Annotated in this window: 48 protein-coding genes (2 of these 48 cut by a window edge); 28 read left to right on the top strand and 20 right to left on the bottom strand. The window is 70.5% G+C overall.

Annotation, left to right across the window (positions count from 1 at the left end):
* Positions 1–849: the beginning of a glycoside hydrolase family 3 C-terminal domain-containing protein gene (locus ABZ855_RS04660; protein WP_360800816.1), read on the bottom strand. Its footprint begins 1,632 nt before the window's first position; only the first 849 of its 2,481 coding nucleotides appear in the window; it begins with the start codon at positions 847–849; its stop codon lies off the left edge, out of view.
* Between the two features lie 99 nt (positions 850–948).
* On the opposite strand from ABZ855_RS04660, the gene ABZ855_RS04655 reads away from it, so the two are divergent.
* Both ABZ855_RS04655 and ABZ855_RS04650 read left to right on the top strand, forming a co-directional pair.
* Positions 949–1,557, top strand: coding sequence for a TetR family transcriptional regulator (locus ABZ855_RS04655; RefSeq protein WP_360801148.1), 609 nt, complete (start codon positions 949–951; stop codon positions 1,555–1,557).
* Positions 1,558–1,654: 97 nt separating this feature from the next.
* Positions 1,655–2,968: a pyroglutamyl peptidase gene (locus ABZ855_RS04650; RefSeq protein WP_360800813.1), complete on the top strand. Its 1,314-nt coding sequence runs from the start codon at positions 1,655–1,657 to the stop codon at positions 2,966–2,968.
* On the opposite strand, the gene ABZ855_RS04645 is transcribed toward ABZ855_RS04650, so the two are convergent.
* Positions 2,938–3,720: an EI24 domain-containing protein gene (locus tag ABZ855_RS04645; protein WP_360800810.1), complete on the bottom strand. Its 783-nt coding sequence runs from the start codon at positions 3,718–3,720 to the stop codon at positions 2,938–2,940. The two genes, ABZ855_RS04650 and ABZ855_RS04645, sit on opposite strands and share 31 nt — an antisense overlap.
* Positions 3,721–3,890: 170 nt before the next feature.
* On the opposite strand from ABZ855_RS04645, the gene ABZ855_RS04640 reads away from it, so the two are divergent.
* On the top strand, positions 3,891–6,476 hold the full coding sequence (locus ABZ855_RS04640) for a M14 family zinc carboxypeptidase (RefSeq protein ID WP_360800807.1): 2,586 nt from the start codon (positions 3,891–3,893) through the stop codon (positions 6,474–6,476).
* Entirely contained in the window at positions 6,473–7,687 is a 1,215-nt protein-coding gene (locus tag ABZ855_RS04635) for a serine hydrolase domain-containing protein (protein ID WP_360800804.1), read from the top strand. The genes ABZ855_RS04640 and ABZ855_RS04635 overlap by 4 nt, the downstream gene beginning before the upstream one ends.
* Before the next feature lie 86 nt (positions 7,688–7,773).
* On the opposite strand, the gene ABZ855_RS04630 is transcribed toward ABZ855_RS04635, so the two are convergent.
* Positions 7,774–8,796 (bottom strand): NADP-dependent oxidoreductase, encoded by a 1,023-nt coding sequence (locus ABZ855_RS04630; protein ID WP_360800801.1) that lies wholly within the window; start codon positions 8,794–8,796, stop codon positions 7,774–7,776.
* Positions 8,797–8,944: 148 nt separating this feature from the next.
* On the opposite strand from ABZ855_RS04630, the gene ABZ855_RS04625 reads away from it, so the two are divergent.
* Complete coding sequence (locus tag ABZ855_RS04625; RefSeq protein ID WP_360800798.1) at positions 8,945–9,379, top strand: MarR family transcriptional regulator; 435 nt, start codon at positions 8,945–8,947, stop codon at positions 9,377–9,379.
* 32 nt (positions 9,380–9,411) lie between these two features.
* Here the strand turns inward: ABZ855_RS04625 and ABZ855_RS04620 are convergent, their stop codons facing one another.
* From ABZ855_RS04620 to ABZ855_RS04595, 6 genes are all read right to left on the bottom strand, one after another.
* Positions 9,412–10,503 carry a hypothetical protein gene (locus ABZ855_RS04620; RefSeq protein ID WP_360800795.1) on the bottom strand — a complete coding sequence of 364 codons (1,092 nt, stop codon included), beginning with the start codon at positions 10,501–10,503 and terminating at the stop codon, positions 9,412–9,414.
* 206 nt (positions 10,504–10,709) lie between these two features.
* Positions 10,710–11,735 carry a galactofuranose ABC transporter, permease protein YjfF gene (gene yjfF, locus ABZ855_RS04615; RefSeq protein WP_319205090.1) on the bottom strand — a complete coding sequence of 342 codons (1,026 nt, stop codon included), beginning with the start codon at positions 11,733–11,735 and terminating at the stop codon, positions 10,710–10,712.
* Positions 11,735–12,868, bottom strand: coding sequence for an ABC transporter permease (locus ABZ855_RS04610; protein ID WP_360800790.1), 1,134 nt, complete (start codon positions 12,866–12,868; stop codon positions 11,735–11,737). The genes yjfF and ABZ855_RS04610 overlap by 1 nt, the downstream gene beginning before the upstream one ends.
* Positions 12,865–14,403, bottom strand: a complete 1,539-nt coding sequence (locus ABZ855_RS04605) for a sugar ABC transporter ATP-binding protein (RefSeq protein WP_360800787.1) — start codon at positions 14,401–14,403, stop codon at positions 12,865–12,867. Before ABZ855_RS04605 ends, ABZ855_RS04610 begins: the two co-directional genes overlap by 4 nt.
* Before the next feature lie 146 nt (positions 14,404–14,549).
* Positions 14,550–15,551 (bottom strand): ABC transporter substrate-binding protein, encoded by a 1,002-nt coding sequence (locus tag ABZ855_RS04600; RefSeq protein ID WP_360800784.1) that lies wholly within the window; start codon positions 15,549–15,551, stop codon positions 14,550–14,552.
* 212 nt (positions 15,552–15,763) lie between these two features.
* Positions 15,764–16,780 carry a LacI family DNA-binding transcriptional regulator gene (locus ABZ855_RS04595; protein WP_360801145.1) on the bottom strand — a complete coding sequence of 339 codons (1,017 nt, stop codon included), beginning with the start codon at positions 16,778–16,780 and terminating at the stop codon, positions 15,764–15,766.
* A 495-nt stretch (positions 16,781–17,275) separates the two neighbouring features.
* Between ABZ855_RS04595 and ABZ855_RS04590 the strand changes: the two genes are divergently transcribed.
* The 8 genes from ABZ855_RS04590 to ABZ855_RS04555 all read left to right on the top strand — a co-directional run bounded on the left by ABZ855_RS04590 (position 17,276) and on the right by ABZ855_RS04555 (position 27,714).
* Complete coding sequence (locus ABZ855_RS04590; protein ID WP_360800781.1) at positions 17,276–18,433, top strand: mandelate racemase/muconate lactonizing enzyme family protein; 1,158 nt, start codon at positions 17,276–17,278, stop codon at positions 18,431–18,433.
* The gene (locus ABZ855_RS04585; protein ID WP_360800778.1) at positions 18,430–19,434 is read left to right on the top strand and encodes an alcohol dehydrogenase catalytic domain-containing protein; all 1,005 of its coding nucleotides are present in this window, start codon (positions 18,430–18,432) and stop codon (positions 19,432–19,434) included. Before ABZ855_RS04590 ends, ABZ855_RS04585 begins: the two co-directional genes overlap by 4 nt.
* A gap of 138 nt (positions 19,435–19,572) precedes the next feature.
* The gene (locus ABZ855_RS04580) at positions 19,573–20,541 is read left to right on the top strand and encodes a hypothetical protein (RefSeq protein ID WP_319205078.1); all 969 of its coding nucleotides are present in this window, start codon (positions 19,573–19,575) and stop codon (positions 20,539–20,541) included.
* 152 nt (positions 20,542–20,693) lie between these two features.
* Positions 20,694–21,800, top strand: a complete 1,107-nt coding sequence (gene chvE / locus ABZ855_RS04575) for a multiple monosaccharide ABC transporter substrate-binding protein (RefSeq protein WP_360800775.1) — start codon at positions 20,694–20,696, stop codon at positions 21,798–21,800.
* A 32-nt stretch (positions 21,801–21,832) separates the two neighbouring features.
* Positions 21,833–23,383 (top strand): multiple monosaccharide ABC transporter ATP-binding protein, encoded by a 1,551-nt coding sequence (gene mmsA / locus ABZ855_RS04570; RefSeq protein WP_319205074.1) that lies wholly within the window; start codon positions 21,833–21,835, stop codon positions 23,381–23,383.
* Positions 23,380–24,621: a multiple monosaccharide ABC transporter permease gene (mmsB, locus tag ABZ855_RS04565; RefSeq protein WP_360800771.1), complete on the top strand. Its 1,242-nt coding sequence runs from the start codon at positions 23,380–23,382 to the stop codon at positions 24,619–24,621. Before mmsA ends, mmsB begins: the two co-directional genes overlap by 4 nt.
* A gap of 97 nt (positions 24,622–24,718) precedes the next feature.
* Positions 24,719–25,792, top strand: coding sequence for an aldose epimerase family protein (locus ABZ855_RS04560; protein ID WP_360800768.1), 1,074 nt, complete (start codon positions 24,719–24,721; stop codon positions 25,790–25,792).
* Positions 25,793–25,953: 161 nt separating this feature from the next.
* Positions 25,954–27,714, top strand: a complete 1,761-nt coding sequence (locus ABZ855_RS04555; protein WP_360800765.1) for a histidinol-phosphate transaminase — start codon at positions 25,954–25,956, stop codon at positions 27,712–27,714.
* A 37-nt stretch (positions 27,715–27,751) separates the two neighbouring features.
* On the opposite strand, the gene ABZ855_RS04550 is transcribed toward ABZ855_RS04555, so the two are convergent.
* Positions 27,752–28,216, bottom strand: coding sequence for an Lrp/AsnC family transcriptional regulator (locus ABZ855_RS04550; RefSeq protein WP_360800762.1), 465 nt, complete (start codon positions 28,214–28,216; stop codon positions 27,752–27,754).
* A 122-nt stretch (positions 28,217–28,338) separates the two neighbouring features.
* Between ABZ855_RS04550 and ABZ855_RS04545 the strand changes: the two genes are divergently transcribed.
* Both ABZ855_RS04545 and ABZ855_RS04540 read left to right on the top strand, forming a co-directional pair.
* Positions 28,339–28,905 (top strand): alpha/beta hydrolase, encoded by a 567-nt coding sequence (locus ABZ855_RS04545; protein ID WP_360800759.1) that lies wholly within the window; start codon positions 28,339–28,341, stop codon positions 28,903–28,905.
* Between the two features lie 52 nt (positions 28,906–28,957).
* Entirely contained in the window at positions 28,958–29,890 is a 933-nt protein-coding gene (locus ABZ855_RS04540; RefSeq protein WP_360800756.1) for a hypothetical protein, read from the top strand.
* Between the two features lie 94 nt (positions 29,891–29,984).
* On the opposite strand, the gene ABZ855_RS04535 is transcribed toward ABZ855_RS04540, so the two are convergent.
* The 3 genes from ABZ855_RS04535 to ABZ855_RS04525 all read right to left on the bottom strand — a co-directional run bounded on the left by ABZ855_RS04535 (position 29,985) and on the right by ABZ855_RS04525 (position 33,989).
* Positions 29,985–30,629, bottom strand: a complete 645-nt coding sequence (locus tag ABZ855_RS04535; protein WP_360800753.1) for a DUF4360 domain-containing protein — start codon at positions 30,627–30,629, stop codon at positions 29,985–29,987.
* A 338-nt stretch (positions 30,630–30,967) separates the two neighbouring features.
* Entirely contained in the window at positions 30,968–33,286 is a 2,319-nt protein-coding gene (locus tag ABZ855_RS04530; RefSeq protein ID WP_360800750.1) for a peptidoglycan recognition protein, read from the bottom strand.
* Between the two features lie 244 nt (positions 33,287–33,530).
* A complete protein-coding gene (locus ABZ855_RS04525; RefSeq protein WP_360800747.1) occupies positions 33,531–33,989 on the bottom strand; it encodes an Rrf2 family transcriptional regulator in 459 nt (152 codons plus the stop codon).
* Between the two features lie 67 nt (positions 33,990–34,056).
* Here ABZ855_RS04525 and ABZ855_RS04520 point away from each other — a divergent pair, with 67 nt between their 5' ends.
* Entirely contained in the window at positions 34,057–37,074 is a 3,018-nt protein-coding gene (locus ABZ855_RS04520; protein WP_360800744.1) for a beta-galactosidase, read from the top strand.
* Between the two features lie 18 nt (positions 37,075–37,092).
* Here ABZ855_RS04520 and ABZ855_RS04515 read toward each other — a convergent pair whose 3' ends face one another.
* On the bottom strand, positions 37,093–38,607 hold the full coding sequence (locus tag ABZ855_RS04515; protein ID WP_360800742.1) for an alpha-N-arabinofuranosidase: 1,515 nt from the start codon (positions 38,605–38,607) through the stop codon (positions 37,093–37,095).
* Positions 38,608–38,831: 224 nt separating this feature from the next.
* Between ABZ855_RS04515 and ABZ855_RS04510 the strand changes: the two genes are divergently transcribed.
* The 4 genes from ABZ855_RS04510 to ABZ855_RS04495 are packed head-to-tail and all read left to right on the top strand — an operon-like array spanning position 38,832 to position 42,721.
* Positions 38,832–39,434, top strand: a complete 603-nt coding sequence (locus ABZ855_RS04510) for a transcriptional regulator (RefSeq protein ID WP_360800739.1) — start codon at positions 38,832–38,834, stop codon at positions 39,432–39,434.
* A complete protein-coding gene (locus tag ABZ855_RS04505) occupies positions 39,431–40,057 on the top strand; it encodes a toxin-antitoxin system, toxin component family protein (protein ID WP_360800736.1) in 627 nt (208 codons plus the stop codon). The genes ABZ855_RS04510 and ABZ855_RS04505 overlap by 4 nt, the downstream gene beginning before the upstream one ends.
* The gene (locus ABZ855_RS04500) at positions 40,054–41,301 is read left to right on the top strand and encodes an MAB_1171c family putative transporter (RefSeq protein WP_360800733.1); all 1,248 of its coding nucleotides are present in this window, start codon (positions 40,054–40,056) and stop codon (positions 41,299–41,301) included. Before ABZ855_RS04505 ends, ABZ855_RS04500 begins: the two co-directional genes overlap by 4 nt.
* A complete protein-coding gene (locus tag ABZ855_RS04495; RefSeq protein ID WP_360800730.1) occupies positions 41,294–42,721 on the top strand; it encodes an FAD-dependent monooxygenase in 1,428 nt (475 codons plus the stop codon). The genes ABZ855_RS04500 and ABZ855_RS04495 overlap by 8 nt, the downstream gene beginning before the upstream one ends.
* A gap of 663 nt (positions 42,722–43,384) precedes the next feature.
* Here ABZ855_RS04495 and ABZ855_RS04490 read toward each other — a convergent pair.
* Positions 43,385–44,257: an SMP-30/gluconolactonase/LRE family protein gene (locus ABZ855_RS04490; protein WP_360800727.1), complete on the bottom strand. Its 873-nt coding sequence runs from the start codon at positions 44,255–44,257 to the stop codon at positions 43,385–43,387.
* Positions 44,254–45,027, bottom strand: coding sequence for an IclR family transcriptional regulator (locus ABZ855_RS04485; protein ID WP_319205041.1), 774 nt, complete (start codon positions 45,025–45,027; stop codon positions 44,254–44,256). The genes ABZ855_RS04490 and ABZ855_RS04485 overlap by 4 nt, the downstream gene beginning before the upstream one ends.
* 191 nt (positions 45,028–45,218) lie before the next feature.
* Between ABZ855_RS04485 and ABZ855_RS04480 the strand changes: the two genes are divergently transcribed.
* Positions 45,219–45,794, top strand: a complete 576-nt coding sequence (locus tag ABZ855_RS04480; RefSeq protein WP_360800723.1) for a hypothetical protein — start codon at positions 45,219–45,221, stop codon at positions 45,792–45,794.
* Positions 45,795–45,797: 3 nt separating this feature from the next.
* Here ABZ855_RS04480 and ABZ855_RS04475 read toward each other — a convergent pair whose 3' ends face one another.
* Positions 45,798–46,688: a hypothetical protein gene (locus tag ABZ855_RS04475; RefSeq protein WP_360800720.1), complete on the bottom strand. Its 891-nt coding sequence runs from the start codon at positions 46,686–46,688 to the stop codon at positions 45,798–45,800.
* 191 nt (positions 46,689–46,879) lie between these two features.
* On the opposite strand from ABZ855_RS04475, the gene ABZ855_RS04470 reads away from it, so the two are divergent.
* Positions 46,880–48,004 (top strand): MerR family transcriptional regulator, encoded by a 1,125-nt coding sequence (locus ABZ855_RS04470; protein ID WP_360801142.1) that lies wholly within the window; start codon positions 46,880–46,882, stop codon positions 48,002–48,004.
* Here the strand turns inward: ABZ855_RS04470 and ABZ855_RS04465 are convergent.
* Complete coding sequence (locus ABZ855_RS04465) at positions 47,988–48,536, bottom strand: GNAT family N-acetyltransferase (RefSeq protein ID WP_360800717.1); 549 nt, start codon at positions 48,534–48,536, stop codon at positions 47,988–47,990. The genes ABZ855_RS04470 and ABZ855_RS04465 overlap by 17 nt on opposite strands.
* A 57-nt stretch (positions 48,537–48,593) precedes the next feature.
* Positions 48,594–49,319 carry a FadR/GntR family transcriptional regulator gene (locus ABZ855_RS04460; protein ID WP_360800714.1) on the bottom strand — a complete coding sequence of 242 codons (726 nt, stop codon included), beginning with the start codon at positions 49,317–49,319 and terminating at the stop codon, positions 48,594–48,596.
* Positions 49,320–49,479: 160 nt separating this feature from the next.
* Between ABZ855_RS04460 and ABZ855_RS04455 the strand changes: the two genes are divergently transcribed.
* The 6 genes from ABZ855_RS04455 (at position 49,480) to ABZ855_RS04430 (ending at position 57,076) form a co-directional block, all read left to right on the top strand.
* On the top strand, positions 49,480–50,808 hold the full coding sequence (locus tag ABZ855_RS04455) for an SLC13 family permease (protein WP_360800711.1): 1,329 nt from the start codon (positions 49,480–49,482) through the stop codon (positions 50,806–50,808).
* Positions 50,809–50,872: 64 nt separating this feature from the next.
* Positions 50,873–52,363: an acyl-CoA synthetase gene (locus ABZ855_RS04450; protein WP_360800708.1), complete on the top strand. Its 1,491-nt coding sequence runs from the start codon at positions 50,873–50,875 to the stop codon at positions 52,361–52,363.
* Positions 52,356–53,789, top strand: coding sequence for a carboxyl transferase domain-containing protein (locus ABZ855_RS04445; RefSeq protein ID WP_360800705.1), 1,434 nt, complete (start codon positions 52,356–52,358; stop codon positions 53,787–53,789). The genes ABZ855_RS04450 and ABZ855_RS04445 overlap by 8 nt, the downstream gene beginning before the upstream one ends.
* A 131-nt stretch (positions 53,790–53,920) precedes the next feature.
* The gene (locus ABZ855_RS04440; protein WP_360800702.1) at positions 53,921–54,958 is read left to right on the top strand and encodes a rod shape-determining protein; all 1,038 of its coding nucleotides are present in this window, start codon (positions 53,921–53,923) and stop codon (positions 54,956–54,958) included.
* Positions 54,959–54,995: 37 nt separating this feature from the next.
* Complete coding sequence (locus tag ABZ855_RS04435) at positions 54,996–56,468, top strand: GAF domain-containing protein (protein ID WP_360800699.1); 1,473 nt, start codon at positions 54,996–54,998, stop codon at positions 56,466–56,468.
* A 104-nt stretch (positions 56,469–56,572) separates the two neighbouring features.
* Positions 56,573–57,076: a hypothetical protein gene (locus ABZ855_RS04430; protein WP_360801139.1), complete on the top strand. Its 504-nt coding sequence runs from the start codon at positions 56,573–56,575 to the stop codon at positions 57,074–57,076.
* A gap of 16 nt (positions 57,077–57,092) precedes the next feature.
* Here the strand turns inward: ABZ855_RS04430 and ABZ855_RS04425 are convergent, their stop codons facing one another.
* Positions 57,093–57,383, bottom strand: the end of a protein-coding gene (locus ABZ855_RS04425) for a DUF4231 domain-containing protein (protein ID WP_360800696.1). The gene runs 624 nt beyond the window's last position; only the last 291 of its 915 coding nucleotides appear in the window; its start codon lies off the right edge, out of view — the gene reads right to left on this strand; its stop codon occupies positions 57,093–57,095.

Raw genomic sequence — 57,383 nt, 5'->3', positions numbered from 1 at the left:
GGTGGCCTCGGGGACGAGTCCGTCCCGTACAGCCTGGGCGAGGGGGGCGCCGTAGACCGTGCGGGGGCCGGGCATGGCGACGTCGAGGCCGCCGGTGATGGCGCCAATGGTGGAGCGGGCGGCCATCCAGTCGGAGACGTTGTAGCCGTCGAAGCCCCATTCGCCGCGCAGGATCTCGTTGACCAGGTAGCGGTGCTCGCTCATCGTCGTGCCGTTGACCGTGTTGTAGGCGGTCATGATGCCCCAGGGGTGGGCGTTCTCGACGATGGCCTCGAAGGGCGCCAGGTACAGCTCGCGCAGGGCGCGTTCGGAGACCAGGTTGTTCACGGTGAAGCGGTCGGTCTCGGCGTCGTTGGCCACGAAGTGCTTGACGGTGGTGCCGACGCCCCCGGACTGGACGCCGCCCACATAGCCGGTGCCGATCCGGCCGGTGAGGTACGGGTCCTCGCTGTACGCCTCGAAGTGCCGGCCGCCGAGCGGGGAGCGGTGCAGGTTGACGGTCGGCGCGAGGAGTACGTGGACGCCCTTGCGGCGGGCTTCCTGGGCGAGCAACTCACCTGCCCTGCGGGCGAGTTCGGGGTCCCAGGTGGCGGCGAGAGCGGTCGGGGAGGGCAGCGCGACGGAGGGGTCGTCGGCGGTCCAGCGGGTGCCGCGGACACCGATCGGGCCGTCGGACATGACCAGGGACGGCAGTCCGATCTCGGGCAGCTCGGGCAGCGACCACATGTCCTGCCCGCCCAGCATCCGGGCCTTGGCGTCCAGATCGAGCTTGGCGAGAGCCGCCTCGACGGCCGCCTCACGGGCCTTGTCCGCCGATGTCGGTCCGCTGTCCGGGATTCTGGCCGCCATGGTGCCTCCTCGCTGAGTCCGGGTGTCCCCCACATCCTGCACGCGTTACCTGTAGATCGGTAGGTTTCGTTACATTGCCGTTATTCGAGGGGAGGGTGCATACCGTACGGTGACGGCATGGCGACCAGAGCGAGGACCGAGGAGCGGCGCGCCGCGATCGTCCGGGCCGCCCTGGACGTGATCGCCGAGCGCGGGTACCGGGGCACGAGCCTGGCCGCGGTCGCGGAGCGGGTCGGGCTGACCCAGCAGGGGCTGTTGCACCACTTCCCCACGAAGGACGCGCTGCTGGTCGCGGTGCTCAGGGAGCGGGACCAGTGGGACGCGATGCCGGACACCCGGTGGCGGGTCGATCTGCTGGCCGCGCTCGTCGAGTACAACGCCATGCGGCCCGGGATCATCCAGACCTTCTCGGCGCTGCTCGGCGAGAGCGTCACCGAGGGGCATCCGGCGCGTGATTTCTTCACCGGGCGGTACACCGACGTCCGTACGACCATGGCGGCGGCCCTGCGGACCGAGTACGGCGACCGGCTCCCGAGCGGTCTCACCCCCGAACGGGCCGCTCCCCTGGTCGTGGCGGTGATGGACGGGCTCCAGTACCAGTGGCTGCTGGATCCCGAGGCGGTGGACATGCCGGCCGCGTTCCGGGACTTCCTCACGCTGCTGGGCGGCGAGGACGGCTCCGGGAGCGGCTCGGGCGGTATGGCGTAGACCACTTCCGGCACGCGATACTGCCGCCGTCGACAGCAGCCCCACGGCTTGCTCGCCAAAGCTTGCTCCCCCACGGCGACGGAAGGTCTGAACTCCCTTGAGTCATCTGAGCTGTTCACGTGCACGGATCGGAGCCGGTGCACTCGGGCTGGCGTTGCTGGCCGCGTTGGCGGCTCCCGCCACCGCCTCGGCCGCCGGCACCCCGGCCGCGTCCGCGCCCACCGTCGAGGAGCAGCGGCTCGACAGGGCGGCGCCGCAGGAGATCCTCCGGCGGTCCGGATTCGACGCGGTGGCGCCGGAGTTCGCGCGGGCACTCGGCAAGGCGCGCTCGTACGCGCGGGCCCGCGCGGTCGTCGTGGGCCAGGGGGCCGCGCTGTGGCAGCGGGCCGTCGACCGGGCGCAGGGGCGCGGGCCCGCCGGGGGTGATCTGAGCCGGGACGACGACCGGCCGCTGTACTGGGCGCGGTTGGGGATGACCCGTGAACTGCGGGGGTGGGAGCCGTCGTTCGGGGTGAGCGACGTACAACGTGCGGCGCTGCTGGGTGAGTTGGAGCGGAACTCGCGGGGGCAGACGGCGATCCGGTATCCCTGCGGTGGCGGTGGGGCGTTGAAGCGGGTGCTCGTCACCGGGTTCGATCCGTTCACGCTGGACCGGGACGTCCGGATCTCCAATCCGTCCGGGGCCACCGCGCTCACCCTCGACGGCACGGTGATCCAGACGGCAGAGGGACCGGCCAGGGTCGAGACCGCCGTTTTCCCGGTGCGCTGGCAGGACTTCACGGAAGGGACGGTGGAGCGGACGCTGCGTCCGGTGCTGCCGAAGGTCGATCTCTTCGCCACCGTCAGTCAGGGGCGGGTCGGGCGGTTCGACATGGAGCGGACCAACGGGGCCTGGCGGGGCGGCTTCGCGGACAACGAGAACATCGGCGTGACCGGGACGATCCCGGTGACCGACCCGGCCTCGCAGCCGCAGTGGACGTCAACGACCCTGCCGTACAAGGCGATTGTCGCCGCGAACACCGGACGTTTCCCCGTGTACGACAACAGGGCAGTGACCGAGATACCGGCGGGAGGCACCACTCCCGTCGTACGGGCGGACGGGCCCACCGCCGGGTCGACCGCGCGGGCCGGGGGCGGCGGGGACTACCTCTCCAACGAGATCGCCTACCGGGCCACCCTGCTGCGCGACCGGCTCGGGCTGGGCGACACGCTCCCCGGCGGGCATGTGCACACGCCTGTACTGCAGTTCGGGACGGGCAACACCGACCCGGCTACCGGGGCCGTGACCGACCCCGAGTTCGTGCGGAACCGGCTGGACATCATCGCGCAGGTGCGGTCGATCCTGACCGTGGCGGTGGACGCGTCCAGTGACTCCTCCGGTCAGGTGAGTGCTTCCTCCGCCGGCTCCTGACCGACGGTCTCCTCGCCGAGCAGGTCGCGGGCCATCATCGTGGCGCCCGCGACCGCGCCCGGCATCAGGAAGACGGCCACGAACGGCACCAGGAAGGCCAGCCCCAGCGGCGTACCGAAGCCCCACACGAGCAGCTTGCGGGAGCGCAACAGGGCGAGCCGCTCCCGGAGTTCGACCCGGCGCCGCTGCAGGGCGACTCCGGTCAGCTCCTCGGTGAGGAAGAAGCCGGTGACGACGAAACCGATCACGGGGACGACGGTCTGCCCGACGAACGGGACGAAGCCGGCGGCGAAGAGGAGCAGCGCCCAGCACAGGGCCCGTACGAGGACCCGGATGCTGTCGCGGGCCGAGATCCACAGCTCCTTGTGCAGCGGCAGGCCCGACTCGGGGGCCGTGCCGTCGGGGGACACGTCCCGGTCGACCTTCTCGGAGAGGTTCTCGTAGAAGGGCTGGCCGATGAGAAGGGTCATCGCGGTGAAGGTGAGCACCGACAGCAGCAGGGCCAGGGCGAAGAGGAGGGCGGTGAGGAAGCCGCGGAAGAGGCCGAGCCAAGGGCTCGACCAGTCGTCGGCGAAGGGCGTGGCCCAGGTGGTGAGGTCGGTGCCGTAGAGGGCGAGGGCCGTGAGGGCGGCGAGGTAGAGGACGAGGGTGATGAGGCCGGGGAGCAGCCCGAAGCCGTACTGCTTGCCGTGTCGTGCGACCCAGCGCTGGCCCTTCAGGAGGTAGCGGAAACCTGTCGCGAGATCGCTCATGGGGGAACTCTATCGGGCCTCTTCCGGACGCCTCCGCGTGCGCCATCCGGGGCATGCCTGGCGCCGAGACCCTCTTGTTGGCGTTGAGTCGAGAAGGTACATCTCGCCGTACCGAACTCAGGAAAGCCCAGGAAGCAAAGGACGTACAGGAAGCAATGGAAGAGGTACGCGTGCGTCGCACAAGACCCGTTCCACCGAGCCCTGTTCTGCTCGCGGTCCTCGCCGTCACCACGGCGGGCTCGCTCCTGCTCACCCCCCACACCGCCACCGCCGACCGCAAGCCCGTGACCCGTGAGGGGGTGGAGGGCGCGAAGTCGGAGGACGCGCCTCCCGCCGGTGCCGCCGTCCGTGCCCTCGCCGCGCCTGTTACCGGCCTCGTCGACACCGGGCGCGGCTACCCCCGCGAACAGGTCCTCTCCGCCGACCCGCTGAACCCGGCCGACAAGTCCATCAAGCTGGGCCTGACCCCGTACCACGCCATCGCCCCGAAGCTGAACGCCCTGCAGCAGCTGGGCGACCGGGTGAGTGTCGAGGTCGTGGGCCGGTCGGCGGGCGGGCATCGGCTCTATCTCGTGACGGTGACCGCGCCGGAGAGCGTGGCCGAGGCGCGTGCCCAGGAGCGGATGCGTCAGCAGATCGAGAACGCGCCCGCGCTCGCCGCCAACAGCCAGGCGATCAAGCGGAGTTACAAGGCTCCCGTCTTCGTCAACAACAACATCCACGGCAACGAGTGGGAGGGCACCGACGCCTCGCTGAGGATCGTCGAGCGGCTCGCGACCGCCACCGACACAAGGACGCGGGACCTGCTCGCGCACAGCCGCCTCTACTTCAACATCACCGCCAACCCGGACGGCCGGATCGCCGGCACCCGTGCGAACGCCAACGGCTTCGATCTGAACCGGGACTTCGTCACCTCCTCGCAGCCCGAGGGGCGGGCGATGCGGCAGATCGAGATCGACAAGCAGCCGACCGTCATGCTCGACCTGCACGGCTACGTCAACGGCACCCTGATCGAGCCCACCACTCCTCCGCACGGCGAGAACTACGAGTACGACCTCTTCCTGAAGAACACCTACGCCAACGCGCTGGGCATGGAGGCCGCCGTCAACGGCCTCGGCTACACGCCCGCGAAGGACGGTGTCGAGGCCGCGCAGATCCCGTTCCGTGACCAGGAGGAGGGCTGGGACGACTGGCCGCCCATCTTCACCCCGCAGTACGCGGCCTTCCACGGCACGGTCGCCGCGCACACCGTCGAGATCCCGCTGACGGTCAACAACCGCGCCTACGACACGCTTTCGGTGGAGGAGTTGCGGCGCCGCAGCGCGATCAACGTCGCCGTGGCCGGCGCGGCCATCGACGCGACCCTCGACTTCGTCCGGGGTCACCGGACCTCGCTGGTCGCCGACCAGATCGAGGTCTTCCGGCGCGGTGCCTCGGGGGCCGCCCAGGTGCCGGTGTCTGCGGCGACCGTCCCCGGGGTTCCGGGGATCGGGCCCGAGGACGTCTACACGGCCGACTTCCCGCGTGCGTACGTCATTCCGGCGGGCGCATCGGCCCAGCGTTCCGCGCCCGCCGCCGCCCGGCTGGTCGACCAGCTGCTCGCCAACGACGTGCGGGTCACCCGGGCGAGCCATGCCTTCCGGCTCGGTGGACGGACGTACGCGAAGGGTTCGTACGTCGTCGACATGCGCCAGCCGAAGCGCGGCCTCGCGAATGTGCTGCTCGCCGACGGGCGTGACATCAGCGGCAAGGTGTCGGTGATGTACGACATCTCGGGCTGGAGTCTGGGCCGGTTGTGGGGCGCGACGGTTCAACCGGTGGGCAGGGGCAGTCTGTTGGGGCTTCCGCTGCGGGCTGTGTCCGCTGCCACCCGGGTCGGGCATGTCGCTCCGCACGGCGCGCTGCGACTGCGGCTGGACGACCCTCGCGAGGTGGCCGCCCTCAACTCCCTGCTGCGGGACGGGGTTTCGGTACGGCGGGCGGCGGACGGCAGCGCGATCGTCCCGGCGTCGGCGCGCCCGAAGGCGGTCGCGGCGGCCCGGACGTACGACGTGGCCTTCGACGAGACGAAGGCGACCGGTACGGCGGACCTGCGGCGCACGCGGGTCGCGGCGGCCGTCACACCCGGGGAGCTGTTCGCGCTGCGGGAGATGAACTTCGAGGTGACGCCGGTGTCGACGGCCGTCCTCAACGCCGGTTTCGACTGGTCGGGGGTGGAGGTGCTGTTCGTGTCGCAGGGTGTGGCGTACGAGGGTCTGAACCCCGCCGCCCGTACGGCACTTGACGCCTTCCTCGGCTCCCGGGGGCTGTTGGTCGGCCGGGGCGCCGCCGGGGCCGCGTTGAACTCCGCAGCCGGGCTGCCGGCGGCCAAGGCGGTCGAGGGCAACGGGGACGCCAACGGCGTTGTGCGGGTGGTGAATTCGGGCCGCAGTCTCATCACCGGCGGGGCGCCGGAGCACGGGTTCGTGTACGCGCCCGTCTGGTTCACGGACCTGGGGCCCGGTGTGCGGGTCGACCAGTCGTACGGGAGCGGGAACCCTCTGGTCTCCGGGCACTGGCGGTCGTTGTCGGACGGTTCGGGTGGGCCGGCGGCAGCGGCTGGGCGGGCGTCGGTGGTCAGCGGGCCGCACGCGGTGCTGTTCGGTACCGAGCCGTTGTTCCGGGATCACCCCAAGGGGGAGTTCGCGCAGGTGGCACGTGCTTTGCTGACTGTGCCGACCACGACAACCGGTATGTCGAGCAGGGAGAACGGATGACGCAGGAGACCACCGAGGCACCCGAGGGACGCCTCGTCCGGGGCACGGTCGCCGAGGGCTTCGAAGCGGTGCGGGAGGAGTTCGCCTCCTTCGTCGCCGGTGAACTGCCGGACTACGAGGGGCAGTTGTGCGCGTACGTGCACGGCAGGCGGGTCGTCGATCTGTGGGCGGGCCCGGACAGCGGATCGGACGGGGAGTCGGCCACCGAGTCGGGCTTCGGGCCGGACAGCCTCTACGGCGTGTACTCCTCCACCAAGGGCGCCGCCCATCTCGTCGTCGCTCTGCTGGTCCAAGAGGGCACCCTCGAGCTGGACCGCAAAGTCACCTATTACTGGCCGGAGTTCGCCGCCGAGGGCAAGGCCACGCTGACCCTGCGCGACCTGATCGCCCATCGGGCCGGTCTGGTCGGCAGCGACGCCGGTTTCACTTTGGAGGAGCTGGCCTGCGACCGGCTGATCGCCGAACGCCTCGCGGACCAGCGCCCGTTCTGGCGCCCCGGCACCGCCTTCGGCTACCACGCCCTGGTGATCGGCGCGTTGACCGGCGAGATCGTACGGCGTGCCACGGGCCGTACGCTCCAGGAGGTGCACGAGGAGCGGGTGCGCGCCCCGTACGGCCTCGACTTCCATCTGGGTCTGCCGGAGGAGCTGGAGCCGCGCTTCCGTAGCGTCCAGCCGATGCGGCCGACGCCGGAGCAGCGGGAGTTGCTCGACGCGGTTCCCTCGGGACCGCACACGCTCGCGGCGATCGCCTTCAACCGCAACGGGGTCGAGCCCACCGACATGGAGTCGCTGCCCAACCATCGGGTGGTGCGTGCCAAGGGGCCGGCCTCGGTCGGCGGGGTGGCGTCGGCACGTGGGCTGGCGGGGCTCTACGCGGCGGCGATCAGCGAGGTCGGTGAGCACGCGCCGCTGCTGAAGCCGGACACGGTCGCGGAGTTCGGCCAGTTCCACTCGGTGGGCTACGACCTGGTGGCGCGGGGCCACAAGTCGTTCGGCCTGGGCTTCCAGAAGACGGCGGACGTGGCCTATCCGTTCCTGGGGGCCAACAGCATCGGTCACAGCGGCGCGGGCGGCTCCCAGGCCTTCGCCGACCCGCACAGCGGGCTGGCCTACGGGTACACCCGCCGCAGGTTCGCCTTCCCGGGCGGGGCGGCGCCGGAGAACGAGCGGTTGGTGCGGGCCGTGCACGAGGCGGCACTTCGGGTCTGATCGCGCGCCCTCGTCATGACGGCGACGGCCGCACCCCATGTCCAGGGGTGCGGCCGTTGCTTGTCGGCTCAGACGGCTCAAGCGGTTCAGAACTTGACGATCATCTTGCCGGTGTTGTCGCCGCGCAGTACCCCGAGGAACGCCTCGAGGTTGTTCTCGATGCCCTCGACGACCGTCTCGCGGTACTTGAGTTCGCCGGAGCGGACCCAGGCGCCGACCTCACCCACGAACTGCGACTGGAGGTCGTAGTGGTCGGCCACCAGGAGCCCCTCCATGCGGCCACGGGTGGCGATGAGGCGGGCGAGGTTCTTCGGGCCGGGGGCGGGCTCCGTGTCGTTGTAGACGGAGATCATGCCGCAGATGGCGATCCGGCCGCCGTGCCTGAGGGAGCCGATGGCCGCCTCCAGGTGGTCGCCGCCCACGTTGTCGAAGTACACGTCGATGCCGTCGGGGGCGGCCTCGCGCAGCTGCGAACTCACCGGCCCGTCCTTGTAGTTGAAGGCGGCGTCGAAGCCGTACTCGTCCACCAGGAGCTTGACCTTCTCGTCGGAGCCGGCCGAGCCGATGACCCGGGAGGCGCCCTTGAGCTTGGCGATCTGCCCGACCTGGCCGCCCACCGCGCCGGCCGCGCCGGACACGAACACCACGTCGCCCTCCTTGAAGGAGGCGGTGCGCAGGAGGCCCGCGTAGGCGGTGAGGCCGGTCATGCCGAGAACACCGAGGTACGTGGAGAGCGGCGCGGCCTCGGGGTCGACCTTGACGGCGTCCTTGGCGTTCACGGCGGCGTACTCGCGCCAGCCGAGGAAGTGCAGCACGTGGTCGCCGACGGAGATGCCCTCGGCGTTGGAGGCGACGACCTCGCCGACGGCCCCGCCCTGCATGGCCTTGCCCAGCTCGAAGGGGGCGGTGTACGACTTGGCGTCGCTCATCCGGCCGCGCATGTACGGGTCCACGGAGACGTACAGGTTGCGCACCAGCACCTGGCCCTCACGGGGCTGCGGGACCGCGGCCTCGACCAGGGCGAAGTCCTCGGGCTTGGGCCAGCCGACCGGACGGCTGAGCAGGTGCCATTCGCGGCTGACGGTGGGGAGCGTGGGGGTGTCGGACATGACGGCGCCTTCCGGTGCGGCTCGGATCAGAAGCTCAGATGCTCGGATGCAGGTACTCGGATACTCAGATGCTCAGATGCTTCAGTACGTGAAACAATAATGCTCCTGAATATTTCAGGGTGTCAAGTAAAGGGGTAGCCTGGAGAGCATGGCCACACCAGAGAAGACCCGCCGCGACCCCCTGACCCTGGAGGTCATCGACCTCATCGGCGCCGTCGTGGCCCGCTATCACGAGGAGTACGAGCAGGCGGCCACCCAGCACTCCCTCACCGGAGCGCAGGCCCGTCTGCTGAGTCTGCTCACGCTGGGGCCCCTGCCCATGCGGCAACTGGCGCGGAAGCTGAGATGCGAGCCGTCGAACGTCACCGGGATCGTGGACCGGCTGGAGTCGCGGGACCTGGTCGAGCGCCGCCCCGACCCCTCGGACCGCCGGGTGAAGGTGGCCGCCTGCACGGACGAGGGGCGCCGGGTCGCCGGGAGTCTGCGCGACTCGCTCGACTTCGCCCGGGAGCCGCTGGCAGGGCTGTCGGAGGAGGAACGGGAGCTGCTGCGGGGGCTGTTGACGCGGATGGTGGAGGCGTAGCCGCCCCTCTCCCTGGAGCCCCGCCGGTAACCCTAGGTGCACCACCAGAGGAACTGCTTGCAGGTCTCCGAAGGGGACGGCTGCGGGGTCGGGTCCGTTGCCGTCGGGTCCGGGGACGGGGTTGTCGCGTCGGTCGGGGTCGGTGAGGGGTTCCCCCTCGTCGGCATCGGTGCCGTGCCGACCGCTCCCGACTGGGCGGATGTGCTGCGGCTCGGCGAGTCCGAGGGCGACGGTGATCCCGAGCTTTCCGATGCCGACGGGGACGGGGACGACGACGCGTCGGGAGATGCCGGGTCCGACGGGTCGTCGTCCTTCGAGGGCGACTCGTCGGACAGGGGTTCCGCCGTTTCGTCGCCGGACTTGGTCGTCGCCGCGCCGTCGGGCTTGGCGCCGTCCGCCACCGCGGCCTCCGGGTTCGATCCCGGGGCGTCCTTGCCCAGCTCGGCGAGGCTCAGTCCACCCGCCGCGAGCACGAACCCCGCGACGACGAGCAAGGCCCGCTTGCGTCGCCGCCGGTGCGCAGCGGCCTTGCGGTCACGCCGACTGCCGTTGCCCCGCCCGGCGTCGCCCTCGACTTCGGAATCGAGCAAGCCCTCGACTTCGGGCGCACCCTCGGACCTGTGGGCTTCCTCGGACTCGGGCGCGTCCTTGTATCCGCCGGCGGGCTTGGCTTCGTACTCGGCCGCGGCCTCGTATCCGTCCCCGGGCCCGTATGCGTACCCGGCCGTGGCTTCGTATCCGTCCCCGGCCCTGGCCTCGTACCCGGCCGTGGCCACGGCTCCGTACTCGGCCGTGGCTTCATACTCGTCCCCGGCCCCGCGCTCGGCGGCAGCCGCCTCGCGACCTCGACCACGCCCCGCCTTGCGGGTCGCCGCCCGGCCGGGACGTACCGCCTCGTAGTCGTCCCCGGGCTCCTGCTCGTCAGGGTTGGCGGCCTCCGCGGCAGCCGTCGCCCGCACGGGACCTGCTGCCTCGTCGGCGGCGCCGGCCGGGGTCTCCGACTCCGGGTCCGGGTGGGCCTCGGTCTCCTCCGTGCATGTGTGGAGGGGGGCTATCGATGAGCCGCACCCCGGGCAGGCAAGTGCGCCGTTGAGGTGCCGTTGGCACTGGTGGCAGTAGTCCATGACGCGGGAAGAATAGGTTCCGCGTCCGGGGTGTGGTGAAGGGTCCCGTGAAGGTTCCGTGCACAACTGGCGTTTCGGGTTTGGCCGGTCGGGGTCAAGCCGGACCATTCCGCACCATCTTCTGACACACGCCGACGCGGTCCGTCGCACGGCATACGTGCGACGGACCGCGTCGAGTGGGAGAGCCTGGCCTGCGGCTCGGACGCTCAGGTCTGTTTGCGGGCCGTCATGGCGCGCTGGATCAGGATGAACGCGCAGAGCAGCACGCCCGTCGCGATCTTCGTCCACCAGGAGCTGAGCGTCCCCTCGAACTGGATGATGCTCTTGATGAGGCCCAGGACCAGGACGCCGAAGAGCGTGCCCACCACATAGCCCGAGCCACCCGTCAGCAGGGTGCCGCCGATGACGACCGCGGCGATGGCGTCGAGCTCCATGCCGGTCGCGTGCAGCGGGTCGCCCGACTGGATGTACAGGGTGAAGAGAAGGCCTGCCAGGGCCGAGCAGAAGCCGCTCACCGTGTACACCGCGATCTTCGTGCCGCCCTGCGGGAGGCCCATCAGCATGGCGGACTGCTCGTTGCCGCCGACGGCGTACACGCGCCGCCCGAAGCGGGTGTAGTGCAGGACGTAGAAGGCGATGGCCAGGACCACCAGCGCGACGATCGCACCGATGGAGAGGAAGCCGACCCCCAGCTGCGCCTGGGCCTGCGCCATGCTGCTGACCGAGGAGTCATCGATGGCGATCGACTCCTTGCTGATGACCAGGCACAGCCCCCGGAAGAGGAAGAGGCCGGCGAGGGTCACGATGAAGGGCTGGATCTCGTAGTTGTGGATCACATAGCCCATCAGGAAGCCGCCGAACGCTCCCACGCCCAGCGCGATGGGGATCACGACGATGATGGGCAGGCCCTGCTTCTCCACCAGCCATGCCGTGAGCATGGTCGTGAAGCCGATCACCGAGCCCACGGAGAGGTCGATGCCGCCGGAGAGGATGACGAAGGTGGCGCCCACGGCGGCGACCAGCAGGTAGCCGTTGTCGATGAACAGGTTGAGGAAGACCTGCGCCTCGCCGAAGCCGTAGTTCTGGTAGCGGCTCAGGCCCACGATGTACATCACGACGAAGAGCGTCGCGGTCACCACGACGGGCAGGCGCCGGTCACCGAGCAGCCGCGAGGCCGTGGACGGCGTACGGCGGCTGTCGGGGGCCGTGGGGGTCTTGGTGGCCGTGCTCATCACGACACCTCCATCTTGGGGGCTGCCGCGGTGGTCGAGGCCGTGTCCGTCGGGGTGGCGGCCGGGGTACCGCCGCCCTTCGCGCCGGAACCGGAGTTGAACCTGGCGCCGAAGACCTTGGCGCGGAACTTCGGGGACTGCAGCAGGCAGACGACGATGACGACGGCGGCCTTGAAGACCAGGTTGGTCTGGGTCGGGACACCGATGGTGTAGATCGTGGTGGTCAGGGTCTGGATGACGAGGGCGCCCACCACCGTGCCGCCGATGGAGAACCGGCCGCCCGTGAGTGACGTACCGCCGATGACGACGGCGAGGATCGCGTCGAGCTCGATCCACAGGCCGGCGTTGTTGCCGTCCGCCGCCGAGGTGTTGGAGCTGATCATGAGGCCCGCGACACCGGCGCACAGGGCGCAGAACACGTACACCATGATCTTGATGCGCATGGACCTGATGCCGACGAGGCGGCTGGCCTCGGCGTTGCCGCCGACCGACTCGACCAGCAGGCCCAGGGCCGTGCGGCGGGTCAGGGCGACCGTGACGGCCACGAGGGCGGCCACCACGAAGATGGAGAACGGCAGGGTCAGCCAGTAGCCGCCGCCGATCAGCTTGTACGGCTCGCTGTTGATCGTGATGATCTGGCCGTCGGTGATCAGCTGGGCCACGCCTCGGCCCGCGACCATGATGATGAGGGTCGCGATGATCGGCTGGATGCCCATCCGGGCCACCAGGAAGCCGTTCCACAGACCGCAGACCACCGCGGCCACCAGGCCGATGCCCATGGCCAGGAAGACTCCGGCCAGGGAGTCCTGGTCGGCCTGGTCGCTGATGTACGAGCAGGTCAGGGCGCCGGTGATGGCGACGACCGCGCCGACCGAGAGGTCGATGCCGCCGGTGGCGATGACGAGGGTCATGCCGACGGCCACCAGGATGAGCGGCGAGCCGAACAGCACGATCGAGACGAGGCTGCCGTAGAGGTGGCCGTCCGTCATCTTGATCGAGAAGAAGTCGGGGGTGAAGGGAACGTTGATCAGCAGCAGGACGACCAGGACGGCCACCGGCCAGAACAGGTTGTGCTGCGTCAGCGCCCGCAGGCGGGAAGCGGGGGCCGGAGTCGGGGTCGGAGTGGTGGTCACTGGTGCTCTCCGCTCGCGATGGTCTCCAGGATCCGGGTGGGGGTGATCTCGGGCCCGTTGGCGATCTGGGCGACCAGCTTGCGGTCGCGCAGCACGCCGATGGTGTGGCTGAGCCGGAGCACTTCCTCCAGTTCGGCCGCGATGTACAGCACGGACATGCCTTCCTCGGAGAGCGAGACCACGAGTTTCTGGATCTCCGCCTTCGCCCCGACGTCGATACCGCGCGTCGGCTCGTCCAGGATCAGCAGCTTCGGCTGGGTGATGAGCCAGCGGGCGAGCAGCACCTTCTGCTGGTTGCCGCCGCTGAGCTTGCCGACCCGGGCCTCCGGGTTGGCGGGGCGGATGTCCAGCGCCTTGATGTACTTGGCGACGAGTTCGTCACGCTGGGAGGCCGGGATGGGCCGGGTCCAGCCGCGGGCCGCCTGGAGGGCCAGGATGATGTTCTCCCGTACCGTCAGATCGGGTACCAGGCCCTCGGTCTTGCGGTTCTCCGAGCAGAAGGCGACACCGGCGCCGATGGCGTTGTTGGGGGCGCTCATCGAGACCTGCTTGCCGCTGACGGTGACCTTGCCGCTGTCGGGCTGGTCGGCGCCGAAGAGCAGCCGGGCGAGTTCGGTGCGGCCGGAGCCGAGCAGGCCGGCCAGGCCGAGGACCTCGCCCTTCTTGATCTGGAGGTCGAAGGGGGCGATACCGCCCGTGCGGCCGAGGCCGTCCGCCTCGAGCAGCGTCTCGCCGACCTCGGCGTGCAGCTGGTGCTCGTGGAGCCCCTCCAGCTCGTCCATCGCCTTGCCGATCATGAGCTGGATCAGGCCGACCTGGTCGAGTTCGCTGACCATGTGCTCGCCGACGAGGGTGCCGTTGCGCAGGATGGTCATGCGGTCGCAGATCTCGTAGATCTGGTCGAGGAAGTGCGAGACGAACAGGATCGCGACGCCTTCGTCCCTGAGCCGGCGCATCAGGCGGAACAGCTCGAGGACCTCGTCGCGGTCGAGGCTGGACGTCGGCTCGTCGAGGACCAGCACCTTGGTGCCGGCTCCGGCGCCGTCGCTGTCCCCGGTGCCCACCGCCCGTACGATCGCGACCAGTTGCTGCACGGCCAGCGGGTACGAGGACAGGGGCGCGGTGACGTCGAGGTCGAGGCCGAGCCGGTCGACCAGTTCGGCGGCGTCCTTGCGCATGCGCGTCCACTGGATGCGGCCGAAGCGGGTGGGTTCACGTCCGATGAAGATGTTCTCCGCCACCGACAGGTTGGGGCAGAGGTTCACCTCCTGGTAGACCGTGCTGATGCCGGCCTGCTGTGCCTGGAAGGGGCTGTCGATCTGGACGGTCTCCCCGTCGAGGGTGATCTTGCCCCCGTCCAGCGGGTAGACGCCGGTCAGCACCTTGATGAGGGTGGACTTTCCGGCTCCGTTCTCGCCCATCAGGGCGTGGATCTCGCCGGGGAAGAGCCGGAAGTCGACACCCGACAGAGCCCGTACCCCCGGAAACTCCTTGACTATGCCCGTCATCTCCAGGACGGGCCGCGGCTCTGCCATGGCAGCGCTCCTTGACTCTCGTTCAGGCCCACGGTTGGTTTGTTCGGGACCGCGATTTCACCGATGCCCGCAGGGAGCCCCCGTGGCCGCCCTCCGTAGGGAGGGCCGGGCCGGGGTGAGGGCTCCCTGCCGATGGGTGCGGTCGGTCAGTACTTGCGGGTGGGGAGCGCGGCCTTCGCCTGGTCCTGCATGAAGTCGCCCTCCTTGGTCTTGATCCAGCGGTCGACCTTCTCGCCGTTCTTGACCTTCTTGACGACCTCCATGAGCTGGGGGCCGAGCAGCGGGTTGCACTCGACGATGGCGTTGATCTTGCCCTCGGACATCGCGATGAAGCCGTCCTTCACACCGTCGACCGTGACGATGAGGATGTCCTTGCCGGGCTTCTTGCCGGCCGCCTCGATGGCCTGGATGGCGCCGATGCCCATGTCGTCGTTGTGCGCGAACAGCACGTCGATGTCCGGGTTGGACTGCAGGAAGGCGGCCATGACCTGCTTGCCGCCGGCCCGGGTGAAGTCGCCGGTCTGGCTGACGACGATCTTCCAGTCGTCCGCGTGCTCGGCGTCCATGACCTCCTTGAAGCCCTTGGCGCGCTCGATCGCGGGGGCGGCACCGGTGGTGCCCTCCAGCTGGGCGATCTTGACGGGGCCCTTCTTGCCGGCCTTCTCCAGGACCTTCTCGAGGATCTTGGCGGCGCGGCGGCCCTCGTCCGTGAAGTCGGAGCCGACGAGGGTGACGTACAGGGACTCGTCGGAGGTCTCGACGGAGCGGTCGGTGAGGACCACCGGGATCTTCTTGGCCTTGGCCTCCTTCAGCACCGCGTCCCAGCCCGTGACGACCACCGGGGAGAAGGCGATGACGTCGACGCCCTGGGTGATGTAGTTGCGGATCGCGGAGATCTGGTTCTCCTGCTTCTGCTGCGCGTCGGAGAACTTGAGGTTGTAGCCGGCCTCCTTGGCCGCTTCCTTCACCGAGTCGGTGTTGGCACTGCGCCAGCCGCTCTCCGAGCCGACCTGGGAGAAGCCGAGGACGATCTTGCCGTCGCCGCCGCCGGTGGAACCGCCGTCGTCGTCCTTCTTGGCACAGGCCGCCAGGCCGGTCGCAGCCGCCACGCCGACCGCCGCAGTGAGGAAGTTCCTTCTGTTGAGCATGTTCTTCTCCTTTGAAGAGCCGCCGGCCCGGTGATGGGCCCGCTGGTACTCGTGGTGCTCGTGGGGCTTGGTAGTGCTGGTGGTGCTGGTGGTGCTGGTGGTTCTCGTGGGGCTTGGGGCGACAGGGTGATACGTCCAACCTGTCGATCACCGTTCGAGATATCGGCCGCACCTGTGGGGTGGAGACCATCGTCGAACCGGTGGGTGTCGCCTCAGCCGGGAGCGGTCCCGGACTGGGGGGCGTAGGGGAAAGTACTGGCGCGGACGAGGAGTTGGGGTTCGATGGCCACCTGCCCCGTCCCGGAGGGTGTCCGGCCCTCGATGAGGTCCAGCAGCAGGGCGATGCTCTGCTTGCCGACCGCCGAGAAGTCCTGCCGGACGGTGGTGAGCGGCGGAGCGAAGAACTCCGACTCCGGGATGTCGTCGAAGCCGACCACCGCGACGTCCTGGGGGATGCGCACGCCCGCCTCACGCAGCGCCCACAACACCCCCAGTGCCATCTGGTCGTTGGAGACGAAGACGGCGGTGAGGCCGCGGCCGAGCCAGCCGGCCAGTTCCTGGCCCGCACGATAGCCCGACAGTGGACTCCAGTCCCCCCGCAGCGGCGCCGGCGGTTCGACGCCTGCCGCCTCGAGGGTCTCCCGCCAGCCGTCGGCCCGGTCCACCGCCTCCTGCCAGTTCTCGGGCCCGGCGAGATGCCAGACCGTGCGGTGGCCGGTGGCGAGCAGATGGCCGGTGGCCAGCCGCGCGCCGAGGTGCTGGTCGACGTTGACGCTGGGGATGTCGACGCCGGAGCCGGTGCCCACGGCCACCACCGGGAAGGGGTGGCGGAGTTCGGTGAGGGCCTCGACCGCCGACCGCTGCGGGGCGAGGGCGATCACCCCCTCCACTCCGCCCTCACTGAGCCGGTGCATGGCCTCGGCGAGGGTCTCGACCGTCAGTTCGCGCAAACTGACGGTCGAGACGAGGTACCCCTCGGCGCGTGCCGCCTCTTCCAGTGCGAAGAGGGTGCTGGCGGGCCCGTACAGGGTGGTGTTGGAGGCGACCACCCCCAGGTTCAGGGTGCGGCGGGTGGCCAGGGCCCGTGCCGAGGAGTTGCGACGGTAACCCATCTCCTCGATCGCGTGAAGCACCCTGGCCCGGGTCTCGTCCCGCACATTGGGGTGGTCGCCCAGTACGCGGGAGACGGTCTGGTGGGACACGCCCGCCTTGCGTGCCACGTCCGCCATGGTGGGCGGCCGAAGCGGCGGGTGGGGCTGGGAACTGGTCTGCAAGTGGGCCACGGCTGCACCTCCTTGGCGGTCGGCTGCGGGTAAGTCCTTTGGTGTGGGCGGGTGTTCCCGCGCCGCCGGCGTCACGCCGGGTTTCCGGAAAGCCCCAAGGCGTCTGGCGGGTGGGCGAGTTGGGGCACTGCCGACATGACGCTCATACCTCCTTGGATGCCGTTGGTAGACGATCGGTGAAGCGGAGGTCATTGTGAGCGCTAACAATCGGCGGCGGTCAAGAGGGCTGCGTCAGGGAGGCCGTCACGGTTGGATAACGCGGTGGGCAACGGGCGGGAGGGGTGCCGCTGCGGCATTGTGGGATTCGGCGCGGCCGTCCAAGACGCGGGGCAGGTTGTTCGTTTCGACCCATTGACACTCTGCCCGGAGTTTCCTTACTGTCGCGACAGCATTTCGAACAAGTGACGAAATCTCGAACAAGCAAGAGGGCGAGGGAGTACCGTGCGCATCACGGGAATCAGCACGCACGTGGTCGGGACGCCGTGGCGGAACCTGACCTACGTCCAGGTGCACACCGACGAGGGACTCACCGGAGTCGGCGAGACCCGCATGCTGGGCCACACCGACGCGCTGCTCGGCTATCTGCACGAGGCGAAGACCAACCACATTCTCGGCTCCGACCCGTTCGCTGTCGAGGACCTGGTCAAGCGCATGAAGTACGGCGACTACGGGCGCGCCGGCGAGATCGTGATGTCCGGCATCGCCGTCATCGAGATGGCCTGCTGGGACATCAAGGGCAAGGCCCTGGGCGTACCGGTGTGGCAGCTGCTCGGCGGCAAGGTCACCGACAAGGTCAAGGCGTACGCCAACGGCTGGTACACCACCGAGCGCACGCCGGAGGCGTACCACAAGGCGGCGAAGGGCGTCATGGAGCGCGGTTACAAGGCGCTCAAGATCGACCCCTTCGGGACCGGCCACTTCGAGCTGGACCACGAGCAGAGCCTGTACGCCGTCTCGCTGATCGAGGCCGTGCGCGACGCCATCGGGCCGGACGCCGAGCTGATGCTGGAGATGCACGGCCGGTTCTCGCCCTCCACCGCCGTCCGTCTCGCCAAGGACCTGGCGCCCTTCAAGCCCGCGTGGCTGGAGGAGCCCTGCCCGCCGGAGAACCTCAAGGCGCTGGAGAAGGTCGCCGCCAAGGTCGACATCCCGGTCGCCACGGGTGAGCGCATCCACGACCGGATCGAGTTCCGGGAGCTCTTCGAGAGCCAGGCCGTGGACATCATCCAGCCCGACGTCGGCCACATCGGCGGCATCTGGGAGACCCGCAAGCTGGCCGCGACCGCCGAGACCCACTACACGCTGGTCGCGCCGCACAACGTGGGCGGTCCGGTGCTGACGGCGGCCTCGCTCCAGGTCGGCTTCACCGCCCCGAACTTCAAGATCCTCGAGCACTTCAACGACTTCGCGGACGCGGAGATCAAGAAGGTCGTCTCGGGTGCCCCGGAGGTCGTGGACGGCTACTTCCACCTGTCCGACAAGCCCGGCCTCGGTGTCGAGCTGGACGTGGACGCGGCGGCGGAGTTCCCGCAGCAGCAGGCGCGCTTCGACCTGTGGGCCGAGGGCTGGGAGCAGCGCAAGCCCAAGGGGACCGCGTGAGCAGCGCCGTGGTGATCGAGGCTCCGGGCGAGCACCGACTGGTGCCGCACGAGCCTCGTCAGCCGGAGGCGGGCGAGGCCCTCGTACGGGTCCACGCCGCCGGGATCTGCGGCAGCGACCGCGAGGTCTACCAGGGCAACAGGCCCGAGGGGTACGTCCGTTACCCCCTGACCCCGGGCCACGAGTGGTCCGGCACGGTGACGGCGGTCGGGGCGGGGGTTCCTTCCACTCTCGTCGGCCGCAAGGTGGTCGGAGAGGGCTTCCGCAACTGCCAGGTGTGCGACCGCTGTCACGCGGGCGAGACCACGCTGTGCTCGGCCGGGTACGAGGAGACCGGGTTCACCGAGCCCGGCGCGATGGCCACCACGCTGACGCTGCCCGCCCGTCTGCTGCACGTGCTGCCCGAGGACGCGGATCTCACGGCGGCGGCGCTGCTGGAGCCGGCCGCGTGCATCGCGGCCGCCGCGCTCAAGGCGAAGGCCGTTCCGGGTGAGCGGGTCGCCGTGGTGGGCACCGGGACGCTCGGGATGTTCGCCATCCAGTTCCTGAAGGCGGGTTCGCCCTCCGAGCTGCTCGTCGTGGGGACGCGTCCGGACCGGGCCGAGCTGTCGAAGAAGTTCGGTGCCACGGACTTCCGTACGAAGGACCAGGAGCTTCCCGGGGACTTCGACGTCGTCATCGAGACCGCCGGGTCCGCGGACGCGGCGGTCACCGCCGCCGCCCTGCTGCGGCGCGGCGGCCGGCTGGTCCTCACGGGGATCCCGGCGTCGGGCGCGGACGGGCTCGACCCGACGGACCTCGTCGTACGGCAGCTGGAGGTGCACACCGTCTTCGGTGCGGCCCCCGACGCCTGGGCGCACACGGTGCGGGTCTTCGGGGCCGGACTGCTCGACCCGCTGCCGCTGGTCACGCACGAACTCCCGCTGGAGGAGTTCCCGCAGGCCATCGAGCTGGTGGGGTCCGGTGACCCGAAGGTCGGAAAGGTCCTGCTGCGGCCATGACACACCCCTGAGCCGTACGCCGGTACGGGGTACCTGACGACCCCGTACCGGCGTACATCCATAGCCTTGTGCACCCAGAGCCGCGAACCTCGTCCGAAATACCGAACTCGCCGAACCTGCCGATCTGAAGGACAGATTGTGACCGACACCACCGCCTCCGCAGCCCGTCGTCCCGGAGAGCAGGCGCTCGCCGCGCTCGGCCTCGGCGCGCCCGCCCTCGACCCCGCCGACGCCTCTCCGCACACCTTCCCCGGTGGCGGACGCTGGCGTACGGAGATTCCCTCCGTCGAGGGGCCCGAGGCGCTCGGCGTGGTCCTCAAGGAGTCCTCGCGGCTCGATGTGCCGATCCACCGGATCAGCCAGGGCAGCGGCATCTGGATGCTCACCGACGCCGAGATCACCGAGATGGTGGAGGCGACGGGCGAGCGGGACATCGAGCTGTGCCTGTTCACCGGTCCGCGCGGCACCTGGGACATCGGCGGCTCCACCCGTACCGACTCCAAGGGCGGCGGTCTGCGCGCCCGGGGTCACGACGCGGTCGCCGGCTGCGTCGAGGACGCCGTACGGGCGACCGAGCTGGGTGTGCAGTGCCTGCTCGTCGCCGACGAGGGGGTCCTGTGGGCCCTGCACCGGGCGCGGCTGGCCGGGATCATCCCGGCCGAGACGACGCTCAAGGTGTCGGCGCTGATCGGCCCGGTGAACCCGGCCGCGTACGCCGTGTACGAGAACCTCGGCGGCGACTCGATCAACGTGCCGAGCGACCTGACGCTCGATCACCTCACCGAGATCCGGCGGGTCTCCGCCGCCCCGATGGACATGTACATCGAGGCCCCGGACGATCTGGGCGGGTACATCCGGATGTACGAGGTCGCCGAGCTGATCCGGCGCGGCGCGCCGCTGTACCTGAAGTTCGGTCTGTCGAAGGCACCGGGGATCTACCCCTACGGTAATCACCTGCGCGACCTCGCCCTGAACACGGCCAAGGAAAGAGTGCGGCGTGGCCGGCTCGCCCTCGACCTGCTCGCGCGGCACGGGGCGGACGGCGACATGGCGCCGCTCGGCTCGCGGCTGCCCGGCGCACTGAAGCGGTTCGAAACGCCTGCATAACGTTACGGACAACTCCCCTTCACAAAACCCGACGCAGTCGCACAGACTCCGACACGACTCGTCTCTGTCCCATCTCTGTCCCACCTCGTACCTCTCACCGGGCGCCGTAACGCCAGACCGCTCCAGGCCCCAAGACATCAAGGATGATGATCATGCGTACTCGTAGAGCCGCACTTTCCGCCATAGCCTCCTCCGCCGCTCTCGCCCTCTCCCTCACCGCCTGTGGCCAGAGCAGCGAGGGTGGCAGCGACACGAGCAGCGACAGCGCCAAGGGCGGAACGATCGGCATCGCGATGCCGACCAAGTCCTCCGAGCGCTGGATCACCGACGGCGCCAACGTCGAGAAGGACCTCAAGGCCAAGGGCTACAAGACCAAGCTGGTCTTCGGCGAGGACGACCCCGACCAGCAGGTCTCGCAGATCGAGAACCTGATCACGCAGGGCGTCAAGGCGCTGATCATCGCCGCCATCGACAACAAGTCCCTGAACAACGTGCTCCAGCAGGCCGCCGACGCCAAGATCCCGGTCATCTCCTACGACCGCCTGATCCTCGGCACGAAGAACGTCGACTACTACGCGTCCTTCGACAACGAGAAGGTCGGCCAGCTCCAGGCCACCTACCTCGTCGACAAGCTGGGTGTCGCCGGCGGCAAGGGCCCCTTCAACATCGAGCTGTTCGCCGGCTCCAACGACGACAACAACACCAAGTACTTCTTCAACGGCGCGATGAAGGTGCTCCAGCCCTACATCGACAGCAAGAAGCTCGTCGTCAAGTCCGGCCAGACCGAGCTCACCAAGGTCACCACCCTGCGCTGGGACGGCGCCACCGCCCAGAAGCGCATGGAGGACATGCTCACCTCGACCTACACGAGCGGCCGGGTCGACGCGGTCCTCTCGCCGTACGACGGCATCTCCATCGGCATCATCGCCGCGCTGAAGTCGGACGGCTACGGCACCAAGGCCAAGCCCCTGCCGGTCATCTCCGGCCAGGACGCCGAGCTGGCCTCCGTGAAGTCGATCATCGCCGGCCAGCAGTCGATGACCGTCTACAAGGACCTGCGCAAGCTCGCCCAGGTCGCCACGGACATGGTCGACGCCACGCTCAACGGCAAGAAGCCCGAGATCAACGACACCAAGTCGTACGACAACGGCACCAAGGTCGTTCCCGCCTACCTGCTCCAGCCGGTGAGCGTCGACAAGTCCAACTACGAGAAGGAACTGGTCGACGGCGGTTACTACACGGCGGACCAGCTCAAGTAAGCGTCGAACCTTACGGATTGGAAGGCACGACCATGGCGGGACCCGTCCTGGAAATGCGCTCGATCGTCAAGACCTTTCCCGGCGTCAAAGCGCTGTCGGACGTCTCACTGACCGTCCGTCAGGGCGAGGTCCACGCCATCTGCGGTGAGAACGGCGCCGGGAAGTCCACCTTGATGAAGGTGCTCTCCGGTGTCCATCCGCACGGCAGTTACGAGGGGGACATCCTCTTCGAGGGAGAGGTCTGCTCCTTCAAGGACATCCGGGCGAGCGAGCAGCACGGCATTGTCATCATCCACCAGGAGCTGGCGCTGTCGCCGTACCTCTCCCTCGCGGAGAACATCTTCCTCGGCAACGAGCACGCCAAGGGCGGGTTCATCGACTGGAGGCAGACCCTCGGCCACGCCACGGAACTGCTGCGCCGGGTGGGTCTGAGCGACCACCCGGAGACCCGCGTCGCCGACATCGGCGTGGGCAAGCAGCAGCTCGTGGAGATCGCGAAGGCGCTGTCGAAGAAGGTCAAGCTCCTCATCCTCGACGAGCCCACGGCGGCTCTGAACGACGAGGACAGCGACAAACTCCTCGATCTCATCCTGGAGCTGAAGAACCAGGGCATCACCTCGATCATCATCTCCCACAAGCTCAACGAGATCCGCAAGGTGGCGGACTCGGTGACGATCATCCGCGACGGGCACTCCATCGAGACGCTCGACGTGAAGTCGGCGGAGACGACCGAGGACCGGATCATCAGCGGCATGGTGGGGCGCGACCTCGACCACCGCTTCCCGGAGCGCACCCCGCACGAGGCGGAGAAGGGCGCGGCTCCGGCCCTGGAGATCCGCGGCTGGACCGTGCACCACCCGATCGACCAGCAGCGCAAGGTCGTCGACGACGTGTCCATCCAGGTGCGGCGCGGGGAGATCGTCGGCATCGCGGGTCTGATGGGCGCCGGCCGTACCGAGCTCGCGATGAGCGTCTTCGGGCGCTCCTACGGCCGGTACGCGAGCGGCACGGTCCTCAAGGACGGCAAGGAGATCCGTACGAAGTCCGTCGCGGAGGCGGTCGAGCACGGCATCGCCTATGTCACGGAGGACCGCAAGCACTACGGCCTCAACCTCATCGACACGATCAACCGCAACATCTCGCTCACCGCTCTGAGCAAGGTGGCCAAGCGCGGCATCGTCGACGAGCAGGACGAGCGGAAGGTCTCCGAGGGCTTCCGCAAGTCCATGAACATCAAGGCGCCGACCGTGTTCGAGCGGGTCGGCAAGCTCTCCGGCGGCAACCAGCAGAAGGTCGTCCTCAGCAAGTGGATCTTCGCGGGTCCTGACGTGCTGATTCTTGACGAGCCGACCCGGGGCATCGACGTCGGCGCCAAGTACGAGATCTACACGGTGATCGACCGACTGGCCGCCGAGGGCAAGGCGGTCGTCTTCATCTCCTCCGAGCTGCCCGAACTGCTCGGCATGTGCGACCGCATCTACACGATGGCCGCCGGGCGGCTCACGGGCGAGTTCTCGCGAGCCGAGGCCACGCAGGAAGTGCTGATGCGTCAGATGACGAAGGACAAAGAGGTAACGCGATGAGCACCGATGTGACCAAGAGCCCGGCGGACGCGCCGCCCGGCAAGAGCGGCGGACCGGCTTCCGGCGGCGGCCTGCTCCACCTGGTGCTGGACGGCCTGCGCCGCAACATGCGCCAGTACGGCATGCTGATCGCCCTCGGTCTGATCGTGGTCCTGTTCCAGGTGTGGACCGGCGGCGACCTGCTGCTGCCGCGCAACGTCTCCAACCTGGTGCTCCAGAACAGCTACATCCTGATCCTCGCGATCGGCATGATGCTGGTGATCATCGCGGGTCACATCGACCTGTCGGTCGGCTCCCTCACGGCGTTCACCGGGGCCTTCGCGGCCGTGCTGATGGTGCAGCACGACATGGCCTGGCCCCTCGCGGTCGTGCTGTGCCTGGCCATCGGCGCGGTGGCCGGCGCGGCCCAGGGCTTCCTGATCGCCTACTTCGGCATACCGTCGTTCATCGTCACCCTCGCGGGCATGCTGATCTTCCGCGGTCTGACGGAGATGCTGCTGAAGGGTCAGACGCTCGGCCCGTTCCCGGACGGCCTGCAGAAGATGGGCAACGGCTTCCTGCCGGAGGTCGGCCCGGAGACCAACTACCACAACATCACGCTGCTGCTGGGCTTCGCGCTGATCGCCTTCTCGGTCATCCAGGAGGTCCGTGACCGCAAGCGGCAGCAGGAGTTCGCCCTCGAGGTGGCGCCCAGGAACCTGTTCCTGCTCAAGCTCGTCGCCATCGTCGCCGCGATCCTCACGGTCACGATGCTGCTCGCCAGCTACAAGGGCGCGCCGATCATCCTGATCATCCTGGCGGTGCTGGTGGTCGGCTACGGCTACGTGATGCGCAACGCCGTCTTCGGCCGTCACATCTACGCGATCGGCGGCAACCTGCCGGCCGCGAAGCTGTCCGGCGTCAAGGACAAGAAGGTCACCTTCCTCGTCTTCCTGAACATGGGCGTGCTCGCGGCCATGGCCGGTCTGGTGGTCGCCGCCCGTCTGAACGCGGCCTCGCCGAAGGCGGGCCTCAGCTTCGAACTCGAGGCGATCGCCTCGTCGTTCATCGGTGGAGCGTCCATGAGCGGCGGTGTCGGTACCGTCCTCGGCGCGATCATCGGTGGTCTCGTGCTGGGTGTTCTGAACAACGGCATGAACCTCCTCAGCGTCGGCACCGACTGGCAGCAGGTCATCAAGGGCCTCGCCCTGCTGGCCGCCGTCGGGTTCGACGTGTGGAACAAGCGCAAGGCCGGTTAGTCAGCACAGCAAGAAGTCGTCATGTCGTGGGTCCCGCGGACGATCGGGCAACCGGTCCGCGGGACCCTTCGGCTTTCCCCATGGAGGCAGGAACCCCGTGAAGGCATCCCCCGTGCAGGCATCCAAGGAGCTCTTCGGCAAGCTCTCCGACGGGACGGAGATCCACCGCTGGTCGCTGGAGAACGGCGGCACCCGTCTGAAGGTCCTGTCGTACGGCGGGATCGTGCAGTCCCTGGAGATCCCGGACACCGAGGGCCGGTACGCCAACGTCTCGCTGGGCTTCGACACCATCGAGGCGTACGTCGCCGAAAGCCCCTACTTCGGCGCGCTGATCGGCCGCTACGGCAACCGCATCGGCAAGGGCCGGTTCACGCTGGACGGCACGGCGTACCAGCTGTCGGTCAACGACGGCGAGAACAGCCTGCACGGCGGCAGCGCGGGCTTCGACAAGGCGGTGTGGGACGTCGAGCCGTTCACCGAGGGCACGGACGTCGGCCTGCGCCTCCAACACACCAGCGCCGACGGGGAGATGGGCTACCCCGGCACCCTGCGTACGACGGTCACGTACACCCTCACCGAGGACGGTGACTGGCGCATCGACTACGAGGCCACCACCGACAGGGCCACCGTCGTCAACCTCACCAACCACGTCTACTGGAACCTGGCCGGCGAGGGCAGCGGCTCGACCGGCGGGCACGAGCTGGAGATCGCCGCGTCCCGCTACACCCCCGTCGACGCCGGCCTGATCCCCGACGGCGAGCCGGCCGAGGTCACGGGCACCCCCTTCGACTTCCGGACCGCCAAGACGGTCGGCGCGGACCTCCGCGTAGCCCACCAACAGCTGCTGTACGCCAAGGGGTTCGACCACAACTGGGTGCTCGACAAGGGCGTCACCGCCGAGCCGCGGCACGTCGCCACGCTCAGGGACCCGGCGTCCGGCCGTACGCTGCGGATCGCGACCACCGAGCCGGGGCTGCAGTTCTACTCGGGCAACTTCCTCGACGGGACCCTCGTCGGCACCGGCGGCACCATCCACCGCCAGGGCGACGCGCTGTGCCTGGAGACCCAGCACCACCCGGACTCGCCGAACCGGCCGGACTTCCCGTCCACGGTGCTGCGGCCCGGCGAGACCTACCGCTCGACGACGACCCACTCGTTCCACGCCGGCTGAGCCGCTTTCACAGCAGCTTCACAATTTTTTTCCGAACCCCAACGTTTGAACGCCCTCACCCAGCCGTCCGTATGTAGGAGCGGCCCGCGCTCCCCCGCGCGGGCCACCCTAGAGTTGGAGGTCCCGTCCTCCCCAACGGGTCCGCCACATACGGAGGTTCCATGGCCGACAACGTCACATCGCTCTTTCGCAGCACCGCGGCGCACAGCCCCTCGATGGCTGCGCTCGCGCGCGAGAGCGACGGGACAGGCCCGGTCGACTTCTGTATCCCGTGCAATCCCTACTTCCCCACTCCCGCCATGATGGACACGATGGCGGCGAGACTGCGGGACATCATCACGTACTACCCGAGCAGCGCCGACACGATCACCGCCGAGCTGTGCAACCTGCTCCAACTGCCGCCGCAGGCCGTGGCGATGGGCAACGGCTCGACCGAACTGATCACGTGGATCGACCACTTGCTGGTCCGCGAGTCCCTCGCCGTCCCCGTCCCCACCTTCGGCCGCTGGACCGACCAGCCCATGGAGACCGGCAAGCGGGTCGACATGTTCCCGCTCCAGGAGTCCAGCGGCTTCTCCCTCGACCTCGCCCAGTACGCCGAGTTCATCCGCGCGCGCGGCACCCGGGTCGCCGTCATCTGCAACCCGAACAACCCCGACGGCGGCTTCCTGCACAAGCACGCGCTCGTGCAGTTCATGGACGCGATGGCCGACCTCGACCTGATCATCATCGACGAGTCGTTCCTCGAGTTCGCCGACGCGGAGGCCGAACCGAGCGTCGTGCAGGAGGCGATGATCCGCCCCAACGTGATCGTCCTGCGCAGCCTCGGCAAGAACTTCGGCCTGCACGGCATCCGCTTCGGCTACATGGTCGCGAACCCCTCGCTCGCGGGCCGCGTCCGCTCGATGCTGCCGAAGTGGAACCTCAACGCCTTCGCCGAGTACGTGGTGTTCATGCTCAAGGAGCACGGCCAGGAGTACATGCAGAGCCTCCACCAGGTGCGCCGCGACCGCCTCGACATGGCGAGCCAGCTCTCCTCCCTGCCCGGTCTGACGGTCTACCCGTCGCAGGGCAACTTCCTCTTCGTGCGCCTTCCCGTCGGCGCCGAGGGCACCGTGGTCAGGGACCGGATGCTCACCGAGCACCGCATCCTCGTCCGCGAGTGCGGCAACAAGATCGGCTCGTCCAGCCGCTTCCTGCGTCTCGTGGTGCGCCCCCAGGTGGACGTGCGTCGCCTGGTGTCCGGCCTGGAACAGGTGCTCTACGGGACCAGGAGGGGAGCCGCCGTACCCGAGCTGGGTACAGGGACCGCCTACAGCTCGGGCACGGCGGCGGTGGACAGGCTGGTCAGTGCCACCAACGGGGGCGGTATGCCGGGCCTAGCCGCTCAGGCCCTCGGTACCGGTATGCCGGGTGGCCTCGCGGCCGCCGCGGCAGCCGGTACCGGCATGCCGACCCCGGTACCGGCCCCGACCCCGATAGCGGCCCCGGCGCCGGCTCCCATGCCGATGCAGATGCCGGCCGCCATGCAGATGCCGGCGGCGATGTCCGCCCAGAGCTACGGCGGTCCGGGCCAGCAGAGCTACGGGGGCGGCGGCGGGCAGAGCTACGGCGGGGGCATGCAGATGCAGCAGGTGCCCGCGATGGCGCAGATGCCGATGCAGCCGCAGCCGGCACAGCCCCAGGCCCCGCAGCCCCAGGCCCCCCAGCCGCAGATGCAGCAGCCCCCGGTGCCGCAGCAGCCGCAACCGCAGCCGATGGTCCCGCCGCAGCCCACGCCCTCCGGCGTCCCGGCCCGCAACGGCCTGACGGCCGCCCAGGTCCGCGGCACCACCGGCCCGGGCCTGGCCCCGGCCCCCGCGACGGGCTGGCCGGCCGCCCAGAGCTGGCCGAACGCGGCGGGGATGGGTCAGGCGGGCTGACAACGCCGACGACGTACCGGCGCTTGCGTACCGGTGCCTACGTACCCGCCCCTGTGCGCGACGGCGACGTCGGCAGCGGCTTGGGCGGGTAGTCGCGCAGGACCAGTGAGGTGGTGACCGGTCCGTAACGGGCGAGGGAGTCCACGACCTGTTCAAGGCGTCCGGCGTGGGGACAGTGCACGTCGAACAGCAGGCAGTCCTCTCCGGTCACGCGGAGGGTCGAGACGATCTCGGGGATCCGGGCGGCAAGAGTGAGCGCCTTGGCCAACTGCGCGTGAGTGGTGCGCAGCCGGACGACGGCGTGGATGTTCAGTCCGAGCGCGGCGGGGGCGACGACGGCACGGTAACCGGTGATGATCCCGCTCTTCTCCAGGCGTTGGATGCGGGCACCGGCCGCCGGCTGGGACAGCCCGACCCGGCGTCCGACCTCGGCTCCGGTGAGCCGGCCGTCAATCTGGAGCAGTTCCAGGATGGCACGGTCGATCTCGTCGAGTGATTCCATCGTTGTCGCCCCCACTTTCTTTGAGATCACTTGCTGAGGCCCATCGTCGCCGCTGATCCATCGAGAATCGTCCAGGTCGCCCCCGCGATGCGTGGGGGCCACGACTGAAAGGACGGCGGGCGATGGTCGCGTACGTCATCATCCCTGGGATCGACGGGTCGGACGAGCGGCACTGGCAGAGCCTGTGGGAGCAGCGATGGGGGCCCTCGGCGGTCCGGATCGCGCCCGCCTCGTGGAGCAGACCGGACCTGCCGGACTGGGTGGCCGCGATCCAGGCCGCCTACGAGACCGCCTCCCGGCGTGACGACCGGGTGGCGTTGGTGGCACACAGCCTTGGCTGCTGGGCGACCGCGCACTGGCTGGAGCGGTCACGGCCCGGCACGGTGGCGGCGTTCCTGGTCGCGCCGCCCGATCCCCGGGGACCGGCCTTCCCACGTGAGGCCGCCTCGACGTTCCTGGGTCTGTCCGCCCGGCCTCTGCCGTGCCCGAGCCTGTTGGTGGCCGGCGACGACGATCCCTACTGCGACCCGACGACGTCCGCCTCCTTCGCGCACGGCTGGCAGGCGGAACGTCACCTCGTCAAGAACCACGGTCACGTCAATTCCGCCAGTGGCCTCGGTGACTGGCCGGCGGGCCGGGAACTTCTCCGCAGGCTCCTGACCGCCGAATCCCTCCAGGTGCGAACGTAAGCCGGACACCAGGCGTCCCAGTCCCGACAGCATCAGCTTTCGGGGGGATCTCATGCATACGCCCACCACCCGCACCTCGACCCGGCTCGCCCTCGTTCTCGCCCTCACCGGCGCGCTGTTCGCGGCCGGTTGCGGCAGCGAGAGGGCGGCGGACAGCATCGGCACGAAGCCCAGCGCCGGGGACACCTCGTCGCCGACGGCAGGTCGCGCCCAGGAGGTCGCCGACGCCTGGGACGGCTCCAAGGCCGCCGGGACATGGCGCGAGGGCTACTACCCGATGGGGGACTGGGTCTCGCCGCCCGCCGGAGGCTTCCACAGCGCCTACGACAAAAGGGCCTACTCCCTGGAGAACTACGTACTGGGCGGCGAACTCCCCACCACCACGCCCGAGACGGGAAAGGTGAAGTGGGCGGGCGGCGGCTCACTCGTCCGGCCCCTGCTGGACGCGCGCCAGACCTACACCGCCCTGAGCCGCAACAGCAGCCCCGGGGATCCCCATCTCACCGTCACCGGCGCCGAGTTGGGCGCGGCGACCATCGCGACCAGTCGCGGCCCTGCCACCGTGCCGGCCTGGCTGTTCACGCTGGAGGGGTACGACGAGCCGCTCAGGCGCGTCGCCCTGCGGCCGTCGGAGCTTCCGCCGTCGCCGATCGGCCGGATCGGGGACGACGTACCCACCGAACTGGGGGCGCTGCCACAGCTGTTGGAGGTGTCCGAGGACGGACGGACCCTCACCGTGTTGGCGTCCCACGGCTCCTGCGACGACGGCCCCCGGGTGAAGGCCCATGAGACGGACGGCAGCGTGGTGCTCTCGGCGACCGTCGCCCATGTGGAGTCGGACCTGCCCTGCACCGCCGACATGCACTACAAGAAGGTGACGGTCGAGCTGGAGCGACCGCTGGGCGACCGGGTCCCCCTGGACGCGGTGACGGGGCTGCCCGTGCCGTACGGCGGGCCGGACTCGGCCTCTCCGAGCTGGAGTTGAGTCGCGCCGACGCCACCGGCGCCCGACACGGGGTGCGGACACGGCCGGCCGTGTCCGCACCCCGCGCTACGACTCCCTCACGGTGTCACGGCGCTCACTTCGCCGGGCACCGCTGCCACGCCAGGTGGTACACGGTGTTGATGTCGCCGTCGGTCGAGTCCATCGCCATGAAGCTCGTGCCCGTCGACGTACCCGCGTTCACCCGCAACTCCGTGTTGATGTTGAAGTTGCGCTGGACCCCACAGGGCGCGTAGACGAGCTGGGCCCAGTCGGTGATGTCGGTGGCCTGCCAGTTGTCGTTGAGCGGGCCGTTGTACGTGTGGGTGCGGAACGCCGTGCTCGACGAGCCCTGGAAGTAGTACGAGGCCCGCTGGATGGCGCTCGCCCCCCGCTGGAGGGAGGCGAAGCCCCGGTAGTCGGCGCTGGCGATGGCGTACGTGAAGCCCGCCGGGACGTGCACCTTCAGGTTGAGCTGGCAGTTCTTGCGGAACGCCGTCGGGTCGGAGTTGCCACCGACCTGGGCGAGGTAGTCGCTGTAGGTGACGGTGAAGGCGGTGTTGTCACCCGAGACGGCCACCGCGGCCGTACCGGCGGGACAGCCGGAGCCGTTCACCGTGGCGACGTTGATGACGATCTTGTCCGGCGGCGGGTCGTCGAAGGACGACCCGGCACCCTGTGCGGGTATCGCGGCGGCGAACAGCGCGGCGATCGCGCCACTCGCGAGCAGGCCTCCAGTCATGGTTCTCCCTTTCATCGCGGTGTTGCAGTGGGGGGTGAGAATCACGCACTCGACGGTCATGGGCATGCCAAACGCATGCGCGGACCGCACCCGACCTGTGGTTGAGCAGTGAAGGAGCTGTGAAGGTCGAGCGGTCGCAGCATAGGGGGCCGGGCAGGTACCGGCCACGTCGATCCCCGGCCAATCCCCGCCCCCGCACGGCCTGATTCACCCGTCGATGTAACCCGCAGCCAAACCCCGCGGCCGTACCGGCAGCCGTCATCGGAACGCAGAACAGCCTGAGCGCCGTACGAGGACGGTGCTCAGGCTGTTCGCTGTGAGTACTGCTGGGCGGAGGGCTACTTCAGGTAGACCAGACCGTCCGTCGTCACGGCCGGGCGGCCGCTCGTGCCGACGACCACGATCTTGACCGTGTGCTTGGCGCTCGCGGTCCAGCTCTTCGTCCAGATCGCGTCACGGTACTTCGTCGTCGCCGACTTCAGGTCGACCGTCGCGACCTTGACGTTGTCCACGTAGACGTTGAGCTGGCCGGACGTCGAGGCCCGCGACACCACGAGGGCGGCCGAACGACCGGTGAACGTCCAGGTCAGGGCGGAGTTCTTGGTGATGCTCGAGTACGACTTGCCGCCCAGGTAGCTGGTCGACGACTTCGTCGTCCAGGAGCCCGTGCGGGCCGCCGAGGACTCCTGGAGGATCATCGGCGTACCGGCGACCGAGGCCGCCTTGGTGTTGCCCGCCTGGTCGTACGCCGTCATCGACCAGGTCGTGGCCGCACCGGACTTGGAGGTCAGGTTGGCGCTGGTGACCGTCGGGCCGTACGTCTTGGCGACCGGGGCCGTCAGACGCACCTCCTTCAGGGCGGCCGAGTCCGTGGCCTTCCACTTGAGGGTGACCGGGACGGCCGTCGTGTTCACCGTGCCGGCCGCCAGGGAGAGGTTGGGCGCGGTGGTGAAGGCCGGCGGGGTCGTCTCGGCGACGACGGTCGCGGGGGCGGTGGTCGTCGTCGTCTTGCCGGAGATGTGGGTGGCCCGTACGAGGACGGCGTGCGTGCCGAGTGCCACGTTCACCTTGGCCGAGGTGGCCGTACCGGCGGTGGTGGCGGCTACCTTGCCGTCGACCAGCACCTCGTACTTGGTGATCAGCGCGGCGGGCGTGGTCGCCGACCAGCTGACCGTTATGGCCGACTTGGTGTACGTCCGGGCGCCCGCGGTGCCCGCTCCGGTGACCGACTTGAGGGTCAGGCCGGTGACCGGGCCCGCCGCGTAGCTGCGGATGGTGGGCAGCGCGTTGTAGAGCTGGGAGCCGGGGCACTCGGTGGCGTAGCCGTTGCCGTGGCCGTGGATGGTCGGGAAGCTGAGCTGGGCGCCCGTGCTCCACGTCCGCTTGGGCTCGTAGTAGCTGCTGCCGGCGGCTCCCGCCGTGAGCGTGGTCGTGCCGGTCGGGCTGACGCCGTACTGGCCGAGCTTCCAGGCGGCGAGACGCGCGACGGAGGTCAGGACCGCCGTCGGCGGGGCGACCAGGTTGTAGTTGCCGAGGACCGAGATTCCGGTGGTCTGGCTGTTGAAGCCGTAGGCGTGCGCACCGAAGACCGGCTTGTCGACCCCGCCCTTGCGGCCCTCAAAAATGGTGCCGCATTTGTCGACGAGGAAGTTGTAGCCGATGTCCTTCCAGCCGTTCGTCTTGACGTGGTACGCGTAGATTCCGCGGATTATGGCCGGCGACTGGTCGCAGGTGTAGTCGTTGGTCTCGGCGGTGTGATGGACGACAACGGCCTTGATCCCGCCGGTCAGGTACTCCGGCGCCTCGGGGCTCATCGTCTCGTCCGCGCCCCAGCCGGCCCGCAGCACGATCGGCGGCTTGGCGGCGGTGGACGGCGGGGCCGTGGGGCCGGTGCTCGGCGAGGCCGACGGCGAGGAGCTGGCAGGGGCCGAGGTCGTCGCCGGCGGAGTCGTCACGGGCGCGCTGCTCGGCGACGCGGACTCCGTGGGAGGAACGCTCGGGGGAACGGAAAGGGACTCGCTCGGGGACGCGGAGGCGGACGCCGAGTCGCTCGGCGTGGGCGCGGGAGACTCCGACACGTCCGGTGTGAGCGAGGGGTCGGGCGATTCGGTGCTCGCGGCCGCCACGAATCCGGCGGGCTCCAGGTCCGAGACGGAACCGGTGCCCGGGTCGATCATGTCGACGCGCAGGCCCTTGGGCAGCTCGGCGGACGCCTTGCCGTCGACCCGGACCTCCACGCCGTCGGACGCGCCGACCCACGCGGGCTCGGTACCGGCGCGGGTCGCGCCCTCCTCGCCGGGTCCGCTGTCCGTGCCCAGCTCCAGCCAGGACGTCCAGTTGTCGGTACCGGCGGCGCGGGTACGGACCTCGACCTTGCCGGCGATGGTGGCCGACGGGTCGGCCCAGGTGACGCCGAGCATGCTGAACGGCTTGGTGTCCCGCTTGGCCAGCGTCGCCGAGTCGCCGTCGGCAGCGACCTTCAGCGCCGCCGCGTACTCCTCGGTCGCGATCGGCCCGGAGGCCGCGGGCTTGCTGTCGTCGGCCGCGTTGTTCGCGCCACCGCCGCCACTCACCGACTGGACGATCAGAACCCCGGACACTCCGGCGGCCACAACGGCCCCGATGCCCCACCCTCGACGCGACCTCAACGATCTCATCCCCGAAAGCACACCCTTCACGTAGACCCCACCCGTTACATGCACATGCAGGGGTCAAGGTATCGGGAGAGTGAAGGCCGTCAACAACCAACCCGGAACTTCATACGTCACGGTGGTTTAGAAACGCTCTGTTGGAGCAACATTAAGGGCTCTGAAAGACTGAAACTTTAGCCCTTTTCCGGGCATACGGATTTACCGGTTCCTGACTTTCCGTACACCGCCCGCCGGCTTCTTCCTAACAGATTCATGGGTTCTCCCACGCCGCCGGTTCCTCGGCCAGCCCCCGCACGGACTCCGGCAGCTCCCCCGCCGCCAGATCCGCGAAGCTCACCCCCTCCAGCACCTTGCGGACATTGGCGCGCAGCGCGACCCACAGCGGGAGCAGCGGTTCGGCGGGGCCGGTGTAGGCGAGAGTGGTCGGCCGTTCGCCGCGCACCGACACGATGGGCCCGTCGACGGCCCGGACGACGTCCGCGACCGTGATCTCGGCGGCGGGCCGCGCCAGCCGGTAACCGCCGTTGCCACCGCGCCGGGAGTCGACGATCCCACCGCGCCGCAGGTCGCCGAGGATGCCCTCCAGGAACTTGTGCGGAATGGCCTGGGCGGCGGCAAGGGTCTCCGCCTTCACCGGCCCGTCGTCCTGCCGTACGGCCAGCTCCAGTACCGCTCGCACCGCGTAGTCCGCCCGCGCCGAGATCCTCATGCGGTCATTGTCGGTCGTCGTGCGGTGTGGACAATGACCGGACACGTGTACGAGGAGATCGATTCCGTTGGCGCTGAGCAGACGTACCTTCACCGCGGCCGCGGGCGCCGCCGCCCTCGGCCTCTCCCTCAGCGCCAGCGCGGGCACCGGCTCCGGCACCCCGAGCGGCCCCGGACATTCGGCGCCCACCGGTCCGCCCCCTCCCCCACCCATGGCGGACGGCCGCCGGCACACCGTCGGCTTCGACCGCTACTCCCTCCTCGTCGACGGGCGACGGCTCGTCCTGTGGTCGGGCGAGATGCATCCCTTCCGGCTGCCGAGCCCGTCCCTGTGGCGGGACGTGCTCCAGAAGATGCGCGCGCACGGCTACAACGCCGTCAGCATCTACGTCGCCTGGAACTACCACTCCCCCGCACCCGGCCAGTACGACTTCACGGGCGTCCGCGACCTCGACCTGTTCCTGCGCCAGGCCGCCGAGACCGGCCTGTACGTCATCCTGCGCCCCGGCCCGTACATCAACGCCGAGGTCGACGCGGGCGGCTTCCCCGGCTGGCTGACCGCGACGAAGGCCCGCGCCCGGATCTTCGACCCGACCTACATCGCGTACGCCGACGAGTGGCTGACGGCGGTCGACGCGATCGTGGCCCGCCATCTCTACACGCGGGGCGACGGCACGGTCCTGCTCTACCAGATCGAGAACGAGTACTACGCGTACGTCACCAGGCCCCCAGGCCTCGACTACATGGCCCACCTGTACGCCAAGGTCCGCGCCGACGGCATCGACGTCCCCCTCTTCCACAACGACCAGAGCAGACACGGCTACTGGACCCCCGGCTCCTTCGACACGGGTGGTGAGCGCGGGCGTTGGCTGTACGGCTTCGACGGTTATCCGGCGCCGGACGAAGTCCCGCCCGACTGGGGGCACTTCGGCATCGGCGGCCAGAAGGGCGGGGCCACGGCGAGCCCGGACACGCCAGGGTTCGTGCCGGAGTTCGGGGGCGGCTGGTTCGATCCGTGGGGCGGGGTCGAGTTCGACGGCGCCGGGTACGCGGGGTCGGCACGGACCCGGGGCGCGGCCTACGAACGGCGCTTCTATCTCACCAACCTCGCCAACGGCATCACGGTCCACAACGTCTACATGACCTTCGGCGGCACCAGTTGGGGCTGGCTGCCGGCCCCGCAGGTGTACACGTCGTACGACTACGGCGCCGCCTTCGACGAGGGGCGCCGGGCGACCCCGAAGGTCGTCCCCATGCACCAGATCGGGCAGCTGGTGCGGTGCGTACCGGAGTTGGCCAAGCTGGACCCGGCCGGCGACGCGGAGTACATAACGGCGGAGGGGGGCACGGCGGGAGGCGTCACGGGGGCGGCCGGCCGGATCAAGGTCTACCACCTCACCAACCCGGACACCCACGCCCACGTCTACGTCCTGCGCAACGACTCGACGCGGCCCGTCACTTCGGCTCTCCCGGTCGCGGGGGCCTCGCTCCCGGTGACCGTCCCCGCCTCGGACGCCCGTCTTCTCGCTGCCGGAATCACCCTGGGGCGGCGGAAGTTGGCGTACTCCAACGCCCAGCCGATGCTGTGGCTGACGGCAGGGCACCAGGACGTCGCCGTACTGACGGGACGCGCGGGCGAGGCGACGGTGACCGCGCTGGAGTGCGCGAGCGAGCCGACGGTGACCGTGACGGCGGGGGACGCGGAGTCCTCGTACGCGAACGGGCTGGTCCGGGTGACGGCCCGACTCGGGGGTCTCACCCGGGTGTTGGTCGAGGGGGGCGGGGTCTCGGCTCCCCTTCTCCTTCTCCTCGCCGACGACGAGACCTCCGTGCGACTGTGGCCGCGCGAGACACCGGCGGGATCGATGCTGGTGTACGGGCCCGCGCTGCTGCGGACCGCCGAACTGCGCGGCGACTCGCTGCGGTTGACCGGGGACACCGTCGAGGCGACCGAACTGGAGGTGTGGGCGCCGGACGGGGTGCGTGAAGTCGTCTGGAACGAGGGTGAGTTGAGGATGTCGGTCACCGGTTCCGGGAGTCTGCGGGCCGAGCGGCCGTTGGCTGGGGTCTCCGGGGTCGCGCTGCCCTCGTTGCGCGGCTGGCGGCGGCAGGTGGAGAACCCCGAGTCCGAGCCCGGCTTCGACGACTCCAAGTGGACGGTCGCCGACCGGACTTCGACGTTCAGCACGACGCCCGTGCCCGCCGGGCAGCCCGTGCTGTTCGCCGACGACTACGGCTTCCACTACGGGGACGTCTGGTACCGGGGCTCCTTCACCGACGCCACGGGCCTGCGCTCCGTGTCCCTCGGCTACAGCACCGGGACGCAGGGGCTGCTGATGGCGTGGCTGGACGGTGCGCCGCTGGGCACGCACCGGATGCCGGTACCGGACAAGCGGACCGTACGGAAGGGGAGTTGGGCAGCGAAGGCCACCTTCGACGTGCCGGAGAAGGCGCGCACTTCTGGCCGGCATGTGCTGTCCGTGCTGGTGCGGCGGATGCAGCACGACATGGACGGCAGGACGCAGGACACGCACAAGGCCGCCCGTGGACTGACGTCGGCGACCTTCGCGGGTGCCTCCCCGGCGGTGAGCTGGCGGTTGCAGGGGGCGGCCGCGGGGGCAGCCGATCCGGTGCGTGGTCCGCTCAACACCGGTGGGCTGTACGGGGAACGGTCGGGCTGGCATCTGCCGGGGTACGGGGACGGCGGCTGGCCCGTGGTCGACCTGCCGCGTGCCGAGCGGCCACGGCAGGGGGTGACCTGGTACCGGACCGGGTTCCGGCTCGCCGTCGATCCGGGCGTCGACGCGTCGATCGGGCTGGTGCTGGCGGACGACCCGGGGCGCGCCTACCGCGTCCAGATCTTCCTGAACGGCTGGAACATGGGCCAGTACGTCAACGACGTCGGCCCCCAGCACACCTTCGTCCTCCCGAACGGCGTACTGCGCACCCGGGGCGCCAACACCCTTGCCCTGGCGGTGCTTTCGGACGGTACGACGGTGTCGGGGCCCGGCGAGGTGCGGCTGACGCTGCTCGGGAGTGCGGCCGGGGGAGTCGAGGTGGCGGACGTCCCCTCCCCCGGCCGGTAGCTCCTTTTGCGGGCCCGCCTACGCGAGCCGGATCATGTTCCAGGACAGCGGCTCCAGGAGCGCGGTCAGCGTGCCGTCCTGGAGGGTGGTGCCGGATGCCTGGTGGGGGGCTACGCGCTCCGGGTCGTCCAGGGTGTTGCGGGCGTCCGGGTCGGCGTCCGCGATCACGCTGTGCTCGATCACCGAGGTCAACCGCAGTCCGTTCAGGGCGACTTCGAGGGGCAGCGGCTGGGTGCGGTCCCGGTTGACGGCGAAGACGGTGACCGTGCCGTCGTCGGCGCGTACGGCGGTGGCGTGCAGGAGGTCCGTCTCGCCGTACTTCTTCGTCTCGTACGTCGGCGAGTCCACCCGTACGTCGAGGACCTCGCCGCGTCCGTACCTGCTGGCCTGCGCGAACGGGAAGAACGTCGTCTGACGCCAGGCCGGGCCGCCCGGCTCGGTCATGATCGGCGCGATGACGTTGACGAGTTGGGCGAGACAGGCGACGGTGACGCGGTCCGCGTGCCGGAGCAGGGCGATGAGGAGCGAGCCGAAGACGACGGCGTCGGTGACGGAGTAGACGTCCTCCAGCAGCCGCGGGGCCTCGGCCCAGTCGCGTGCGCCGGAGTTCTCGATCTCGTGCCACCCCGAGATGTACCAGACGTTCCACTCGTCGAAGGACAGGTTGATCTTCTTCTTCGACTTGAGGCGGGCGCCGACGTGGTCACAGGTCGCGACTACGTTGTCAATGAACGACTCCATGTCCACGGCCGAGGCCAGGAAGGAGTCGATGTCGCCGTCCTGGGGCTCGTAGTAGGCGTGCAGGGAGATGTAGTCGACCAGGTCGTACGTCTCCTGGAGGACCGTCGACTCCCATTCGGCGAACGTGTCCATGCCCTGGCTGGAGGAGCCGCAGGCGACGAGTTCGAGGTCGGGCTCGAGCTGGCGCATCGCGCGGGCGGTCTCGGCGGCGAGGCGGCCGTACTCCTCGGCGGTCTTGTGGCCGGTCTGCCAGGGGCCGTCCATCTCGTTGCCGAGGCACCACATCTTGATGCCGAACGGGTCCTTGTCGCCGTGTGCGACCCGCAGGTCCGAACGGGCGGTGCCGGAGGGGTGGTTGGCGTACTCCTGGAGTGCGAGGGCCTCGGCGACCCCGCGCGTGCCGAGGTTGACGGCCATCATCGGTTCGGCCTGCGGGCCGATCTTCCGCAGCAGGTCGATGTACTCGGAGAGGCCGAAGCGGTTGGACTCCGTGGAACGCCAGGCGAGGTCGAGGCGGCGGGGGCGTTCGTCGGCCGGGCCGACCGAGTCCTCCCAGTTGTAGCCGGAGACGAAGTTGCCGCCGGGGTAACGGATGGCGGTGACGCCGAGTTCGCGGACCAGTTCCAGCACGTCCGTGCGCAGACCCGCCTCGTCGGCGGAGGGGTGGCCGGGCTCGAAGACACCGGTGTAGACGCAGCGGCCGAGGTGTTCGACGAAGGATCCGAAGAGCCGGGGGTTGACCTCCCCGACGGTGAAGGCGGGGTCGATCGTGAAGCGGGCGGTGCGGGACATGTGTTCCTCTCCGGCATTCGGCGTACAGCGTGCGGCGGTGCTCGGCGTGCGGCGTTCGACATCTCGGTGTTCGGTATCTCGGAATCCGCTCGTAACTTCGAACAGGACGGTAATTTTGGTGTGTCCGCACGTCAATGGCGGACATGCCCAACGATCGTTCCGCGAACTCCAACGATCGTTGGATTCCCCTGGTGCGCGGCGGTCCGCACGCGTAGGGTCGGCCCGTGAGTGAGCCCCTCTCAGAGACCCTCGCCCGCCTCGAGGAACACATCGCCGAGGCGCGTCTCGACCGCGCCGAAGTCCTCGACGTACGGAGCCTGTCGGCTCGCACCGCTCTCGCCGAGGGGGAGATCCAGGCACTCCTGACCGAGGGCGCGCGGCCTTCGGCCGACGACATCGAGGGCCGTATCCGGCGCCGGGTGCGCACGCTCCACGAGACGCGGCTCGCGGCGAACGGCAGGACGCGCGCCGAGGTCTGCAAGGAGGTCGCGGGCGCCCTGTCGATCAGCCCCGAGTGGGCCCGTCAGCTGCTCCTCGGCAAGAAGATGCCGAACGTTCCCGATCTCACCGCGCTCGCCGCGTACTTCGGCGTCGAGCAGGGCACCGGCTTCTTCACCGACCCCGCGCCCATCGTCCTCAACCGTGAACTCCGCCGTCTGCTCGAGGAGCTCGGGGGCGCCGAGGAGGGTCCGCTGGTGCGGTTCGCGACCCGGCACGGTGTCGTCACGCTGGCCCTGCGCGGCCGACGGCTGACCCCGCGCAAGCAGGAGGCCCTCGCGGTGATGCTCGAAGGGCTGCTGAGCGCCGGTGAGGAGACCGAGCGATGACGGCCACGCGAGCGACGCGAGCGGCCCGGGGTGTGCTGGCGGCTCTGCTGCCCGCCCGGCCCGCGCACCGGTTGCGTACCCGGGGCGCGATGCGCGACCTGACCGGCGCGCTCGACGTGGCACTGCGTGCGCGGGGCAACAGCCCTACCGAAATACGTGAGTTGTGCCGGGCGCTGTGCGAGGAGATGAGCGCGCGGCGCGAGCGGCGCGTCGAGCTGCGTTTCGAGCGTTTCCCCGACGAGATCGAAGTCACCGGTCTGTGGGTGGAGTTCCACGACTTCGACCTCGTCATCGTCGAGGAGCGTGCCGAGGCGGTGCAGCAACTCGTCATCCTGGGCCATGAGTTGTGGCATCTGCACGCCGGGCACTGTCACCACCACAGCGCGGGCGCGACCGCCGCCCGGGTACTGGCCGACGAGCAGGCCTGGCAGGGCGACGCGCTCACCGTCGCCGCACGCAACGGCTCCCGCGCGGCCGACGAGGCCGACGCCGAGGAGTTCGGCCATCGCCTCGCCACCGTCTTCCGGCCCTGGGTGGAGGGGCGCGCGGCGAGCACCGGCAGCAGTGGTGTGCAGGCCTCGCTGGGGTACCGCGGCAGAGGAAGCGGAAACGCGCGGCGATGAACTCCTCCGGCTTCCCCGGCGAGCCGTACTCCGTCCTGGTCTTCGGGACACCGATCGTGGCCCTGCTGGCCGCGCTGGTGTTCAAGCTGCCCAGCATCGTCAGGCTGTGGCGGGATCCGCTGCGGCGGGCGGTCGGCGGGCTGCTGCTGCTCGCCTGCGGCATCTTCGTCTTCGCGGCCCCGCCGGTCATCACCTGGACCAACCGGGTCACCGGCGTGCCCAACCTCGCGGCGCCCCTCGTGTACAGCTTCCTCGTCGCGTTCTGCGGGGCGAGCCTGCTGCTGATGGTCGCCTGGCGCGGGGGCCTGGCCGGTCACTCGGCCCGGCCGGCGCGGGCGCGGCGCGCGATGCGCTGGGTCGTCGGCGGTCACGCCGGGGTGATCGTCGCGCTGTGGTCGTTGTTCGCGCTCGCGGACGTGCCCGTGGAGCGTCGGCGGGACCTGGACACGTACTACGCCCTCACGCCCTTCATGCGCGAGCTGATCGTGCTCTACCTGCTCGCGCACACCACGTCCTGTGTCCTGACGTACCGGCTGGTCCGGGACTGGATCCACACCGCCGGACTCGATGTGTGGCTGCGCCGGGGCCTGAAGTCGCTGGCCTTCGGCTACGCCGCGAACCTGGTGTTCGACGCGGCGAAGGGCACGGCCCTCGTCGTCCGCTGGGCGGGCGGTGACCTGGACCCGCTGTCCACGGAGGTCGCCCCGGTCGCCGGGTGCGTCGCCGCCGTGCTGATCGCCACGGGGTATGTGCTGCCGCACGCCGGCCAGTATCTGCGCGACCGCTGGCGGGTCCGCCGCGCCCATCTCCGACTCGCCCCGCTGTACGGCCTGTTGCGCGCCGCCACCGGCCGGGGCGTCCCCTTCTCCCTGCGGGCCACCCCGGAGCTGCGGCTGACCCGCCGCGAGACGTTCATCCGCGACGCCCTGCTCCAACTCGCCCGCCACTTCGACGGGGAGCTGCGGCGGCGGGCGTACGAGGCCGCGGTGGACCTCGGGTACGGCCCCGGCCGGGCGCGGGCGCTGGCGGCGGCCGTGACGATCCGGGACGCGATCGAGGCGCGCGCCCTGGCCCGTCCCCCCTCCCCTCAGTCCCCCCAAGTCACGCAAGAGGACCCGGACTTGCTCGCCGAGCTGCTCCAGGGCATCGAAGCCGTGTCCCAGGTCCTTGGTCACCCCGATGAGATCGAGGCGGTACGCGCCCTCGCGTCCGCCACAGTAGAGAGCCTGCACGTATATGAGTGATCAGTCGTCCCCCCTCAGATCCGCCCCCGTCAGATCCGCCCCCGTCAGATCCGCCGTGGTCCTGGGCGGTTCGCTCGCCGGGCTGCTCGCGGCCCGCGCGCTGGTCGGGTTCGCCGACCGGGTGACCGTGGTCGAGCGTGATGTCCTGCCGGACGTGCCCGAGCCGCGCAGGAACCTGCCGCAGGCCCGGCATGTGCATGTGCTCTGGTCCGGCGGTGCCCGTGCCGTCGAGGAACTCGTGCCGGGTGTGGGCGAGTTGCTGCTTAGCGCCGGTGCGCACCGGCTGGCGGTCACGACGGACATGGTCGCGCTGGCACCGCAGGGCTGGTTCAGACGGTGGCCCGAGTCCCACCATGTGTTCCTGTGCGGCCGGGATCTGCTGGACGCGACCGTCCGCGCCCAGGTGCTGGACGATGACCGGATCAAACTCGTCGAGCACGCCGAGGTGTTGGGCCTGGAGGGCACCGACACGGCCGTCACCGGGGTGCGGCTGCGCGGCGCCGACGGCAGCCGACGCACACTCCACGCGGACCTGGTCGTGGACGCCACCGGCCGCGCCTCGCGCGCCCCGCACTGGCTGCGCGAACTCGGCCTGCCCGAACCGACCCGGCGCGTGGTCGACTCCGGGCTCGCGTACGCCAGCCGGATCTACCGGGCGCCCGAAGCCGCGCGGCCCGGTTTCCCGCTGGTCAACGTCCAGGCGGACCCGAGGGCGGGCGGGCCCGGCCGGGCGGGTGTCCTCTCGCCCATCGAGGACGGCTGCTGGGCGGTTTCCCTGTCGGGCACCCGAGGCAGCGAACTGCCCACGGAGGGCGCGGAGTTCACGCGTTACGCCCGCGAGCAGCTGCGGCACCCGGTGATCGCCGAACTGCTCGCGGGAGCGGAGCCCCTGACGGACGTGTCCATCACCCGTACGACGTCGAACCGTCGGCACTACTACGAGCGGATGCCGGCCTGGCCGGAGAACTTCGCGGTGCTCGGCGACGCGTTGGCCGCGTACAACCCGATCTACGGCCACGGGATGTCGGTGGCGGCCCAAAGTGCGCTCGCGCTACGGGATGTGATTGCCCATCAGGGATGGGGTACCCCCGGCCTGTCCCGCCGTATTCAGAAGGCGGTGGCCCGCCCGGTCGCGGCGGCCTGGGACCTGGCGACCAGCCAGGACGTCTTCTACCCCGGCGCCACGGACAAGGGCCCCACCCTGCGGGACCGCCTGCTGGCGGCCTACGTGGGCCGCCTGATGCGCACGGCCACCGGCAACGGCCGGATCGCCCGCCGGGTGACGGACGTGACGTCCCTGGAACGCGGCGCGGAGGTACTGCTGACACCGGGCGTCCTACTGGCAACAGCGATAGGCCCCCTGAAACCCCCACTGAGCGGCCCCCCGCTCCGACCGGAGGAATGGAAGGCGGCGGAGTAGGCTCGCCGGGTGCGCTGTTGAGCTGCCGACGGCCGGACAGACACGGTGAACTCCCGCTGCCTGCCCGGCCGTTGACGCGCCTGTCGGGCGGTGGGCCGCCGCCCGGAACGGCCGGGTTGTCCGGCCGGGACGCCGGGTTGTCCGGCCGGGACGCCGGGTTGTCCGGCCGGGACGCCGGGTGGTCCGGCCGGGACGCCGGGTGGTCCGGCCGGGACGCCGGGTGGTCCGGCGGGCGCCCGAACGGTCGTCGGGCGGGCGTCCGAACGGCCGGGGTGCCCAGCCAACCGGTACGGTCCAGTCGGACGGGGCATCCGGACGGTCGGGCCCGTCGGCGACCGGGCCGGACGGCAGCCGAGCCGGGGCGACGGCCGGACGGCAGCCGGGCCGGGGCGACGGCCGGACGGCAGCCGGGCCGGACGGGCAGCCCGACGGCAGCCGAGCCGGGGCGACGGCCGGACGGCAGCCGGGCCGGACGGGCAGCCGGACCGCAGCCGAGCCGGGGCGACGGCCGGACGGCAGCCGGGCCGGACGGGCAGCCCGACGGCAGTCGGGCCGGACGGGCAGCCCGACGGCAGCCGGGCCGGGGCGACGGTCGGACGGCAGTCGGGCCGGACGGGCAGCCGGACGGCAGTCGGGCCGGGGCGACGGTCGGACGGTGTTGGGTCAGCCCGCGAATGCGGGCTGGGCCAGGCCCTTGCCCGCTTCCGGGACCACCAGGAGTGAGCCCGACATCGGGTGGGGGTCGGACAGGCCGACGCGGGCCGTGGTGATGTACAGGTCCGTGAGGTTCGGGCCGCCGAAGGCGCAAGCCGTCGGGCGGACGGTGGGGAGGGTGATCGTACGGTCCAGGGCGCCGGCGGGGGTGTAGCGGCGGACCGCTCCGCCGTCCCACAGGGCGACCCAGACACAGCCGTCCGCGTCTACCGTCAGGCCGTCGGGGAAGCCCGCGCCCTCCTCGATCATCGCCAGTTGACGGCGGTTGCTCACGCGCTGCCCGTCCGCCGACACGTCGAAGACGTCGACGCGACGGGTCGGGGAGTCGATGTAGTACATCAGGCGGCCGTCCGGGCTCCAGCCCGTACCGTTGCTCACCGTCACGTCGTCCAGGACGGTCGTCACCTCGCCGTCACCGGTCAGCCGGGACAGCGTGCCGCCGCCCGGCGTCTCGTCGTACGTCATCGTGCCGGCCCACAGGGAGCCGTCGGGTGCCACCGCCGCGTCGTTCGCCCTGCGGCCGGGCACCGGCTCGTGGTGCAGCCAGCGGAAACCGGCGGCGGAGTCGGCGTCGTCGTACAGGCCCACCCCGTCGCGCAGGTTCACGACCAGGCCACCGCCCGCGCGCGGCTTGGCGGCGCCCACGTGCTGTTCCGTCGCCATGACCGTGCGACGCCCCGTGGACGGGTCGTAGGTGTTGACCCGGGAGCCGAGGATGTCGATCCAGATCAGCCGCGACTTCGCCGCGTCCCAGGTCGGGCCCTCCCCGAGGGTCGCCTGCGCCTGGACCGCCACTTCGAGGGCGGGTTCGTACGTCGTCATGCCACACTCCGGTAACCGAGGCGCTCGGAGAGTTCGGCGGCGCCCTTGGCGGCGAGCTGTTCCAGCTCAGAACGGTGGTCGTCGCTCCAGCGGATCATCGGGACGGAGATCGACAGCGCGGCGACCACCCGGCCCGTGCGGTCGTGCACCGGCGCCGCGACACAGCTGACGTCCGGGTTCGACTCGCGGTTCTCCACGGCGACGCCCCGGCGGCGGATCTCCGCGAGAGCCTCGCGCAGGGCCGCCGGGTCGGTGATGCTGTTCGGCGTCATCGCGGGCAGCGGGACGTTGTTCGGGACCCGCGCGGCGAGCTCGTGGTCGGGCAGCGAGGCCAGCAACATCTTGCCGACGGAGGTGCAGTGGGCGGGCAGTCGGCGGCCGGCCGCCGACACCATCCGTACCGCGTGCGTGGAGTCCATCTTCGCGATGTAGATGACGTCCGTGCCCTCGAGGATCGCGACGTGCACCGTCTCCCCGCAGGTCTCGGCGACGGAACGGGCCACCTGCAGGCCCTCCGCGGCCAGGTCCAGCTGCTCGGCGTAACGGCTGCCGAGCTGGTACGGGCGCACGCCCAGGCGGTAGCGGCCCGGCTGGCCGGGGACCTGCACAATGTACGAACGGGCGGCGAGCGTCGTCACCAGTTCGTGCACGGTGGTGCGTGGCAGCTGGAGTCTGCGCACTATGTCCGGGGCGGAGAGCGTGCCGTCTCCGTCCAGGAAGAGCTCAAGAATGTCGAGAGCCCGGGTCACGGCAGGTACGAGGCGTCCCATGACGGCCCCCTCTCTTGTGTCCAAGGTGTTTACGATCTCGACGCCTTTCGACGGCGTTCGAGATTTCAACAGACGATCGGCATGACGAACAGAGGACAGGCTAACCACAAGGACCCGGGCGGGCAATAAGCGTGCAATGGCTTCGTTGCCGTCAGTGACCGGCCGCCCTCGCCTCCCGGCCGTACGGGACGATGGTCCTCATGTTCACGGTTCTCGACTTCCAGCTGGTGCTCCTGCGCCGCATGGCCGACCACAACCCGGACCTGGTGGAGGACGCCCGCCACGAGCTGGGCGTGTCTATCGCGGACATGCGCGAGGCCAACAAACGCTGGCAGGCGATGCTCCGCTCCCCGCGCGCCCGGGCCGCCGCCTCCCGGTACCGCTCGGTCCTCGGCACCCCCGAGTCGGTGACACCCCGCAAGATCGGCGACCTGGAGTGCGAGGCCTGGCTGTGGCCGGTGCCCCTCTGGCCCGACCTGCGCTTCGAGGTGCTCGTGGCGCCGAACGGCGTGGCCTGGAACGAATGGCTGGTACGGGCCCCGGGCGCCCCCGCTCCGGACCTCCGTACATCGGCCGACCTGCGCCCCTGGTCCTGCACGGTCGACGAGGTCGCCCGCGCCTTCGCCCCCGCCCGCCCCCTGGAGGGGACGGCCCCCACCCGCTGGGGCCTGGCATTCGACGCACCGGACGAGGCGGGGACACGGCAGGAGTGCGCGGCGGAGTTCACCTGGGGGCTGCTGCAGCGGGTTGCGGTCAGGGGTGACTGACGGTTACCGGCGGCCCACGGCGGCCCTGAGGATGGCCTGCACCACCACCGGTACCGAGTCCGGATGCAGGTCGAGGAACAGGTTGGGCTCGATCAACTCCAGCTCCATGACCCGGGGTTCACCGTCGTCACCGAGGACGAGGTCGACACGGGCGTACAGAAGCCCGGAGTTGTCCGGTACGGCGGCCAACGCCCTTTCCGCGACGGTGAGTTCGGCCGGGGTCGGGGTCCACACCTCGAGGTCGGGATGGGCCACCTTGTCGTCGTCGTACGCCGTCCCGGGCGCCAGCACGGCCCCCTTGCGGCTGGCGTGCAGAAAACGGCCGCCGAAGAACTGCAGGGCCCGCTCCCCGTCGACGTCGACGCTCCCGACGTACGGCTGCACCATCGCGGTGAACCCCTCGGCGTGCATGCGCGCGAGATGCCGTACGGCCGTCTCCCGGTCCTCGGGCGTGTAGCGGGCGGCGTACCGGGCGCCCGCGCCGGAGGTGGGCTTGACGACGTACTCGCGGTCGTCGGGGAGGTCGGCGGCGTCGAGGGGCGCTTCTCCGGGGGCGAGATAGCTGGTCGGGACCGTCGGGACGCCGGCCGCGGCCAGCTCGCCGAGGTACCGCTTGTCCATGTTCCAGCGCAGGACACCGACCGGATTCGCGACCCGCGTGACCTTCCCGCACCGCTCGAGCCACCCCGCGAACTCCTCCGCACGCCAGGTGTAGTCCCACGTGGACCGCACCACCACGAGGTCGAAGGAGGCCCAGTCGACCTCGGGGTCGTCCCAGTAGGCGGCGGTCGCGTCTGCCCCGGCGGCCACCAACTCCCGTACCAGGACCGGAAAGTCCCGGTCCTTGCTGGTCCCCGGACGGGGGTCGTAGGTGACGATCGCGATGCGGACCACGGGGACTCCCTCTGCCAAGGCGGACTGTAAGGCGCGTAGTGCTGGTTCACCACTGATAGTGGTACCGGGTGAAGGTTAACAAGCCCTTGACCTTCACCTTCGGTGAAGCCGCAGCATCGGTGGCGGAACGAGGAACGTGGCGGGAATCCAAGGGAACGAGGTGCTTCACGGTGAAGCCAGAGATGCCGGAGATGCTGACCATCGGGGCGTTCGCCAAGGCGTGCCGGCTGTCCCCGAAGGCGCTGCGGCTCTACGACGAACTGGACCTGCTCCGCCCCGCCCGCGTCGACCCCGACACCGGATACCGCTATTACGCGCCCGAACAGCTGGAGCAGGCCAGGCTGGTGGCCTGGCTGCGCCGACTGGGGATGCCGTTGGCCCGTATCCGGCAGGTCGGGGCCATGGAGCCGCCGGCCGCCGCCCAGGAGATCCGTGCCTTCTGGGCACGGGTCGAGGCGGAGACGGCGGCCCGCCGGGATCTCGCCGCGTTCCTCGTCGACCATCTCTCGACACCGCCGAGGAAGGACATCCACTCCATGACAGGCACCGATCTTCTCGAACTCCGTTACGCCGCCCGCACCGACACCGGTCTGGTCCGCGCGGCCAACCAGGACACGGCATACGCAGGCGCACGCGTCCTGGCTGTCGCCGACGGCTTCGGACCCGGGGGCGCACCGGCCGGCGCGGCCGCCGTCGAGGCGCTGAAGTTCCTGGACGCCGAACCGCTGACCGCGGGCAGCGTCCTGAACCTCCTGGAGGACGCGGTCCAGGGCGCCGCCCAGGCCGTCCGGGACGTCGCCGACACCGAGCACGAGAGGACAGGGGACGAGAAGACGGACGATGTCGGCACCACCCTCACCGCGATGGTGTGGACCGGCTCGCGCCTCGCCCTCGTACACATCGGGGACAGTCGCGCGTACCTCCTGCGTGACGGCGAACTCTTTCTGATCACCCACGACCACACCGTGGTCCAGTCGATGATCGACGAGGGCCGGCTGACCCCCGAGGAGGCCGCCACTCACCCCCAACGCACCCTGCTTGTGAAGGCGTTGACCCGCGCTCCCGCCTCCCCCGACCTGCGTCTGCACGACGCCCGGCCCGGCGACCGGTACCTCCTCTGCTCGGACGGCCTGACCAGGGCCGTACCGGAGGACACCATCCAGCACCTCCTCGCCACCGTGCCCGACCCGGACTCGACCGCGGTCGCCCTCATCGACGCGGCGAACGCCAACGGGGGCCCGGACAACGTGAGTTGTGTGGTGGCGGATGTGGTCGCGGTCGAGGGGGGCCAGAAAGGGTTCAGTCGGGCGGTGTGACCGGGGGCCGGACGCCGAGCCACTGCTCGGCGTCCCAGGCCTGGAACCGTTCCACCTCGGTGAATCCGAGTTTCGCGGCGAGGCGCATCGAGGCGAGGTTGGCGCTCTGAGTGGTGAGCACCACCGGTTCGCCGGGAAGGACGCCGTCGAACCAGTCGAGTGCCGCCGCGCACGCCTCGGCGGCGTATCCGGACCCCCAGGCCCGCGGCAGGAACAGATAACCGAGGTCGGCCTTTCCCGCGGCGGCCGGGCGACGGTGTTGTGTCGCTCTCCTGAGCAGGATCTGGCCGATCATCGCCCCGTCGAGTTCGACGACGAAACTCCCGGGCCAGCGCTCGGGCGCCCCGGCCGCCTCGGGCATCTCGCGCTCGAGTTCGTCACGCGGGCGGGGGCCGCCGAGGTAGGTGTGCACCTCCGGAGAGGCGAGCAACTCGACGAACGCCGCCCGGTCCCGGGCCTCGGCCTCACGGAGTACGAGCCTCTCGGTCCTGATCGGCTCGGGCGGCCAGGCGATGTTCCCCAGGTCTGACATGCGCGCAGGCTAACAGTCGGAGGGGCGCGGAAACCCGGCGCGGGAAAGCGGCTCGGCTCAGCCCGGCTGCGAGCCGTCCGCCTCCGGGTCCCAGTCCAGCAGCCGGACCTTCGCCACCGTCCGCACATGGCGTCGCATCGCGGCGGCGGCCTGTCTCGGCAGGCCGGCCTCGATCGCCTCGAAGATGGCCATGTGCTGGGCCAAGGAGCGGACAGGGCGGCCCGGTTGGCGCAGGGACTCGTGGCGGCTCTCGGTGATCTGGTCGGCGATCGACCGCATGAACTCCGCGAGGATGCCACTGTGCGCGGCCGCCGTGACGGCCGCGTGGAAGCGCCGGTCCCCTTCCACGCCGTCCGCGCCCTCGTCGATCTCGTTCTCCATGACGGCGAGCGCGGCACGCAACTCGGCGATGTCCTCCGCCGTGCGACGCTCGGCGGCCAGTTCGGCGAGCTTGGTCTCGAGGGCCTCACGGGCGTCGAGTACGTCGGGCAGCCGGCGCCGGCGCTCGACGAGCCGTTCCACCGGCTCGACGTCGAGGCTGTCCCGCACGAGATACGTACCGCCTCCGTGCCGTGCCTCGACCAGGCCCTGGACCTCCAGGACGACGATGGCCTGCTTCACGGAGGCCCGGCTGACGCCCAGCCTGGCTGCCAGATCCCGCTCGGGCGGGAGCCGGTCGCCGGAGGTCAGGCCACCCTCGGCGACGTAGTCGCGCAGCCGGTCGAGCACCTGCTCGTACAGGCGCGTCCTGGTTTCCACCGGGCGCAATGCGTCGTCAGTCATGACCATCCCCCTCATCTCGCCGCAGCGTAACACTGTGGCCGAGTGGCCCAGTGGATGAGTGGCTGAGCCAATTTGGTCGGGTCTCTTGACGCTGACCGAGAGCAACACCCAATGTGGTTCAGCCACTTAGCCAATCTCGGCCGACTGACGGGAGCCCGGTATGTCCGCCGAACTCATTTCGATCCTTGTGCTCGTCGTGGTGTTCGTGATCGCCACGACCCGCTCCATCAACATGGGCGCGCTCGCGTTCGCCGCCGCCTTCGGGGTGGGCGAGCTCGTGGCCGACCTCGACACCGACACGATCTTCGCCGGGTTTCCCGGCTCCCTCTTCGTCGTGCTCGTCGGAGTCACCTATCTGTTCGCGATTGCGCGGGCCAACGGCACCACCGACTGGCTCGTGCACGCCTCGGTCCGGCTGGTGCGGGGCCGGGTCGTGCTCATCCCGTGGGTGATGTTCGTACTGACGGGGGCGCTCACCGCGATCGGCGCGGTGAGTCCGGCCGCCGTCGCGATCGTGGCGCCGATCGCCCTGAGTTTCGCCGCCCAGTACGGCATCAGCCCCCTGCTGATGGGCGCGATGGTGGTGCACGGGGCGCAGGGCGGCGGTTTCTCGCCCATCAGCATCTATGGGTCGATCGTCAACGGGATCGTCGAGAAGGAGAAGCTTCCGGGCAACGAGATCACCCTTTTCCTCGCCTCCCTCTTCGTCAATCTCGCCATCGCCGCTGTGGTGTTCGTGCTGTTCGGCGGCCTGAAGCTGAGCCGCGCGGCCGTCGTGGACGCCCCTGGCGACGAGGTCGGCGCAGCCGGAAGCGGGGGTGGGGTTGGGGGTGGGGGCGCGTCTGTCCGCACCGAAGGCGGAGTCTCCGTACGGGCGGAGGAAGCCCTGCGCCTCACGCCCGCCCGTATCGCCACTCTCGCCGGGCTCGTCGCCCTCGTCGTCGCTGTGCTCGGCTTCGACCTCGACGCCGGGCTCACCTCCATCACGGTGGCGGTCCTGCTCGCCGCCTGCTGGCCCGAGGACAGCCGCCTGGCCGTGGGGCAGATCGCCTGGACGACCGTTCTGGTGATCTGCGGTGTCCTCACCTATGTCGGCGTGCTGCAGGAGATGGGCACCATCACCTGGGCCGGCGAGGGCGTCGGCGACATCGGCGTGCCGCTGCTGGCCGCCGTGCTCCTCTGCTACATCGGGGCGCTGATCTCGGCGTTCGCGTCCTCCGTCGGCATCATGGGGGCGCTGATTCCGCTGGCGGTGCCGTTCCTGGCGCAGGGGGAGATCGGGGCGGTCGGGATGGTGGCGGCGCTCGCGGTGTCGGCGACGGTGGTGGACGTCAGTCCGTTCTCGACGAACGGGGCGCTGGTCCTGGCCTCGGCCCCGGATGTCGACCGCGAGCGTTTCTTCCGGCAGCTGATGATGTACGGAGGAATCGTTGTGGCCGTGGTTCCCGCGGTGGTGTGGCTGGTGCTGGTGGTGCCCGGCTGGGCGTGACCGCCGGGGTACGACCGCACACCGCACATGTACGACCGACGTGACGAGTTAAGGAGTACGACGCGTGTCCTCTCTCTTCCCCGGGCTGACCGACGACCCGACCGGACCCGCCGGTGAGCGGCCCGCCCTGCGCTTCGGTGACCGCTCGCTGACGTACGCCGGACTCGCCGCCTCGGCCGGCGTTCTCGCCGAGCGGATCTCCGGCGCGGGAGGCCGGGTCGCCGTGTGGGCGACGCCGACCCTGGAGACGGCGGTCGGCGTCGTGGCCGCACTGCTGGCCGGGGTCCCTGCGGTGCCGCTGAACCCGAAGTCGGGCGAGAGCGAGTTGGGGCACATCCTCAAGGACAGCTCACCCGCAGTCGTACTCACGGCCCCCGGTGACCAACTCTTAGCCGCCTTCGGGCAGTTGGAGCGCGTCGACGTGGAAGTGGACCTGGCCGTGGACGTACGTCCGTCCGGTGGGCCGGCGTCGTCCACCGCGACGGACGAGCCCGCCCCCGAGACCCCCGCCCTGATCGTCTACACCTCCGGCACCACCGGCCCGCCCAAGGGCGCCGTCATCCCGCGCCGCGCCATCGCCACCACCCTGGACGCCCTCGCCGACGCCTGGCAGTGGACCTCCGAGGACGTGCTGGTGCACGGGCTTCCGCTCTTTCATGTGCACGGGCTGATCCTCGGCATCCTCGGCCCGCTGCGGCGCGGCGGCTCGGTACGGCACCTCGGGCGGTTCGGGACGGAGGGCGTGACCCGCGAGCTGAACGACGGGGCGACGATGCTGTTCGGCGTACCGACGATGTACCACCGGATCGCGGAGGCGCTCCCCGGCGACCCGGAACTCGCCGGGGCGCTCGGCCGGGCCCGGCTGCTCGTCTCGGGTTCCGCCGCGCTGCCCGTGCACGACCACGAGCGGATCACGGCCGCGTCCGGACAGCGAGTCGTGGAGCGGTACGGCATGACGGAAACCCTGATGAACACAAGCGTCCGCGCGGACGGGGAGCCGCGCGCCGGCACGGTCGGCGTACCGCTGCCGGGCGTCGAGCTGCGGCTCGTCGAGGAGGACGGGACGCCCATCACGGCGTACGACGGCGAGACCGTGGGCGAGATCCAGGTGCGCGGGCCGAACCTGTTCACCGAGTACCTGAACCGGCCCGATGCCACCGCCGCCGCGTTCACCGCCGACGGCTGGTTCCGCACCGGCGACATGGCGGTGCGCGACCCCGACGGCTATGTCCGTATCGTCGGCCGCAAGGCCATCGACCTGATCAAGAGCGGCGGCTACAAGATCGGCGCGGGCGAGATCGAGAACGCCCTGCTGGAGCACGCGGGTGTACGCGAGGCGGCCGTGACCGGCGAACCGGATGCCGACCTGGGCGAACGCATCGTCGCCTGGATCGTCCCCGCCGACCCCCAATCCCCGCCGGACGCCGAGGAGTTGGCGAACCATGTCGCCGGCCGCCTCGCCCCGCACAAACGCCCCCGGGTGGTGCGCTACCTGGACGCCCTCCCGCGCAACGACATGGGGAAGATCATGAAGCGGGCCCTGCCCGGTGAGTGACCCGGCCCTCAACACCGTCCGCCTCACCGCCCGAGAGATCATCACCGCGCTCTCCGACTCCGCCAGTTTCACCGAACTCCCGCACGAGGAACGGCCACCGAAAGCGGACGGCCCCCTCTCCTGGCAGGGTTACGACGACTCGCGCGCCCGTGCCGCCGCCCGCACCGGCGAGGAGGAGTCCGTCGTCTGCGGCACCGCCCGCGTCGACGGCACCCCGGCCGTACTGATCGCCTTCGAGTTCGGCTTCCTCGGCGGCTCGCTCGGCGAACGCACCGGCGACCGGCTGGAGTCGGCGTACGAGTACGCGCGTACCCACCGTCTGCCCGTCGTCCCGCTCGTCGCGACGGGCGGCAGCCGGATGCAGGAGGGGATGCTCGCGCTGACCCAACTCCAGCGCGTGGCAAGGCAGTCGGCGCTGACGCGGGCAGCGGGTCTGCCGCAGATCGCGGTCCTGCGGGACCCGACGACCGGCGGCGGCTGGGCGACCCTGGGCGCGGGCGCCGACGTCGTGCTTGCGCTGCCCGGCGCACAGGTGGGCTTCGCGGGTTCCCGGGTCCGCCCGGCGGACGCGGACCCGGCGGCGTACACGGCCGAGGCCCAGGTGGCGGCGGGCGCGGCCGACGCGATCGTACGCCCGGAGGCACTCCGAGAGACGCTGGGCCTGTGGCTGCGCCTGCTGAGCAGCGGGGCTGGTGAGGGAGAAGGGATGGGGTCGGCGGGATCGGCAGGATCGTCGGGGGCTGCCCCAGCGCCCCCGCCACCGCTACCAGCACCGCCGGCGTCCCTTCAGACGGTGTCCCTCCCCGCCACCGGGTGGGATGCCGTCCAGCGCGCCCGTTCCCCGCAACGCCCACGCGCCGACGCCTACTTGGACGCCTACTTCGCCCGGCGCGCCGCGATCAGCGGTGACCGTTGCGGTGGTGTCGATGCCGGGATGGTGTGCGGGTTCGGTGAGCTGGTGCGGGGCGGGCGGACCGTTGCGTACGCCGCTCAGCTCGGTACGGCCACCCGGCCCGCCGGTTATCGCACCGCCGCGCGGCTGATCCGGCTCGCGGACCGGCTCGGTATCCCGGTGCTGACCCTGGTGGACACCCCGGGCGCCGCGAACGACGCCGACGCGGAGCGAGAGGGCGCGGGGGCCGCCATCGCGGACCTGTTTCTCGCGGTGGCCGCCGCCCGTACGCCGATCACCACGCTGCTGATCGGCGAGGGCGGCTCGGGCGGCGCCCTGGCCCTGGCCGCCCCCGGCAACACCTGGGCCACACCGGACAGCTACTTCTCCGTGATCGCCCCTGAGCCGGCGGCGGCCATCCTCAAGCGTCCGGAGGGGGAGGTGGAGGCGACGGCGGACCAACTCCGGATCCGGCCGCAGGACTTGGTGGAGCTGGGGGTGGTGCGGGGCATCGTGGGCCGCGCGGACGGCTAGATCCACCCGTACGGCGGCACCCCACCCGGCCCCCCACAACAGGCGCCCCCTCCCCCACCCCCCGCACGATGCCAGTGGAGGCCCGCCGACCGGCGCGGCCCGTTCGGTCTGCGCTCTCGGGAGGATCTGCCATGACCGTCAGTCTGGAACAGATGCGCCGCTGCCATTTCGCCGTCGACCTCGGGGCCGCGCGGACCCGTGTCTACGTCAAGGGTGCCGGGCTCGTCGTCGACCAGCCGTCCGTCGCCGCCGTGAACACCAGGACCGGTGCGCTGATCGCGGTCGGGGAGTTCGCGGAGAAGATGACGGGGCGTACGCCCGACTACATCCGGGTCGTGCGGCCCGTGTCCGGCGGTACCGTCGTCGACATCGAGATGGCTCAGCGCATGCTGCGGCATCTCATCGGGGACAAGGTGCGGCGGACGCTGCGCCGCAAGCCCTTCCTGCGGGCCGCCGCCTGCTACCCGCACGACGCCGACCCGCTCGCGCAGCGCGCCACCATCGAGACGCTCGTCGGGCTCGGCGCCCGGCGCGTCGAGCTCGTCGACACGCTCATCGCCGCCGGCGTGGGCTGCGGGCTGCCGGTCGAGCGGCCCGAGGCGACGATGGTCATGGTGTGCGGTGCCGCCGCCACCCAGCTCGCCGTCCTCTCCCTCGGCTCGATCGTGACCGCCGAGCGGATCCCGGTCGGGGGCGAGGCAGTCGACCACGCGATCGTGCAGCATCTGCGGCACCAGCACGAGCTGATGCTGCCCAGCCAGTCGGTACGTCCGCTGCAGCTCGCCCTCTCCGGGAACGGGCTCACCGCCCACGGGCCGTCGTCGACCGAGATCCACGGACGGGACGTCGCCACCGGCCTCGCCCGTTCCGTGCAGGTCGACACCGCCGCCGTGCGCGACGCCATCCAGACGCCGCTGACCGCCGTACTCGACGGGATCGGCAAGGTGCTGCGGGACTGCCCGCCCGATCTGGTGGCCGACCTCGCCGACCGGGGCATCATGATGGTCGGCGGCAGCGCGCTGCTCCCCGGGTTCGACCAGATGCTGCGGCAGGCCACGGGGATGCCGGTGCACATCGCCGAGCGGCCGGACGTGTGCGCCGTACAGGGCCTCGGGTACATGCTCGAGGGGAAGATCGAGCCGATGGTGCTGGACCCGCTGGCCACCTGAGGCCGCCCGCATCCGAACCGGCCACCCCGCCATCCGTATGCCGGACGACGACACGCCCCCTTCCCCGGCCCCAGCTCTGCCACCCCGACTCGAAGCCGTGCTCGGCATCGGTACCGATCTCGAACTGCGCACCACCCTCCAGCACATCGTGGACGGCGCGGCCGAGCTGACCGGTGCCCGGTACGCGGGACTCGCGATGGCGGACCCCGGACACGAAGGCCTGGTGGAGATCCGCAAGGCCGACCTGGGGCGCGCCGAACGCGAAGGCGTCACCGTCATCGACGTACCGATCCGCGTGGACGACGAGGAGTTCGGGCGGCTCTATCTCGCCGAGAAGCTGGACGGCGGTCAATTCACCGACAGCGACCGGCAGTTGCTGGGTCTGCTGGCCGCGCAGGCCGGTATCGCGATCGGCAACGCCCGGCTGTACGAGACGGCACGGCAGCGTGAGCGCTGGATCGAGGGTGCCGCCGCCGTCACCACGGCGCTGCTCACCGGTGGGGCCGCCGACGACCCGCTGCTGACCGTCGCGGACCGCGCCCGGCTCCTCGCCGACGCCGCCGCCGGTGTCATCCTGCAGCCGACGGACGAGGGCGGCATGGAGATCGTCACCGCCGTTACGCGCGGCGACGAGCCCGATGACATCGTCGGGACCACCATCGCCCCGGGCAGCCCCGTTCTCGTCCAACTCCTCGGCGGGGAACCGGTGTTCGTCGACGACTCGGCGACCGACCCCCGGATGACGACCCCTGTACGGCACCGGTTCGGGCCGAGCATGCTGCTGCCGTTGCAGGCAGAGGGCCGGCTGATCGGGACGCTCGCGCTGCCGCGCCGGCGCGGGGACCGCCCGTACACCGGCACGGAACGGCTGCTCGCGACACAGTTCGCCTCGCAGGCCGCCCTCGCCCTCGTCCTCGCCGAGGCCAGACGCCGACGGGCCCGCCTCGCGGTGTACGAGGACCGCGACCGGATCGCCCGTGACCTGCACGATCTCGTCGTCCAACGGCTGTTCGCCACGGGGATGATGCTGGAGTCGACCCAGCGCCGGGCGGCGGGCGACGACAGGGTGCGCGAGCTCATCGGGCACGCCGTCGACGAACTCCAGGCCACGGTCCAGGAGGTCCGTACGACCATCTTCGCCCTTCAGCAGCCCCCGGCCGACGCGCCAACCAGCTTGCGCGGCAAGGTACTTCGGGAGGCCGCCGGGGTGTCCGCGGCGCTCGGCCGCCGGCCCTCGACCCGCTTCACCGGCCCGGTCGAACACCGCGTCCCGCCCGCCGTCGCCGCCCGGCTCCTCACCGCCCTGCGCCGGGCCCTCGCCGACGCCGTACGCCGCCCCGGTGTCACCCGCGTCGAGATCACCGTGGACGCGACGGCGGTCCTGCCGGACGGCCGGGACGCCGTACGGCTGACGGTGTACGCCGATGACGGCAGCGGCGACGGCACAACGGGCCCAGGCCCGGGTACGCCGGTCATCTGGCAGGCGCCGCTGGAAGACGGCACCCTGTAGGGAGGTCACGGACAGTGGACGGCGGAGGGCAGCCAGTGACTGACTTCGACAGGCGCGAGGGCACTCGCGTCGGCACAGGCACGGGCACAGGCATGGACACGGGCATGGGCACACGCGTCGGATCGCGCGTCCGCACACGCATCGGCGTGACCGGGCATCGCTCGATCCCCGCCGCCGTGCTGCCGTCCGTGCGCACGGGCATCCGGCGGCAGTTCCAGGGCGAGGAGGAGCTGGAGGCGCTGAGCAGCCTCGCTGCGGGGGCCGACCAGTTGTTCGCCGATCTCGCCCTGGACCGCGGTATCCCGGTCACGGCGGTGATACCCGGCATGGACTACGAGGCCCACCTCGGCGACGCGGACACCCGGGCCGCGTACCGCCGCCTCCTCAACTCCTGCCGCTCACAGGTGAATCTGCCCCTCGAGGCGACACCCGAGGAGGCCTACTTCGCGGCGGGCCGCTGGATCGTCGACCACGCCGACCGCCTGGTCGCGGTATGGGACGGCCTGCCCGCCCGGGGCCTCGGCGGCACGGGCGACGTGGTGGCGTACGCCAGGCGCACGGGGGTGCCGGTGACGGTGCTTTGGCGGCCGGGGGTGTTGCGGGGCTGAGGTCGGGGGCGCCGGCTCAGCTCCCGAAGCGGACGACCCAGTCGGTGTACTGCGGTTGGACCAGCCGCTCGGCGTCCTCCACCGCCTTCGCCCAGCCCGTCTCGGTCACCGTCTTGGACATCGTGACCCGCAGCGTCTCGAGGTCCTGCGTCACCAGGGAGTACGCGTACGCCAACGGCCGGTGCCGCCGTACCTCCTGCCATGCCACGGCGGCCGCGGCGGCCGCGCTGAGCAGCCCCGTGAAGTCCCAGCCGCCGCTCACCCCGAAGGCTCTGAGTACGGCGGCCAGCAGCGCGAGCCCGGTCAG

Origin of the sequence: Streptomyces sp. NPDC047042 (genome assembly GCF_040644035.1) — a bacterium.
Classification (GTDB): Bacteria; Actinomycetota; Actinomycetes; order Streptomycetales; family Streptomycetaceae; genus Streptomyces.
The sequence above is the reverse complement of the archived record's forward strand: the minus strand, read 5'-3'. Positions and strand labels throughout refer to the sequence as shown.

Bases quoted from the DNA above. Each gene is read 5' to 3' on its own strand.
- ABZ855_RS04645 (WP_360800810.1), bottom strand. From the start codon at position 3,720: ATGAGCGATCTCGCGACAGGTTTCCGCTACCTCCTGAAGGGCCAGCGC.
- ABZ855_RS04635 (WP_360800804.1), top strand. From the start codon at position 6,473: ATGACGCAGGAGACCACCGAGGCACCCGAGGGACGCCTCGTCCGGGGC.
- ABZ855_RS04630 (WP_360800801.1), bottom strand. From the start codon at position 8,796: ATGTCCGACACCCCCACGCTCCCCACCGTCAGCCGCGAATGGCACCTG.
- ABZ855_RS04625 (WP_360800798.1), top strand. From the start codon at position 8,945: ATGGCCACACCAGAGAAGACCCGCCGCGACCCCCTGACCCTGGAGGTC.
- ABZ855_RS04620 (WP_360800795.1), bottom strand. From the start codon at position 10,503: ATGGACTACTGCCACCAGTGCCAACGGCACCTCAACGGCGCACTTGCC.
- yjfF (WP_319205090.1), bottom strand. From the start codon at position 11,735: ATGAGCACGGCCACCAAGACCCCCACGGCCCCCGACAGCCGCCGTACG.
- ABZ855_RS04605 (WP_360800787.1), bottom strand. From the start codon at position 14,403: ATGGCAGAGCCGCGGCCCGTCCTGGAGATGACGGGCATAGTCAAGGAG.
- ABZ855_RS04600 (WP_360800784.1), bottom strand. From the start codon at position 15,551: ATGCTCAACAGAAGGAACTTCCTCACTGCGGCGGTCGGCGTGGCGGCT.
- ABZ855_RS04595 (WP_360801145.1), bottom strand. From the start codon at position 16,780: ATGGCGGACGTGGCACGCAAGGCGGGCGTGTCCCACCAGACCGTCTCC.
- chvE (WP_360800775.1), top strand. From the start codon at position 20,694: ATGCGTACTCGTAGAGCCGCACTTTCCGCCATAGCCTCCTCCGCCGCT.
- mmsA (WP_319205074.1), top strand. From the start codon at position 21,833: ATGGCGGGACCCGTCCTGGAAATGCGCTCGATCGTCAAGACCTTTCCC.
- mmsB (WP_360800771.1), top strand. From the start codon at position 23,380: ATGAGCACCGATGTGACCAAGAGCCCGGCGGACGCGCCGCCCGGCAAG.
- ABZ855_RS04555 (WP_360800765.1), top strand. From the start codon at position 25,954: ATGGCCGACAACGTCACATCGCTCTTTCGCAGCACCGCGGCGCACAGC.
- ABZ855_RS04550 (WP_360800762.1), bottom strand. From the start codon at position 28,216: ATGGAATCACTCGACGAGATCGACCGTGCCATCCTGGAACTGCTCCAG.
- ABZ855_RS04545 (WP_360800759.1), top strand. From the start codon at position 28,339: ATGGTCGCGTACGTCATCATCCCTGGGATCGACGGGTCGGACGAGCGG.
- ABZ855_RS04540 (WP_360800756.1), top strand. From the start codon at position 28,958: ATGCATACGCCCACCACCCGCACCTCGACCCGGCTCGCCCTCGTTCTC.
- ABZ855_RS04535 (WP_360800753.1), bottom strand. From the start codon at position 30,629: ATGACTGGAGGCCTGCTCGCGAGTGGCGCGATCGCCGCGCTGTTCGCC.
- ABZ855_RS04530 (WP_360800750.1), bottom strand. From the start codon at position 33,286: ATGAGATCGTTGAGGTCGCGTCGAGGGTGGGGCATCGGGGCCGTTGTG.
- ABZ855_RS04525 (WP_360800747.1), bottom strand. From the start codon at position 33,989: ATGAGGATCTCGGCGCGGGCGGACTACGCGGTGCGAGCGGTACTGGAG.
- ABZ855_RS04515 (WP_360800742.1), bottom strand. From the start codon at position 38,607: ATGTCCCGCACCGCCCGCTTCACGATCGACCCCGCCTTCACCGTCGGG.
- ABZ855_RS04505 (WP_360800736.1), top strand. From the start codon at position 39,431: ATGACGGCCACGCGAGCGACGCGAGCGGCCCGGGGTGTGCTGGCGGCT.
- ABZ855_RS04500 (WP_360800733.1), top strand. From the start codon at position 40,054: ATGAACTCCTCCGGCTTCCCCGGCGAGCCGTACTCCGTCCTGGTCTTC.
- ABZ855_RS04495 (WP_360800730.1), top strand. From the start codon at position 41,294: ATGAGTGATCAGTCGTCCCCCCTCAGATCCGCCCCCGTCAGATCCGCC.
- ABZ855_RS04490 (WP_360800727.1), bottom strand. From the start codon at position 44,257: ATGACGACGTACGAACCCGCCCTCGAAGTGGCGGTCCAGGCGCAGGCG.
- ABZ855_RS04485 (WP_319205041.1), bottom strand. From the start codon at position 45,027: ATGGGACGCCTCGTACCTGCCGTGACCCGGGCTCTCGACATTCTTGAG.
- ABZ855_RS04480 (WP_360800723.1), top strand. From the start codon at position 45,219: ATGGTCCTCATGTTCACGGTTCTCGACTTCCAGCTGGTGCTCCTGCGC.
- ABZ855_RS04470 (WP_360801142.1), top strand. From the start codon at position 46,880: ATGCTGACCATCGGGGCGTTCGCCAAGGCGTGCCGGCTGTCCCCGAAG.
- ABZ855_RS04465 (WP_360800717.1), bottom strand. From the start codon at position 48,536: ATGTCAGACCTGGGGAACATCGCCTGGCCGCCCGAGCCGATCAGGACC.
- ABZ855_RS04460 (WP_360800714.1), bottom strand. From the start codon at position 49,319: ATGACTGACGACGCATTGCGCCCGGTGGAAACCAGGACGCGCCTGTAC.
- ABZ855_RS04455 (WP_360800711.1), top strand. From the start codon at position 49,480: ATGTCCGCCGAACTCATTTCGATCCTTGTGCTCGTCGTGGTGTTCGTG.
- ABZ855_RS04440 (WP_360800702.1), top strand. From the start codon at position 53,921: ATGACCGTCAGTCTGGAACAGATGCGCCGCTGCCATTTCGCCGTCGAC.
- ABZ855_RS04435 (WP_360800699.1), top strand. From the start codon at position 54,996: ATGCCGGACGACGACACGCCCCCTTCCCCGGCCCCAGCTCTGCCACCC.
- ABZ855_RS04430 (WP_360801139.1), top strand. From the start codon at position 56,573: ATGGGCACACGCGTCGGATCGCGCGTCCGCACACGCATCGGCGTGACC.